Annotated in this window: 52 protein-coding genes (1 of these 52 only partly in view); 31 read left to right on the top strand and 21 right to left on the bottom strand. The window is 56.4% G+C overall.

Annotated features, from left to right (window positions below):
* Positions 1–30 precede the first annotated feature (30 nt).
* The 6 genes from alaS to ACDI13_RS01580 all read left to right on the top strand — a co-directional run bounded on the left by alaS (position 31) and on the right by ACDI13_RS01580 (position 5714).
* Positions 31–2658 (top strand): alanine--tRNA ligase, encoded by a 2628-nt coding sequence (alaS, locus tag ACDI13_RS01605; protein ID WP_316990285.1) that lies wholly within the window; start codon positions 31–33, stop codon positions 2656–2658.
* Positions 2658–2912, top strand: a complete 255-nt coding sequence (locus tag ACDI13_RS01600; protein ID WP_316990284.1) for a sulfurtransferase TusA family protein — start codon at positions 2658–2660, stop codon at positions 2910–2912. The genes alaS and ACDI13_RS01600 overlap by 1 nt, the downstream gene beginning before the upstream one ends.
* Before the next feature lie 136 nt (positions 2913–3048).
* Entirely contained in the window at positions 3049–3309 is a 261-nt protein-coding gene (rpsP, locus tag ACDI13_RS01595) for a 30S ribosomal protein S16 (RefSeq protein WP_009455906.1), read from the top strand.
* A gap of 33 nt (positions 3310–3342) precedes the next feature.
* Entirely contained in the window at positions 3343–3942 is a 600-nt protein-coding gene (gene rimM / locus ACDI13_RS01590) for a ribosome maturation factor RimM (protein WP_316990283.1), read from the top strand.
* An 88-nt stretch (positions 3943–4030) separates the two neighbouring features.
* Positions 4031–4792: a tRNA (guanosine(37)-N1)-methyltransferase TrmD gene (gene trmD / locus ACDI13_RS01585; protein ID WP_316990282.1), complete on the top strand. Its 762-nt coding sequence runs from the start codon at positions 4031–4033 to the stop codon at positions 4790–4792.
* A 73-nt stretch (positions 4793–4865) separates the two neighbouring features.
* Positions 4866–5714, top strand: coding sequence for a class I SAM-dependent methyltransferase (locus tag ACDI13_RS01580; RefSeq protein WP_316990281.1), 849 nt, complete (start codon positions 4866–4868; stop codon positions 5712–5714).
* A 148-nt stretch (positions 5715–5862) separates the two neighbouring features.
* Here the strand turns inward: ACDI13_RS01580 and ACDI13_RS01575 are convergent, their stop codons facing one another.
* The gene (locus ACDI13_RS01575; protein WP_372372634.1) at positions 5863–8715 is read right to left on the bottom strand and encodes a valine--tRNA ligase; all 2853 of its coding nucleotides are present in this window, start codon (positions 8713–8715) and stop codon (positions 5863–5865) included.
* Positions 8716–8968: 253 nt separating this feature from the next.
* On the opposite strand from ACDI13_RS01575, the gene ndk reads away from it, so the two are divergent.
* The 19 genes from ndk (at position 8969) to rpoD (ending at position 29989) form a co-directional block, all read left to right on the top strand.
* On the top strand, positions 8969–9394 hold the full coding sequence (gene ndk, locus ACDI13_RS01570; protein ID WP_009455885.1) for a nucleoside-diphosphate kinase: 426 nt from the start codon (positions 8969–8971) through the stop codon (positions 9392–9394).
* Positions 9395–9545: 151 nt separating this feature from the next.
* Positions 9546–10694: a 23S rRNA (adenine(2503)-C(2))-methyltransferase RlmN gene (rlmN, locus tag ACDI13_RS01565; RefSeq protein ID WP_316988227.1), complete on the top strand. Its 1149-nt coding sequence runs from the start codon at positions 9546–9548 to the stop codon at positions 10692–10694.
* Positions 10691–11185: a helix-turn-helix transcriptional regulator gene (locus ACDI13_RS01560; protein WP_316988228.1), complete on the top strand. Its 495-nt coding sequence runs from the start codon at positions 10691–10693 to the stop codon at positions 11183–11185. The genes rlmN and ACDI13_RS01560 overlap by 4 nt, the downstream gene beginning before the upstream one ends.
* Positions 11182–12468: a flavodoxin-dependent (E)-4-hydroxy-3-methylbut-2-enyl-diphosphate synthase gene (gene ispG, locus ACDI13_RS01555; RefSeq protein WP_316988229.1), complete on the top strand. Its 1287-nt coding sequence runs from the start codon at positions 11182–11184 to the stop codon at positions 12466–12468. Before ACDI13_RS01560 ends, ispG begins: the two co-directional genes overlap by 4 nt.
* A gap of 42 nt (positions 12469–12510) precedes the next feature.
* Complete coding sequence (gene hisS, locus ACDI13_RS01550) at positions 12511–13794, top strand: histidine--tRNA ligase (RefSeq protein WP_316988230.1); 1284 nt, start codon at positions 12511–12513, stop codon at positions 13792–13794.
* A 2-nt stretch (positions 13795–13796) separates the two neighbouring features.
* A complete protein-coding gene (locus ACDI13_RS01545) occupies positions 13797–14432 on the top strand; it encodes a tetratricopeptide repeat protein (protein WP_316988231.1) in 636 nt (211 codons plus the stop codon).
* Between the two features lie 3 nt (positions 14433–14435).
* A complete protein-coding gene (gene bamB / locus ACDI13_RS01540) occupies positions 14436–15614 on the top strand; it encodes an outer membrane protein assembly factor BamB (protein ID WP_372372632.1) in 1179 nt (392 codons plus the stop codon).
* Positions 15611–16969 (top strand): ribosome biogenesis GTPase Der, encoded by a 1359-nt coding sequence (gene der / locus ACDI13_RS01535; protein ID WP_316988232.1) that lies wholly within the window; start codon positions 15611–15613, stop codon positions 16967–16969. The genes bamB and der overlap by 4 nt, the downstream gene beginning before the upstream one ends.
* Complete coding sequence (gene hisC / locus ACDI13_RS01530) at positions 16969–18051, top strand: histidinol-phosphate transaminase (protein WP_316988233.1); 1083 nt, start codon at positions 16969–16971, stop codon at positions 18049–18051. The genes der and hisC overlap by 1 nt, the downstream gene beginning before the upstream one ends.
* A gap of 116 nt (positions 18052–18167) precedes the next feature.
* The gene (gene hfq, locus ACDI13_RS01525; RefSeq protein WP_003799329.1) at positions 18168–18404 is read left to right on the top strand and encodes an RNA chaperone Hfq; all 237 of its coding nucleotides are present in this window, start codon (positions 18168–18170) and stop codon (positions 18402–18404) included.
* A gap of 78 nt (positions 18405–18482) precedes the next feature.
* Positions 18483–19571 (top strand): GTPase HflX, encoded by a 1089-nt coding sequence (gene hflX / locus ACDI13_RS01520; protein ID WP_316988240.1) that lies wholly within the window; start codon positions 18483–18485, stop codon positions 19569–19571.
* The gene (hflK, locus tag ACDI13_RS01515; RefSeq protein ID WP_316988234.1) at positions 19555–20874 is read left to right on the top strand and encodes an FtsH protease activity modulator HflK; all 1320 of its coding nucleotides are present in this window, start codon (positions 19555–19557) and stop codon (positions 20872–20874) included. The genes hflX and hflK overlap by 17 nt, the downstream gene beginning before the upstream one ends.
* Before the next feature lie 9 nt (positions 20875–20883).
* Complete coding sequence (gene hflC, locus ACDI13_RS01510; RefSeq protein ID WP_316988235.1) at positions 20884–21771, top strand: protease modulator HflC; 888 nt, start codon at positions 20884–20886, stop codon at positions 21769–21771.
* Positions 21772–21941: 170 nt separating this feature from the next.
* A complete protein-coding gene (locus ACDI13_RS01505; RefSeq protein ID WP_316988236.1) occupies positions 21942–23099 on the top strand; it encodes an ATP phosphoribosyltransferase regulatory subunit in 1158 nt (385 codons plus the stop codon).
* Positions 23100–23173: 74 nt separating this feature from the next.
* Positions 23174–24469: an adenylosuccinate synthase gene (locus tag ACDI13_RS01500; protein WP_316988237.1), complete on the top strand. Its 1296-nt coding sequence runs from the start codon at positions 23174–23176 to the stop codon at positions 24467–24469.
* A 154-nt stretch (positions 24470–24623) separates the two neighbouring features.
* On the top strand, positions 24624–25169 hold the full coding sequence (locus ACDI13_RS01495) for a phosphoribosyltransferase (protein ID WP_021446480.1): 546 nt from the start codon (positions 24624–24626) through the stop codon (positions 25167–25169).
* Between the two features lie 122 nt (positions 25170–25291).
* Entirely contained in the window at positions 25292–25504 is a 213-nt protein-coding gene (rpsU, locus tag ACDI13_RS01490; RefSeq protein ID WP_003799344.1) for a 30S ribosomal protein S21, read from the top strand.
* The gene (gene dnaG / locus ACDI13_RS01485) at positions 25501–27507 is read left to right on the top strand and encodes a DNA primase (RefSeq protein ID WP_316988238.1); all 2007 of its coding nucleotides are present in this window, start codon (positions 25501–25503) and stop codon (positions 27505–27507) included. Before rpsU ends, dnaG begins: the two co-directional genes overlap by 4 nt.
* 259 nt (positions 27508–27766) lie before the next feature.
* Entirely contained in the window at positions 27767–29989 is a 2223-nt protein-coding gene (rpoD, locus tag ACDI13_RS01480) for an RNA polymerase sigma factor RpoD (protein WP_316989390.1), read from the top strand.
* 210 nt (positions 29990–30199) lie between these two features.
* On the opposite strand, the gene ACDI13_RS01475 is transcribed toward rpoD, so the two are convergent.
* From ACDI13_RS01475 to xdhA, 7 genes are all read right to left on the bottom strand, one after another.
* Positions 30200–31504 (bottom strand): HAMP domain-containing sensor histidine kinase, encoded by a 1305-nt coding sequence (locus ACDI13_RS01475; protein ID WP_316989391.1) that lies wholly within the window; start codon positions 31502–31504, stop codon positions 30200–30202.
* Between the two features lie 3 nt (positions 31505–31507).
* The gene (locus ACDI13_RS01470) at positions 31508–32182 is read right to left on the bottom strand and encodes a response regulator transcription factor (RefSeq protein WP_316989392.1); all 675 of its coding nucleotides are present in this window, start codon (positions 32180–32182) and stop codon (positions 31508–31510) included.
* 59 nt (positions 32183–32241) lie between these two features.
* Positions 32242–33540, bottom strand: a complete 1299-nt coding sequence (locus ACDI13_RS01465; protein WP_316989393.1) for an isoprenylcysteine carboxylmethyltransferase family protein — start codon at positions 33538–33540, stop codon at positions 32242–32244.
* 192 nt (positions 33541–33732) lie between these two features.
* A complete protein-coding gene (gene guaD, locus ACDI13_RS01460) occupies positions 33733–35058 on the bottom strand; it encodes a guanine deaminase (protein WP_316989394.1) in 1326 nt (441 codons plus the stop codon).
* 24 nt (positions 35059–35082) lie between these two features.
* Entirely contained in the window at positions 35083–36051 is a 969-nt protein-coding gene (gene xdhC, locus ACDI13_RS01455; RefSeq protein WP_316989395.1) for a xanthine dehydrogenase accessory protein XdhC, read from the bottom strand.
* Positions 36048–38375: a xanthine dehydrogenase molybdopterin binding subunit gene (gene xdhB, locus ACDI13_RS01450; protein WP_316989396.1), complete on the bottom strand. Its 2328-nt coding sequence runs from the start codon at positions 38373–38375 to the stop codon at positions 36048–36050. The genes xdhC and xdhB overlap by 4 nt, the downstream gene beginning before the upstream one ends.
* Positions 38375–39868, bottom strand: a complete 1494-nt coding sequence (xdhA, locus tag ACDI13_RS01445; RefSeq protein ID WP_316989397.1) for a xanthine dehydrogenase small subunit — start codon at positions 39866–39868, stop codon at positions 38375–38377. Before xdhA ends, xdhB begins: the two co-directional genes overlap by 1 nt.
* Positions 39869–40012: 144 nt before the next feature.
* On the opposite strand from xdhA, the gene ACDI13_RS01440 reads away from it, so the two are divergent.
* Together ACDI13_RS01440 and ACDI13_RS01435 are read left to right on the top strand one after the other, a co-directional pair.
* On the top strand, positions 40013–40954 hold the full coding sequence (locus ACDI13_RS01440; RefSeq protein ID WP_316989398.1) for a LysR family transcriptional regulator: 942 nt from the start codon (positions 40013–40015) through the stop codon (positions 40952–40954).
* Positions 40951–41709 carry a 5-oxoprolinase subunit PxpA gene (locus tag ACDI13_RS01435; protein ID WP_316989399.1) on the top strand — a complete coding sequence of 253 codons (759 nt, stop codon included), beginning with the start codon at positions 40951–40953 and terminating at the stop codon, positions 41707–41709. Before ACDI13_RS01440 ends, ACDI13_RS01435 begins: the two co-directional genes overlap by 4 nt.
* Here ACDI13_RS01435 and ACDI13_RS01430 read toward each other — a convergent pair whose 3' ends face one another.
* From ACDI13_RS01430 to ACDI13_RS01420, 3 genes are all read right to left on the bottom strand, one after another.
* On the bottom strand, positions 41710–41898 hold the full coding sequence (locus ACDI13_RS01430; RefSeq protein ID WP_316989400.1) for a DUF3008 family protein: 189 nt from the start codon (positions 41896–41898) through the stop codon (positions 41710–41712).
* Between the two features lie 121 nt (positions 41899–42019).
* On the bottom strand, positions 42020–43222 hold the full coding sequence (locus tag ACDI13_RS01425) for a benzoate/H(+) symporter BenE family transporter (protein ID WP_372372624.1): 1203 nt from the start codon (positions 43220–43222) through the stop codon (positions 42020–42022).
* Positions 43223–43253: 31 nt separating this feature from the next.
* Complete coding sequence (locus ACDI13_RS01420) at positions 43254–44018, bottom strand: helix-turn-helix domain-containing protein (RefSeq protein WP_316989402.1); 765 nt, start codon at positions 44016–44018, stop codon at positions 43254–43256.
* A gap of 96 nt (positions 44019–44114) precedes the next feature.
* Here ACDI13_RS01420 and ACDI13_RS01415 point away from each other — a divergent pair, with 96 nt between their 5' ends.
* Positions 44115–45311, top strand: coding sequence for an MFS transporter (locus tag ACDI13_RS01415; RefSeq protein ID WP_316989403.1), 1197 nt, complete (start codon positions 44115–44117; stop codon positions 45309–45311).
* A gap of 225 nt (positions 45312–45536) precedes the next feature.
* Here ACDI13_RS01415 and ACDI13_RS01410 read toward each other — a convergent pair whose 3' ends face one another.
* A complete protein-coding gene (locus ACDI13_RS01410; protein WP_316989404.1) occupies positions 45537–46709 on the bottom strand; it encodes an MFS transporter in 1173 nt (390 codons plus the stop codon).
* A gap of 1179 nt (positions 46710–47888) precedes the next feature.
* Between ACDI13_RS01410 and ACDI13_RS01405 the strand changes: the two genes are divergently transcribed.
* Positions 47889–48677 carry a deaminated glutathione amidase gene (locus ACDI13_RS01405; protein ID WP_316989405.1) on the top strand — a complete coding sequence of 263 codons (789 nt, stop codon included), beginning with the start codon at positions 47889–47891 and terminating at the stop codon, positions 48675–48677.
* Positions 48678–48688: 11 nt separating this feature from the next.
* Here the strand turns inward: ACDI13_RS01405 and alkB are convergent, their stop codons facing one another.
* Positions 48689–49336 carry a DNA oxidative demethylase AlkB gene (gene alkB / locus ACDI13_RS01400; protein ID WP_316989406.1) on the bottom strand — a complete coding sequence of 216 codons (648 nt, stop codon included), beginning with the start codon at positions 49334–49336 and terminating at the stop codon, positions 48689–48691.
* A 79-nt stretch (positions 49337–49415) separates the two neighbouring features.
* Here alkB and ACDI13_RS01395 point away from each other — a divergent pair, with 79 nt between their 5' ends.
* Positions 49416–50282 (top strand): pirin family protein, encoded by an 867-nt coding sequence (locus ACDI13_RS01395; protein WP_316989407.1) that lies wholly within the window; start codon positions 49416–49418, stop codon positions 50280–50282.
* Positions 50283–50288: 6 nt separating this feature from the next.
* On the opposite strand, the gene ACDI13_RS01390 is transcribed toward ACDI13_RS01395, so the two are convergent.
* From ACDI13_RS01390 to ACDI13_RS01375, 4 genes are all read right to left on the bottom strand, one after another.
* Complete coding sequence (locus ACDI13_RS01390; RefSeq protein WP_316989408.1) at positions 50289–50780, bottom strand: OsmC family protein; 492 nt, start codon at positions 50778–50780, stop codon at positions 50289–50291.
* 317 nt (positions 50781–51097) lie between these two features.
* Positions 51098–51805 carry a glutathione binding-like protein gene (locus ACDI13_RS01385; protein ID WP_316989409.1) on the bottom strand — a complete coding sequence of 236 codons (708 nt, stop codon included), beginning with the start codon at positions 51803–51805 and terminating at the stop codon, positions 51098–51100.
* A gap of 99 nt (positions 51806–51904) precedes the next feature.
* Complete coding sequence (locus ACDI13_RS01380) at positions 51905–52129, bottom strand: DUF3820 family protein (protein WP_003799391.1); 225 nt, start codon at positions 52127–52129, stop codon at positions 51905–51907.
* A gap of 6 nt (positions 52130–52135) precedes the next feature.
* Positions 52136–52798: a dienelactone hydrolase family protein gene (locus ACDI13_RS01375; RefSeq protein WP_316989410.1), complete on the bottom strand. Its 663-nt coding sequence runs from the start codon at positions 52796–52798 to the stop codon at positions 52136–52138.
* A gap of 145 nt (positions 52799–52943) precedes the next feature.
* Between ACDI13_RS01375 and ACDI13_RS01370 the strand changes: the two genes are divergently transcribed.
* Positions 52944–53186, top strand: a complete 243-nt coding sequence (locus ACDI13_RS01370; RefSeq protein ID WP_316989411.1) for a hypothetical protein — start codon at positions 52944–52946, stop codon at positions 53184–53186.
* Positions 53187–53423: 237 nt separating this feature from the next.
* On the opposite strand, the gene ACDI13_RS01365 is transcribed toward ACDI13_RS01370, so the two are convergent.
* The 4 genes from ACDI13_RS01365 to phnX all read right to left on the bottom strand — a co-directional run.
* Positions 53424–53966 carry an N-acetyltransferase family protein gene (locus ACDI13_RS01365; protein ID WP_316989412.1) on the bottom strand — a complete coding sequence of 181 codons (543 nt, stop codon included), beginning with the start codon at positions 53964–53966 and terminating at the stop codon, positions 53424–53426.
* 329 nt (positions 53967–54295) lie between these two features.
* Positions 54296–55426 (bottom strand): TIGR03364 family FAD-dependent oxidoreductase, encoded by a 1131-nt coding sequence (locus tag ACDI13_RS01360; RefSeq protein WP_316989413.1) that lies wholly within the window; start codon positions 55424–55426, stop codon positions 54296–54298.
* Positions 55426–56445, bottom strand: coding sequence for a putative 2-aminoethylphosphonate ABC transporter substrate-binding protein (locus ACDI13_RS01355; protein WP_316989414.1), 1020 nt, complete (start codon positions 56443–56445; stop codon positions 55426–55428). Before ACDI13_RS01355 ends, ACDI13_RS01360 begins: the two co-directional genes overlap by 1 nt.
* Before the next feature lie 39 nt (positions 56446–56484).
* On the bottom strand, positions 56485–57103 hold the 3' portion of the coding sequence (phnX, locus tag ACDI13_RS01350; RefSeq protein ID WP_316989415.1) for a phosphonoacetaldehyde hydrolase. It continues 248 nt past the right edge of the window; only the last 619 of its 867 coding nucleotides appear in the window; the start codon falls outside the window, past its right edge; it ends in the stop codon at positions 56485–56487.

Below are 57103 nucleotides of genomic sequence, written 5' to 3'. Positions count from 1 at the left end.
GCAGTTAAATTTTCCATCGCGTTGCATGTAATGAAAACCTCAGAAATTCGTCAGAAGTTTCTTTCTTTTTTTGAATCCAAGGGACACCACATCGTTTCCTCGGCTTCGCTGGTGCCAGGCAATGACCCTACCTTGCTGTTTACCAACGCAGGGATGGTGCAGTTCAAAGATGTGTTCACGGGCAAGGAAACCCGCCCTTACAAGCGGGCCACCAGCTCTCAGCGTTGTGTTCGTGCCGGTGGCAAGCACAATGACCTGGAAAACGTAGGCTACACCGCCCGCCACCACACCTTTTTTGAAATGCTGGGCAACTTCAGCTTTGGTGACTACTTCAAGCAAGACGCCATTCGCTATGCCTGGGAACTGCTGACGACGGTTTACAAGCTGCCTGCCGAAAAACTCTGGGTTACCGTCTACCAAGAGGATGATGAAGCCTACGATATCTGGGCCTCGGAAATTGGTGTACCCAAAGAACGCATTATCCGCATCGGTGACAAGGGCGGCGTACGCTACAACTCGGACAACTTCTGGCAGATGGCCGATACCGGCCCCTGTGGCCCTTGCTCGGAAATTTTCTACGATCACGGCGCCGACGTCTGGGGTGGCCCTCCCGGATCGCCTGAGGAAGACGGCGACCGCTACATTGAAGTCTGGAACCTGGTGTTCATGCAGTTCGAGCGTTCCGCCGACGGTACCATGACACCACTGCCCAAGCCTTGTGTGGACACCGGCATGGGCCTGGAGCGTATTTCGGCTGTGCTGCAGCACGTGCACTCCAACTACGAAATCGACCTGTTCCAATCCCTGATTCAGGCCGCCGCACGCGAAACCAAGACCAGCGACCTGAGCAACAACTCGCTCAAGGTGATTGCGGATCATATTCGTGCTTGCAGCTTCTTGATCATTGACGGGGTCATCCCCAGCAATGAAGGCCGTGGCTATGTGCTGCGCCGTATTATTCGCCGTGCCTTGCGTCACGGTCACAAGCTGGGTCAGAAGGGCTTGTTCTTCTACCGTTTGGTGCAGGACCTGGGCTTGACCATGGGCGAAGCCTACCCCGAGCTGCTTAGCCAGCGCGAGCGTATCGAGCAAGTGTTGCGTCAGGAAGAAGAGCGTTTCAGCGAAACGCTGGAAAACGGCATGCGTATTCTGGAAGGCGCTTTGGCCAACCTGCCAGAGAATGCCAAGCTGGACGGCCAGACGCTGTTCACCTTGTACGACACCTATGGCTTCCCGGTGGACTTGACCGCCGACATCTGCCGCGAGCGTGGCATAGAGGTCGATCTGGACGGTTTTGACGTCGCCATGGAAAACCAGCGTCAGATGGCCCGTGCTTCGGGCAAGTTCAAAACAGCCGAAGGCCTGAGCTATTCCGGCGTGCAAACCCGCTTTGATGGTTACACCACCCTGGAAGGCAGCGGCACGGTTACCGCCTTGTATGTGGACGGCACCTCGGTGCCGTCCGTGGCCCAGGGCCAGCAAGCAGTCGTGGTTCTGGACGCCACCCCTTTCTACGCCGAATCCGGCGGTCAGGTGGGTGATGCCGGTGTCTTGAGCGACGCCACAGGGCTGTCCTTTGACGTTCAAGATACCCAAAAGATTTCCAATCAGGTTTTCGGTCACCAAGGTGTACTGAACGCTGGCACGTTGACCGTGGGCCAGACTGTTCAAGCCCAGGTGGATACCGAGCGTCGTGAGCGTGTGATCCGTAACCACTCGGCCACGCACTTGATGCACAAGGCCTTGCGTCAGGTGCTGGGCGGTCACGTTCAACAGCGCGGCTCCTTGGTGGACGCCGAAAAGACTCGTTTTGACTTTGCGCACGATGCCGCCATGACAGCCGAGCAAATCGCTCAGGTCGAAGCCATCGTGAACGAGCAGGTTCTGGCTAACCAGGCCGTGCAAGCTCAACTAATGTCGTTTGACGACGCTGTCAGCGGCGGTGCCATGGCTTTGTTTGGTGAAAAGTACGGTGATGAAGTGCGTGTGCTGGACATCGGTTTCTCGCGCGAGCTGTGCGGTGGGACGCACGTTCAGCGCACGGGTGATATTGGCTTGTTCAAGATTGTCTCGGAAGGCGGTGTTGCCGCTGGCGTGCGCCGTGTCGAAGCCATTACCGGCACCAACAGCCTGCATTGGGTACAAGCCCAGGAACGCTTGTTGAACGACGCTTCTGCCAGTCTGCGTACGCAGCCAGAAGGTCTGGTTGCCCGTATCAGCGCCTTGCAAGGTCAGATCAAGGATCTGGAGCGCGAGCGCGAACAAATGCAATCCAAGCTGGCGGCTTCAGCAGGCCAGGATCTGCTGGCTCAGGCTGTTCCGTTGAATGAAAGCAGCCGCCTGCTGGTGGCCACGTTGCAAGGTGTGGAAGCCAAAGCCCTGCGCGAAATGGCCGATCAGTTGAAGAACAAGCTGCAGTCTGCCGTGATTTTGCTGTCTATCGTGGCGGACGGCAAAGTCAGCCTGGTGGCAGGCGTGACGCCTGACCTGACCTCCAAGGTCAAGGCGGGTGATCTGGTGGGCTTTGTGGCCTCGCAAATGGGCGGGAAGGGCGGTGGCCGTCCTGAGATGGCCATGGGTGGTGGTACCGATGCCAGCGTCTTGCCACAGGCCAATGCCTCCGTGCAGGCCTGGGTACAAAGCAAGTTGGGTGCGTAATGACGATGCCCGAGACCGGCGCTTTGCCCAGCAGCGACCTGCAGGTAGATGCAAGCGGGCTGAAATGCCCCTTGCCCATCTTGCGTGCCAAGAAAGCCTTGGCGCAGTTGGAGTCCGGGCAAGTGTTGAAGGTCATCACGACCGATCAGCACGCCATTCAAGATTTTCAGGCTTTTTGTCGCCAAACTGGCAACGAACTGTTGGCTCAACACCAGCAAGCCGAAAAAACTCTGCATTTTTTACGCCGTCGTTAAGCCGACGGCGGTAGAATACTGCTTTGTCTGTTGCGTATCTAGCACTGAATCTGCTATCTTAGCGTGTTACTTTTGGCATGCTTGCCGGAATAGTGCTAGAATTTTTTGTTTACCTTACACAATAAAGGGATTATCAATGGTGGTAATTCGCTTGGCCCGTGGTGGCTCCAAAAAGCGTCCTTTTTACAACGTAGTAGCCGCCGAGGCGAGCCAACGCCGTGATGGTCGCTTCATCGAACGTCTGGGTTTTTACAACCCCGTCGCTGGCGAAGGTCATGAAAACCTGCGTCTGCAAATGGATCGCGTTAAGCACTTCACCGACAACGGTGCACAGGTTTCGCCTGCTGTGGCTCGCCTGTTGAAAGAATACTCGGCTAAGGTTGCTTCGGCTGCCTAAGTTGATTCGCCTGTTTTTTTAGTAGCGTCTAGTGTGAAGCAACCCGCGATTCCTGCTGACCTTGTTGAGCTCGGTCGTATTGTTTCCGCTTATGGTGTGCGTGGTTGGGTCAAAATCCAGCCGCACTCCATGCAGACCAAGGCGCTGCTGAATGCAAAAACGTGGTGGTTAAAAACGCCCCGGCCTGAATCTCAGGCGGGCGTTTTTGCGTCTACGTCACCCAGACAAATACAAGCCGCAAAGCAGCATGGTGCAACCATCGTGGCGCAGTTTGAAGGTCTGGATAATCGAGAGCTGGCTCAAGCTCTCAAGGGGCATACCGTTTGGGTATCCCGTGCCGCTTTTCCTAAAGCGGACGAAGATGAATTTTATTGGGTCGATCTGATCGGTTGTCGCTTCTTTGGCGAGCAAGACGGCCAGCCTGAAAGCTTGGGCAAAGTGGTGGAAGTACTGGATAACGGTGCCCATTCCATTTTGGTCGTGCATCGTGGTTCCTGGGATGTCGAAGGTGTCTTTACGCCTGTAAAAGACGAGCAGGGCAGGCCGCTGGAAGAGCTGGTTCCCTTTGTGCAAGCCATTGTGCATACGGTGGATATGTCCGCCCGCGAACTGCACAGCCACTGGGCGATTTGATCGTTTCAATCCTGCGTACGCGCATTGTTCTGGCCCGACCGGTCGGAGTTTGTAACGCGTATCTGCTTTTTTCTCTTGCCGAGTCCTCATGCGATTTGATGCCCTGACCCTGTTTCCGGACATGTTTGATGTGGTCAGCGAGGCTGGTGTTACTGGCCGTGCGCACAAACAGGGCATCTGGCAGATGCGGACCTGGAATCCGCGCGACTACACCACCGATGTACACCGTACCGTAGACGATCGTCCTTATGGCGGCGGCCCTGGCATGGTAATGCTGGCTGAGCCCTTGAATGATGCCCTGGATCAGGCTTTGGCTGATCGTAGCGATAGTCCGGAAGTGATTTTGCTGAGTCCTACAGGGCGACGTTTTGATCAGACGGTGGCTCAAGAACTGGCTCAAGGCCCTGGTGCGGTTCTGGTTTGCGGTCGCTATGAGGGTATCGATCAACGCTTTATTGATGCGCGTATCACTCAGGAACTGTCTTTGGGTGACTTTGTGCTGTCTGGCGGTGAAATAGCATCACTGGCGATTATTGATAGCGTGATTCGGCTCTTGCCCGGCGTGCTGAATGATGCTGATTCAGCTCGTCAGGACTCTTTTCATGCTGACAATAGCGGCTTGCTGGATAGTCCTCATTACACCCGTCCCGAGATATACCGTGATCAGGCGGTGCCTGAGGTTTTGATGTCCGGTCATCATGGCCGCATTCAGGCATGGCGGCGTGAGCAGTCTTTGCGTTTGACCGCTTTGCGGCGCCCGGAGTTGATCGAACAGGCCCGTCATCGGGGTGAGCTGAGCAAGGCAGATGAGCGTTTCCTGGCCTCGCTGGATGACGGGGGCGTGCCATAAGTGGCTTGGGATGGGTGCCGCATTGGGCAAGTAATCTGACGGTGTGCAGCTTAGGGTGGCCCATGAGGGGGATATGAGTAAAGTTGAGCAACAAAATCGCCAGTCCTGGAATGCGGCAACACTGGCTCACAATAGCCATAAAGGGGATCAGGCTCAGTTTTTTCGCCGTGGTGGTTCTACCTTGTTTCCAGAGGAGCTGGAGCTGCTCGGTGAGCTCAAGGGGCACTCCCTGCTGCATTTGCAGTGCAATTGCGGGCAGGATAGCTTGAGTTTGGCCATGCGTGGGGCACTTGTGACTGGGGTTGATATCGCGGATGAGGCGATTTCCTTTGCGACGGCTCTGTCTCGGGATACGGGTATTCCGGCCGCGTTTCATCGGGAAGAGGTGGTGCAGTGGTTGAGGCAGGCTGCCAGTCAGGGCCTGCAATACGATATTGTATTCAGTAGCTATGGTGTCTTGTGTTGGTTGCCGGATTTAAAAGCGTGGGCGCAGGGCGTCGCGTCTGTTTTGAAACCTGGGGGGCGTTTGGTGCTGGTGGAGTTCCACCCCTTTGCGCTTTGTTTTGATGAGCACTGGGCGTTGAAATACGATTATTTCAATAACCAGCCTATGGTGTTCCCGGAAGGGGTGGGTGATTACGTGGCGGAATCAGGCGAAGGGTTGCTGCTTTCAGGCAAAACTGAAGGTGTGCAGGAGTTTGAGAACCCGCACCCCAGTGTGGAGTTTGGTTGGGGCCTGGCTAAACTTGTTGGTGTCTTGCTGGAGGCCGGTTTGCGTTTGCGAAAATTGGAAGAATATCCTTATTCCAATGGCTGGAAGGGTTTTAAGCAGATGCATGAGGGCCCGGGGCGGCGAATGTATGCGCCCGACGGCCAGGCTTGCATCCCTTTGATGTACGGTCTTGAGGCCAGTCGGGACTGAGCATGTTCTTGTCGGGCACGGCTGTGCCATGATGCAGCCAGTTTGAGCTATCTATCCTGCTTCGTTATAAAAACACCCCAAAGCTTGGATGGGCCTCCAATCTTTGGGGTGTAGTTCGTTAGAGCCAGTTTTTTGTGTTGGGCGGCCCTTAGTTCAAGCGAGCAAATTGCTGCTGGACTTTAGCCAGGGTTTCGCCAAACTGAATGACGCGCTGTCGTTCCTGTTCCACTACGGCGGCTGGGGCACGTTCCACAAAACTGGCGTTGCCCAGTTTGGTTTCGGCCTTGCTGATTTCGCCTTGCAGGCGTTCAATTTCCTTGGACAGGCGGATACGCTCCGCTTCCACGTCAATCTCTACGTGCAGCATCAGTTGCGTGGTGCCGATCACTTGTACCGGTGCGCCTGCATCGGTAGGCAACTGATCGACAATTTCCACGCTTTCCAGCTTGCCCAACGCAGCCAGATACGGGCTGTTGGCTTTTAGGGTTTCGGCATTGCCTTGGGCAACCAGCGGTACGCGCTGAGCGGGGGAAATGTTCATTTCGCCGCGCAGGGCACGGATGGCGTCCACTTGGGCTTTCAGTTCTGTAGCCTGGGCCTGGGCTTGTTCGTCAATGGCAGCCGGGTTGGCGATAGGGTAGGGCTGGACCGAAATGCTGGCAGTTTCATTGGCGGCACGTTTGCCGGCTACCACCGAAACTTTCTGCCACAGCTCTTCCGTAATGAACGGGATGATGGGGTGCGCAACGCGCAGCACTACTTCCAGCACACGGATCAGGGTGCGACGGGTGCCCAGTTGCTGCTCGGGCGTGCCGTTCTGGATCTGGGTCTTGGCCAGTTCCAGGTACCAGTCGCAGTACTCGTCCCACACAAAATGGTAGATGGCATTGGCAACGTTGTCGAAACGGTAGTCGGCAAAACCGCGCTCGGCATCCTGTTCGAGGCCTTGCAACAGGCTGATGATCCAGCGATCCGCAAAGCTCAGTTCGGCGGGCGCGTCGGTGTGCAGTTCATGACCTTCGGTGTTCATCAGCACAAAGCGGGTGGCGTTCCACAGCTTGTTGCAGAAGTTGCGGTAGCCTTCGCAACGCTTCATGTCGAAGTTGATGTTGCGGCCCAGTGTGGCGTAGGCGGCCATGGTAAAGCGCAGTGCGTCCGTACCGAAGGCGGGGATGCCGTCGGGATAATCTTTCTTGGTGCGTTTGGTGATGCCTTGCGCCTGCTTGGGGTTCATCAGGCCAAAGGTGCGCTTGTGTACCAGACTTTCCAGATCGATGCCGTCGATCAAATCCACCGGGTCAATGGTATTGCCCTTGGATTTGCTCATTTTCTTGCCTTCCATATCGCACACCAGCCCGTGAACATAGACGGTGTTGAACGGAACGCGGCCGGTCAGGTGCATGCTCATCATGACCATGCGGGCCACCCAGAAGAAAATAATGTCGAAACCTGTGACCAGCACGCTGGAGGGCAGGTAACGGGCCAGATCCGGGGTTTCTTCAGGCCAGCCCAGATCGGTGAAGGGCACCAGGGCGGAGGAGAACCAGGTGTCCAGCACGTCCTCGTCACGGCGCAGTGGGCCGGTCACGCCAGCGGCGCGGGCTTGTTCCAGGGCGTCCTCTTCGGAGTGGGCGACAAACAGGCTGCCGTCTTCGGCGTACCAGGCGGGAATCTGGTGACCCCACCACAGTTGACGGGAAATACACCAATCCTGAATATTGTTCAGCCACTGGTTGTAGGTATTGGACCAGTTGTCAGGGTAGAAGCGCACACGGCCATCGGCCACCACGTCCAGGGCAACCTGGGTGATGCTTTTGCCAGGGTGCAGAGAATCTTCCGGAGCAGGCTTGCTCATGGCCACAAACCACTGGTCGGTCAGCATGGGTTCGATGACCGTATTGGTACGGTCGCCGCGTGGCACCATCAGCTTGTGGGGTTTGACCGCTTTAAGCAGGCCCTGGGCTTCCAGGTCGGCCACGATTTGCTTGCGCGCAGCAAAGCGCTCCAGGCCTTGGTAGGCTTCGGGAGCGGTGTCGGCAATATGGGCATCCAGCGTCAGGATGCTGATCATTTCCAGGCCGTGGCGTTGGCCAACGGCGTAGTCATTGAAGTCGTGGGCCGGAGTTACCTTCACTACGCCGGTACCAAAGGCCGGGTCTACGTAGTCGTCTGCAATGATCGGGATGGAGCGGCCTACCAGGGGCAGGGTCACGGTTTGACCGATCAAGCCGATATAGCGTTCGTCTTCGGGATGTACCATCAGGGCAACGTCGCCCAGCATGGTTTCCGGACGGGTGGTGGCCACCGTCAGGTGGGTCAGACCGCCTTGAGGTGTGGTCAGCGGGTAACGGATTTCCCACAGATGGCCGTCTTCTTCCTCGCTGACCACTTCCAGATCGGATACGGCGGTGCCCAGCACGGGGTCCCAGTTCACCAGGCGCTTGCCGCGGTAAATCAGGCCTTGCTCGTACAGGCGGACAAAAGTTTCCAGCACACCACGAGACAGATTGTCGTCCATGGTGAAATATTCGCGGCTCCAGTCACAGGATGCGCCCAGGCGACGGAACTGGCCGGTAATGGTATTGCCCGACTTCTCTTTCCACTCCCAGACTTTTTCCAGGAATTTCTCGCGGCCCAGGTCGTGGCGGCTGATGTTCTGGGCATCAAGCTGGCGTTCCACAATGATCTGGGTGGCAATCCCGGCGTGGTCGGTGCCGGGAATGTAGACCGTATCGTCGCCTTTCATGCGGTGGTAGCGCGTCAGGCCATCCATGATGGTCTGATTAAAGGCGTGGCCCATGTGCAAAGTCCCGGTGACGTTTGGCGGTGGGGACTGGATCACAAAGGGTTCGGACTGGTGATCACCCAAGGGCTGGACGTGTTGGCCCCCCTTGAAAAGGTCGGCTTGCTCCCAGCGCGCGTACCAGCGCGTTTCGATTTCCTGGGGTTCAAAGCTCTTGGATAATTGCTCGTCGGAGGTCGTTGCGGATGAGTTGGTCATGGTGATGCGGTCTGCCTGCCCCTTATTGCACGGTTGGTGTCAGAGAGGGCGGGACTAATCCTGGGTAAAAAACGAATGTAAGATGCACTATTTTAAGATGTGGCCGTGCGTCTTTGGCGTGGTAAAATGCCGGGTTGCCGTAAATCTGATGAAAGTGCTTGTTTTCATTAAAAAATTTAGCGCGAACCGTCGGATCTGCATTTTGCTTTACGCAGCAAAGACTACACTATATTGTTCTTATTTGGATTTTCACATGGCTATTGAACGCACTCTGTCCATTATCAAGCCCGACGCTGTTGCTAAAAACGTGATCGGTCAGATTATTTCCCGCTTTGAAGGCGCTGGCCTGAAAGTGATCGCTGGTCGCCTGGTTCACCTGTCTCGTGGTGAAGCCGAGCGTTTCTACGGCGTACACGCCGAGCGTCCTTTCTTCAAGGATCTGGTTGATTTCATGGTTTCCGGTCCTGTGTTCGTTCAAGTTCTGGAAGGCGAAGGCGCCATTGCCAAGAACCGCGAACTGATGGGCGCTACCGACCCCAAGAAAGCTGACGCCGGCACCATCCGTGCTGACTTCGCTGAAAGCATCGATGCTAACGCTGTTCACGGTTCCGACGCTCCTGAAACCGCTGCTGTCGAAATCGCTTTCTTCTTCCCAGAGTGCAACGTTTACAGCCGCTAATGGGCTAAACCGCGCAGTACTGGCGGCACTCTGATCAAGACTTGCCCGGCCCACTGGAACTCTGGTGTGCCGGGTAAATCCTACAAGAGGGGGCTTTTTTGCATCATCGCAAGAAAGTAATGGCCAGACCGCGTGAAGGTATTATTTTTTTATGTCATCGCTCGAACCTACCAATCTTCTGGGCCTGGGCCCGGAGCAACTCGTTGAACTGGTCGCCCAATGGGGTGGCAAGCCTTTCCGCGCGCGTCAACTGCAGCGTTGGATACACCAGCGTCAACAGGACGATTTTGGGCAGATGACGGATCTGGCGCGCGAGTTCCGCGAGCAACTGACGGCCAATTGTGTCGTTACCGCGCCCAGCATGTCGCACGAACATATATCTACCGACGGCACCCGCAAATGGCTGTTTGATGTAGGCAGCAATAACGCCGTCGAAGCGGTTTTCATTCCCGAGGACGATCGGGGCACGCTGTGCATATCCAGTCAGGCTGGTTGTACCGTGGCCTGTCCATTCTGTTCCACGGGTTACCAGGGTTTCAACCGCAACCTGACGACTTCTGAAATCATTGGCCAGCTTTGGTTTGCCCGCCGTGCTTTGCTGGGTGCGCCGGAAACGGCCCGTATTGGCGATGCCGAGCAAACCAGCACGCGTGTCATCAGCAATGTGGTCATGATGGGCATGGGCGAACCCTTGCTCAATTATGATCAGGTGCTCGGTGCCTTGCGCCTGATGCTGGACGATAATGCCTACGGTCTGTCGCGCCGTCGCGTGACGGTATCCACCTCCGGGGTGGTGCCCATGATGGATCGTCTGGCCAAAGATTGTCCGGTGGCTCTGGCTGTGTCGCTGCATGCGCCCAATGATGCGCTGCGTGACCGCCTGGTCCCGCTGAACAAGAAGTATCCGCTGGCTGAGCTTCTGGATGCCTGTAATCGCTATCTGGAGCATGCCCCGCGTGACTTCATTACCTTTGAATACATCATGCTGGACGGCATCAACGATACCGACCAGCATGCGCAGGAACTGTTGGACATCGCACGCATTGTGCGCTGCAAATTTAATTTGATCCCTTTCAATCCTTTTCCGCAGTCCGGTCTGAAACGCTCATCAACAGCCCGGGTCAAGCAGTTTGCCCAACGGCTGATGGATGGCGGGGTAGTCACCACAGTACGCAAGACGCGCGGCGATGACATTGCTGCCGCTTGTGGACAGTTGGCGGGTGATATTCGTGATCGCACCCGCATCGAACAGCGTTTGCCTGATCGGGCCGTCATTCAAATCAAACAGGAACGTGCATGAGTGAGACTCTGGACCCCACCAAGCAATCGGCGCCGGAAGCGGGCTCAGGTGTGGGTCCCACACTACGTGAGTTGCGTCTGGCGCAGTCGTGTACGCTGAACGAGGTCTCTACTCGTCTGAAGTTTTCAGTTCGGCAACTGGAGGCTCTGGAGGCTCAGGAGTGGGACCAGTTGCCCGGTGGGCAGCCTTTGCGTGGCATGGTGCGTAATTACGCGCGCTTTCTGGAGACCGATGTCTCGGCCGTGCTCGTCATGCTGGAAGCCCAGGTCAGTGATACCGCAGCCCCCAAGCCCGTGCCACGCGATCATGCCGGTTCGGGGCTGGCCGGTGCGGACTTGGGTCTATATGCGGAGTCGCGTGGCGGTTCCGGCTGGATCTGGATTCTAATCATTGTTGTTTTGTTGTTGGTCGCTGGTTTTTACGCTATTGATCGAGGTTGGGTTCCTGATCAGTGGCTGGTGTTTGATTGGCTCAAGGATTTGAAGAAATGACGCAGGGTCCCGGAACTTCCTCTGCTTGCCAGCCCTTGCCGGTTGGTGCTCAACCCAAACGGGTGACGCGCACGGTGGATGTGCGCTGGGGCAACCATGTCGTGAAACTGGGGGGCTCGGCGCCAGTCGTGGTGCAGTCCATGACCAATACGGATACGGTCGATGCCATTGCAACGGCTATCCAGGTCAAGGAATTGGCGCGAGCCGGCTCCGAACTGGTGCGTATTACCGTCAACACCCCGGAAGCCGCGCGTGAAGTGCCGGCTATTCGTGAACAACTGGACCGCATGGGGGTGAATGTTCCCTTGGTGGGGGACTTTCATTACAACGGCCACAAGCTGCTGGCAGATTTCCCGGAATGTGCGCAAGCCTTGTCCAAGTACCGGATCAATCCGGGCAATATGGGCGGGGGCAAGCGTCGGGACGACAACTTTGCCAAGATGATTGAAATTGCTTGCCGTTACGACAAGGCCGTGCGTATCGGTGTGAACTGGGGTAGCCTGGATCACGAGCTGATGGCCCGCATGATGGACGAGAATAATCAACGGGTACACCCCTGGACAGCTCAGGCTGTCATGCGTGATGCCCTGGTGTTTTCGGCCATCAGCAATGCCCAGCGTGCCGAAGAACTGGGCCTGGATGGCACACGTATTGTGCTGTCCTGCAAGGTCAGCCATGTGCAGGATTTGATTACGGTGTATCAGGATTTGTCGTCGCGCTGCGATTACGCCCTGCATCTGGGTTTGACCGAAGCGGGGATGGGCAGCAAGGGGATTGTGGCATCTACGGCCGCCTTGTCCGTCTTGCTGCAGCAAGGCATTGGTGACACCATTCGTATTTCCCTGACGCCCGAACCCGGTGGCGATCGCGCCCGTGAAGTGGTGGTGGCTCAGGAAATTTTGCAGACTATGGGTTTGCGTGCCTTCACTCCGATGGTGGTGGCGTGTCCGGGTTGTGGTCGCACCAGCAGTACGGTGTTCCAGGAGCTGGCCAACGATATTCAAGGCTATTTGCGTGACCAGATGCCCGTTTGGAAAGATCTGTATCCTGGTGTGGAAACCATGAACGTCGCGGTGATGGGCTGTGTGGTCAATGGTCCGGGGGAAAGCCGCCACGCCGATATCGGCATCAGCTTGCCAGGAACCGGGGAAGTGCCTTCGGCACCCGTCTATGTGGATGGCGAGCGGGTGGTGACCCTGAAGGGTGATACTATCGCTCAGGAATTTCAGACCATTGTCCAGAATTACGTTGAGCGCCGCTACGGCAAAACATCAACGGTTTGATCAACACGCTTGTCAGTCTATGGCGAGCAAACCATTAGAATTATGACGCAGCAGTTTCAAAAGCTCCGCGCCCTGACGGGCATGAAAGACACCTTACCGGGTGAAAGCGCACAGTGGGAAGCCCTGGAGGCTCTGGTGCGGGACTGGTTGGCCAGCTATGGCTATCGCAATATGCGTACCCCGGTGCTGGAACATACCCAGTTGTTTGCCCGTGGTATTGGCGAGGTCACCGACATTGTCGAGAAGGAAATGTATTCCTTTACCGACTCGCTTAACGGCGACAAGCTCACCATGCGCCCCGAGTTTACGGCGGGCATGGTGCGCGCCACTATCGAACATAACCTCTTGTACGATCGCCCTCATCGTGTGTATGCGATGGGGCCGGTATTCCGTCACGAGCGCCCGCAGCGTGGCCGCTACCGTCAGTTCCACCAGATCGACGTGGAGGCCCTGGGTCTGCCCGGGCCGGACGTGGATGCCGAGCTGATCGTCATGCTGGCCCGTTTGTGGAAGAAGCTGGGTCTGACGGACATCCGTCTGGAGCTGAACTCCCTGGGCCAGGCAGAGGAGCGTGCAGCCCACCGTGCGGCTTTGATCGAGCACCTGGAGGCTCACAAGGACGTGCTGGACGAAGAAGCCCAGCGCCGTATGTATACCAACCCCTTGCGCGTGCTGGATACCAAAAATCCGGCCATGCAGGAAATGGCCAATGCGGCTCCACGCCTGTTCGACTTTCTGGGCGAAGCGTCTCGTGCTCACTTCCAGGGCGTGTGTGATCGTCTGGATGATGCCGGTATTGCCTACACGCTGAACCCGCGTCTGGTGCGTGGTCTGGACTACTACAACTTGACCGTGTTCGAGTGGGTAACCGATCGACTGGGCGCACAAGGCACCGTGTGCGGCGGTGGCCGTTACGATGGTCTGATTGAGTTGATGGGTGGCAAACCTTCGCCTGCCGTGGGGTTTGCCATTGGCATGGAGCGATTGCTGGACCTGTGCTCGCAAGATGGCGAGCAGCCAGCCATTCCTGAATGTCAGGTATATATGGTTCACCAAGGCGAGGCTGCCCAGCGCAAAGCCTCGTTGTTGGCCGAGCAATTACGTGATGCCGGTTTGCAGGTGATTGTCCACGCAGGCTCCAGTGGCTTCAAGTCCCAGTTCAAGCGGGCTGATGCCAGTGGCGCGCAGGTCGCCGTTATTTTGGGTGATGACGAACTCCAAAAAGAACAGGCCAGTGTGAAATGGTTGCGTGCTGCGGATGGCGCCGAGCAGCAACAGTCTGTTGATTTTTCTGAACTCGCCAGTGTTTTGTCAGCAAGGATTTGAGCATGGCCTACGATCTTGAAGAACAGGAAAAACTAGATGCCATGCGAGCATGGTGGGACCGCTGGGGCACCTTGTGCATCGTGCTGGCTTTTGCCGCTTTGGCAGCGGTAGCGGGCTGGCGTGGTTGGCAGTGGTATCAGGGTCATCAGGCAGGTCAGGCCATGGGCTACTTTGAGGCGCTGGAAAGTGCGGCGGCCCAGACTGGCGAAGAGGCCGATGCTCGTATTCTGGCTGCCAGCACGACATTGCGTAACGATTTTCCCAAGTCTGGCTACACCTCTCGTGGTGTCTTGCTGGCTGCCCAGGCTTTGCAGCAACGCGGCAATTTGACGCCAGCTCGTGAGCAACTGGAGTGGATGGTCAAAACCAACCATGACCCCGCGCTGACTCCGTTGGCAAATCTGCGTCTGGCTGGCATCTTGTTGGAACAAAAGAACTACGACCAAGCTCTGGCTCAGTTGACGAATCCTCCTGCCAGCTTTGCCGGTCTGTTTGCGGACCGTAAAGGCGATATTCTGGCCGCTCAAGGACAGAACGATGCCGCGCGTGACGCCTGGAAACAGGCCGTGGAGTTGCTCAAGCAAGACCCTATTTCGCAGTTGGTTCAGATCAAACTTGATGCCCTGGCAGGAGCTTAACGCATGTCTCTTTCTACTACTCGCCCATCCTCATCCTCTGCCATGCGTGTCTTGCGCCTGAGTGCTCTGGCCCTGAGTCTGACCGCTTTGGCTGGTTGCTCCATGTTCTCCAGCAAGGATCCACGTTTTGAGCCGGCTCCCTTGACCGAATACACCCCTGGTGTGGCCGCCAAGATCAGTTGGAGTACTTCTATTGGCAGCGGTGCAGATTCAGGCTTCGCGCCGCAAGTGGCCGGCTCGTCGGTCTACGCCGCGACGGTATCGGGTCAGGTCAACAAGGTGGACCTGGACACGGGCCGTGTGCAGTGGTCGACCAATGCCGGTAAGAAGTTGACGGCCGGTGCGGGCTCCGATGGCGTGGTGACAGCCGTGGCTTCGGTGGACGGCAATGTCATTGCATTTGACGACTCGGGCAAGGAGTTGTGGCGTAGCCGTAGCAGCAGCGCCGTGAATGTGCCTCCAGTTGTGGGTGCCGGTGTGGTTGTGGTGCGCACCAGCGACTACCGTCTGCAGGCTTTTGATGCCAGTACGGGGGATTTGCGTTGGAGCATCCAGCGTCCTGGTCCGGCGTTGTCCTTGAAAACCAGCATGCAAATGCGCATTATCGACGGCTTGTTGCTGGCAGGCATGCCCAATGGGCGCCTGATGGCGCTTGATGCGGCCCAGGGTAATCTGGTGTGGGAAGGCAGTATTTCTGTTTCTCGTGGTGCGACGGACCTGGAGCGCATTAATGACGTCGTGGGGGCTCCCCAGGTCGTCGATCCCCTGCTGTGCGGTGCAACCTACCAAGGTCGCGTTGCCTGCTTTGACGTCTCCCAAGGCGGGCGTCTGGTGTGGGATAGGGAATTTTCGGCCGGTACCGGTATCGCAGCGGACAACCATATGTTGTATGCCGCCAATAGCCGCAGTCAGATTGAGGCGTTTGCCATGACAGACGGGCAAACCATCTGGACGCAGAAGGCGTTGCGTAACCGTGCTCTGGCTCCTTTGGCCGTCCTGCCCCAGGCGCTTGCCGCCGGTGATATGGAAGGCTATGTTCACTTTCTATCGCGATTGGACGGCACCTTGTTGGGCCGGGTCAGTGTCGGCGGTGGTGCCATTGTGTCGCCCTTGATTGGAACCCCACGTGGGGTTCTGGTCCAGACCGGCAATGGTAATTTGGTCTTGGTTGGAATCAATTGAAAAGCGTTTCTTTTAAGCCCGTAGTGGCTTTGGTCGGTCGGGCCAACGTCGGCAAGTCTACTTTGTTCAACCGCCTGACGCGCTCACGCGCGGCTCTGGTGGCGAACTTTCCAGGTTTGACCCGCGACCGCCATTACGGCGAAGGCCGGGTTGGCAGCCGCCCCTATATCGTGGTTGATACGGGCGGTTTCGAGCCCGTGGCCAAAACCGGCATGTTGCTGGAGATGGCTCGCCAGACTCAGCAAGCGATTGCCGAAGCCGACGTGGTCGTCTTTCTGGTCGATGCCCGTGAAGGCGTCAATGCACTGGATCTGGAAATTGCGCAGTTGCTGCGCAAGCTGGGTCAGAAAGTGCTGCTGGCCGTCAACAAGGCCGAAGGCATGCGTTACGAGGCCGGTGGCGTGGAATTCCACGAACTGGGTCTGGGCCAGCCTTACCTGATCTCCGCCTCTCATGGTGACGGCGTAGAAGAGCTGATTAACTTGGCTTTGGAGCAGGTGCCGAACCCTGAGTCTGTCGATGATGGCCAGGACGACGAGGAATTTCAGCATCGTATCAAGCTGGCGATTGTGGGGCGTCCCAATGTGGGCAAGTCTACCCTGATCAATACCTTGGTAGGTGAGGATCGCGTGATTGCGTTTGACCAGCCCGGTACGACGCGTGATGCCATTGAAATCGAGTTCGAGCGCAACGGGGTGGAGTACACCCTGATCGACACGGCTGGTTTGCGCAAGCGCGGCAAGGTGTTTGAAGCGGTTGAGAAGTTCTCTGTTATCAAGACTTTGCAGGCAATCGAGGCTTGTAACGTAGTCTTGCTGATGATCGATGCTCACACGGAAATTTCCGACCAGGACGCCAGTATTGCTGGCTTCGTGGTGGAAACTGGTCGTGCCCTGGTTGTTGGCATCAACAAGTGGGATGGACTGGACGAGTACCAGCGAGAGTGGATCAAGCGTGAGTTCGATCGCAAATTGCGTTTCCTGAACTTTGCCAAGATGCACACCTTGTCGGCTCTGAAAGGGCAGGGGATCAATCCCTTGCTCAAGTCGATCAATGCGGCGCATGCCGCCGCCTTCTCCAAACTGTCGACTCCCAAACTCACCCGTGTCATGCAAGAAGCGGTGGAACAGCAACAACCGCCACGCAAGGGTATTTTCCGTCCCAAGTTGCGGTATGCTCACCAAGGTGGCATGAACCCACCGATTGTGGTCATTCACGGCAACGCCCTGGATGCCATTTCGGACAGCTACCGCCGTTATCTGGAGACGCGTTTTCGCGAGGCCTTCAAGCTGGAAGGCACGCCTTTGCGCATCGAGTTCAAGTCATCTAAAAACCCTTATCTGAAGGACGCGTAATGAGCCGTTTGTGGAGCGATCATGTAGCAGGGCTTTCTCCCTATGTGCCAGGTGAGCAGGTCAAGCTGGATAACCTCTTGAAGTTGAACACAAACGAACATCCTTTCGGTCCGTCGCCTAAGGCATTGGAAGCGATCCGTCAGGCGGCGACCGACGATTTGCGTCTTTACCCTTCCTATAGCGCGCAGGAGCTGCGTGATGCTGTGGCGCACAACCATGGCGTCAAAGCCAATAATGTCTTTTTGGGCAATGGCTCGGACGAAGTGCTGGCCCATGTGTTCAGTGCCTTGTTTTTGCGCGGCGTGCGTCCAGTTCTATTGCCCGATATTACTTATAGCTTCTACACCACTTACTGCTCGTATTTCGGTGTGCCTGCTGATATCGTGCCGCTGCGCGAGGACTTCACGCTGAATGTGCAGGACTACGTGCGCAAGCGCAGCCTGCCTCCGGCCGGTATTATTTTTGCCAACCCGAATGCGCCGACTGGCATTCCTTTGTCCTTGGTAGATATTGAAGCTATCTTGGCTGCTAATCCTGACACGACCGTGGTAGTGGACGAGGCTTACGTGGATTTTGGTGGCACGTCCTCGGTCAGCCTGCTGGATAAGTATGACAATCTGGTGGTCATCCAGACCATGTCCAAGTCGCGTGCCTTGGCCGGCTTGCGGGTGGGATACGCCTTGGCCAGTGCTGATATCATCCAGGCTCTGGAGCGTGTGAAAGACAGTTTCAACTCCTACCCCATGGATACGATCGCCCAGGTGGGTGCCGTCGCATCCCTGAAGGATACGGCGTATTTTGACCGTCAGTGTCAGGCAGTGATTGATGCACGTGAACAATTGCGTGCTGATCTGGAGACGTTGGGTTTCGAGATTTTGCCCTCGAAAGCGAACTTTTTGATGGCAACCCACCCTAAGCATTCGGCAGCGGGTATTCAGCAAGCCTTGCGTGAACAGGGGATTTTGGTTCGCCACTTCCGCCAGCCACGCATTGAGCAGTATTTACGTATTACGGTAGGATCGCCCGAGCAATGTGCCCGACTGTGCAACAGTTTGCGGCAGATTTTAGGGCAAGGCGCCTGATATACACTTATTAGATAAAAATCTCCAGTTTGGAACGTGCGAATTCAGGGAAAACCCGGTAAAGTAATGGGATTCGCTTCCATTTCTGGAAAAACAACATAACCGGAGCCTCACCAATGAGCAATAAAGGGCAAATTCTACAAGACCCGTTTTTGAACGCGCTGCGCAAGGAGCATATTCCTGTGTCGATCTACCTGGTCAACGGCATCAAGCTGCAAGGTCAGATCGAGTCCTTCGACCAGTATGTCGTACTGCTGCGCAATACCGTCACTCAAATGGTGTATAAGCACGCGATCTCTACCGTCGTTCCTGCACGCCCTGTTACTTTGGCTGCGGATGAGCAGGCTGAGTAAATCTTCACCCAGTTCTTTGTACTCTGAAAGACCCGTCTCGCGGTGCCCGCGGGCGGGTCTTTGTTTCTGGAGCAAGTGTTGAAGGCACTGGTCATTAGTGTGGACATGGGCGAGCTGGACTACAAGGCCCATGCCGAAGAGTTTGTCATGCTGGCTGAAGGCGCTGGCGCCCAGATTATGGAACTGATGGTCGTGCGTCGTTCCCGTCCAGACTCTGCCTACTATATCGGTACGGGCAAGCTGGAAGAGGCTGTCGCCCTGGTCAAAGCTACCGGCGCTGAAGTGGTGCTGTTTGACCATGCTTTGAGTCCGGCCCAGCAGCGTAACCTGGAGCGCAAGCTGGAGTTGCGAGTGGTAGACCGGGTCGCTCTGATTCTGGATATTTTTGCCCTGCGCGCTCAAAGCCATGAGGGTAAGTTGCAGGTCGAGCTGGCTCAATTGCAACACCTGACGTCTAGATTGACCCGGATGTGGACGCACTTGGAGCGTCAGAAGGGTGGTATCGGGATGCGGGGTCCGGGCGAGTCGCAGTTGGAAATGGACCGTCGGATGATTGGTGACAAAGTCCGTACCTTGCGCGAACGTCTGGCCAAGGTACAGCGCCAACGCAGCACCCAGCGTCGTGCCCGTTCTCGCAGCGGCACCTTGTCAGTGTCGCTGGTGGGCTATACCAACACGGGCAAATCCACCTTGTTCAATGCCTTGACCCGTGCGGAGGCCTACGCTGCCGATCAGTTGTTTGCGACCTTGGATACCACCACGCGTCGTATCTGGATCGAAGGGGCAGGGCAGGTCGTGATTTCGGATACGGTGGGTTTCATTCGTGAATTGCCACCGACCCTGATTGCCGCTTTCCGGGCCACGCTGGAAGAGACGGTCCATGCGGATTTATTGCTGCATGTGGTCGATGCGGCCAACCCTCAACGCGATGAGCAGATCGCTGAAGTTCATAAGGTTCTGGAGGACATCGGGGCCCATGAAATACCTCGCATTTTGGTTTACAACAAAATTGACCAAGCCGGCTATGAGCCAAGGGTAGAGCGGGATGAACATGGTACTATTGCCCGAGTCTTTGTTAGCGCTTTAGAGCGCATCGGATTGGATGGTTTGCGTACAGCAATCGTCGAATCAGGTCATTTCGCGGAAAACAATGCGTCTGAACAATAAAATATTCAATCTCAATGATCCCGGTTGGGGACGAGACAGTGGCAAAAACGGTTCCGAGCCACCTCGCCGCCCCGAGAAACAAGATGGCCCGCCTGACCTCGACGAGGTGTGGCGTGACTTCAATAGTCGCTTGGGATCTTTATTCGGTAAAAAGGGGCGTCGTTCCCCTCCTGGTGGCATGCCTCCGGGTAGTGGCAATGGCCCAACCATGCCTAAAGGCTCACCCAAGCTGCTGATTATCGGCGGTGTGGTGGCAGTAGGCTTGTGGATGGCCAGTGGCTTTACCATTGTGCAAGAAGGTCAGGTTGCTGTGGTGACGCGTTTTGGCGAGTACACCAAGACCTTGAATCCTGGTCTGCAATGGCGTTGGCCAGCCCCGATCGAGGATTATCAAACCGTCAATATTTCGCAGTTGCGTACTTTCGAGGTGGGCTACCGCGGAAGTGCGCGCAACAAGGTCTTGCCTGAGTCCCTGATGCTGACGACCGACGAGAATATCGTTGATATGCAGTACGTGGTTCAGTATCGCCTGTTGCCTACCGGTGCACCGGACTACTTGTTCAACACCAATAATCCGGACGAGTCGGTACGTCAGGCGGCAGAGACCGCCATGCGTGAGGTCGTGGGCAAACAGCCTATGGACACTGTTCTGTATTCTGGCCGTACACAGATTGCGTCGGATGTGCAGCAATTGGCTCAGTCCATTCTGGACCGTTACCGCACAGGTATTCAGATCAGCACGGTGGCGATCCAGAACGTGCAACCGCCCGAGCAGGTTCAGGCAGCCTTTGATGATGCCGTCAAGGCCGGTCAGGACCGCGAGCGTCAGATCAATGAAGGTCAGGCCTACGCCAACAAGGTATTGCCCGAAGCGGCAGGTCAAGTGGCTCGCATGATGCAGGAGTCCGAAGGTTATAAGGCTCGCGTCATTGGTGATGCCAAGGGTGATACCGCACGTTTTGGCAGCGTCGAGGCCGAGTATGTGAAGGCTCCTGGTGTCACGCGAGACCGTTTGTACCTGTCCACGATTCAGGAAATCCTGGAAAGCACCAGCAAGGTACTGGTTGATACCCGTAGCGATAACAACATGCTTTATCTGCCTTTGGACAAGATCGTGCGTCAGGTGGGTAGCCGTACCGATATGGAGCCGTCTGCCCCAGTCGTTTCTGCGTCGGTGCAAGGGCAGGTAAGCCGTTCACCCGCACCGGCTTCGGTACCCAAAGCGCCGGCACCTGCTAACTCAGCCGGCCTGGATACCTCGCTGGGCTCCCTGGTCAGCCCTTATTCCCCATACGCACGCTAGGAGAGCTTGATGCAACGTTTATTTCCTGCTCTGGTGGCCCTGGCGGTAATTGTCGGTCTGCTGCTGTCTTCCGTATTTATCGTGCGTGAGCGCGATGCGGCGCTGGTTTTCGCCCTGGGTGAAGTGCGCGATACCATCACGACGCCCGGTTTGCACTTCAAATTGCCGCCGCCATTTGAAAATGTGGTGTTTCTTGACAAGCGTCTGCAGACGATTGAAACCAAAGATCCCGAGCGTATTCAGACCGCTGAAAAGAAGAACCTGCTGATTGACTCTTACGTCAAATGGCGTATTTCCGATCCACGCCTGTTTTACGTGACCTTCGGCGCAACGGATCGGGGTGCGGTGGAGCGTTTGCAGGCTCAGATTCGTGACGCTTTGAATGCATCGGTGAACGTCCGTACCGTTAAAGAAGTGGTGTCTACCGAGCGTGATGCCATTATGCGCGAGGTGCTCACCGCGGTTGAAGCCCGTGCCCGTCCTTTGGGCGTAGAGGTGGTTGATGTGCGTTTGCGCCGCATTGACTTCGCCCCTGAGATTTCGGAGTCGGTGTACCGCCGTATGGAAGCCGAGCGTACGCAAGAAGCAAATCGTCTGCGTGCCACCGGTGCCGCTGAAAGCGAGCGTATCCGTGCCGAGGCCGAACGTCAGCGTGAAGAGTTGCTGGCAGATGCTTACGCTCAAGCCCAGGCCATCCGTGGTCAGGGTGATGGGGAAGCCGCGGCTATTTACTCTGATAGTTATGGCAAGAACCCTGAGTTCTACCGTTTCTACCGCAGCCTGGAAGCTTATCGCAGTGCTTTCAGCAAACAGACCGATACGCTGGTCATCAGTCCTGACTCTGATTTCTTCAAGTATTGGGGCGAGCAAGGGTCATCTGCAGCACCTGCGAACTGATCCCCGCTAGAGAACTTAGGGCCGTTGGGTGTTCCACCCACGGCCCTGATCGTTTATACTAGCGTGTAAGTTACTCACACCACTTCGCATGCGACTTAGGCGGCTTACAGGCCCCAAGTCGCTTTTTGTTTGGCTGGAACTTTCGTTTATAAGTAGTCCGAGGCACGAGTATGTCCAATTGGTTGTTGCCAGAGAGCCTGGCTGATATCTTGCCTGCAGAGGCGCGCCGCATCGAAGAACTGCGCCGCGATTTGCTAGACTTGTATCGTACTTACGGGTTTGAACTGGTCGCTCCACCCTTGGTGGAGTATCTGGAATCCTTGCAGGCGGTGTCTGGTACAGACCTGAATCTGCGGACCAGCAAAGTCGTCGATCAAATCTCGGGTCGTACCATGGGCGTACGCGCCGACATGACCCCCCAGGTAGCACGTATTGACGCTCACTTGCTTAACCGCGAAGGCGTGACTCGGCTTTGCTACTGTGGTTCGGTCTTGCATGCTCGTCCGGCAGGTTTGCTGTCGGATCGTGAGCTGCTGCAGATCGGCGCGGAAATCTTCGGTCATGCCGGTATTGAGTCCGATCTGGAAGTGGTGCAGTTGGCGCTGGAGAGCGTGGGTCGGGCAGGGGTGCGTCACCCTCGTTTGGACTTGAACTACCCTGATCTGGGGCGTTTCCTGATCGAGCGCGATCCTGTTTTGAAAACCCGTGTGGCAGAAGTGTGTGAACTTCTGAACGCCAAAGATGTGTCGGGCCTGCGCGCCTTGGGTCGTGAATCGGGCTGTTTGCCTGAAACCACCCGTTATCTGCTGGCTTTGACGTCGCTATATGGCGATGGCAGCGTGTTGGAACGCGCCCGTAATGTTCTGCCCGACGAGCCCGAAGTACGTGAGGCTTTGGGCAGTCTGCGCAGCTTTATTGATGCCTTGCCCGGCCATGAGATTACGGTAGACCTGGCCGATATCGGCAGTGGTTATGCCTACCATTCGGGACTGATCTTTTCGGTTTATGCGGAGGGTTGGCACGATGCCTTGGTCAAGGGTGGACGCTTTGATGGTATTGGCCGCATGTATGGCCGTGCTCGCCCTGCAACCGGCTTCAGCCTGGATTTACGCAAGCTGTCAGCGGGCTTGGCGCCTGCTCGGGCTGCCCGTGCGGTACGCGCTCCCTGGGGCAATGAGGTTGCTCTGATTGCTGCGGTCAAGCAGTTGCGTCAAAACGGTGAAATTGTGATTCAGATGCTGCCCGGTCAGGAGCTGAATCTGGATGAATTCGTGATCGACCGCGAGCTGGTCTCGTCGGACGGTCAGTGGCAAGTTAGGGCGCTATAAGCCAGACGGTTTGTGGCGTTGGTGATTGTTATCGGTCCGGCACCGTGCCGGCCTCCTTTATTCTGATACTAGACATGAGCAAAAACCTTGTGGTGATTGGCACCCAGTGGGGTGACGAAGGCAAAGGCAAGATCGTCGACTGGCTGGCCGAGTCCGCGCATGGCGTGGTTCGTTTCCAGGGTGGGCATAACGCTGGCCATACATTATGGATTAATGGCAAAAAGACCATTTTGCGCCTGATTCCTTCGGGCATCATGCACGAGCACGTCACTTGCTATATTGGCAATGGCGTGGTGCTCTCGCCTGAGGCCCTGTTGACCGAAATTGCCGAACTGGAGGCTGCTGGTCTGGACGTGCGTTCGCGCCTGCAGATCTCGCCTGCCTGCCCGCTGATTTTGCCCTACCACATTGCTGTGGATCAGGCTCGTGAAAAACGTAAAGGCGACGGCAAGATCGGTACGACTGGTCGCGGTATTGGCCCAGCCTACGAAGATAAGGTGGCACGCCGTGCCCTGCGCGTTCAGGACTTGTACGACCCCGCAATCTTCGACGAAAAATTGTCTGAGGCGTTGGATTACCACAACTTCGTGCTGACCCAGTATTTGGGCGCCGAAGCCGTCTCCGCCGAGCAGGTTCGTGATCTGGCCATGAAGCACGCAGAACAGCTTGCACCTATGGTGGCCGATGTGTCCAACAATCTGTATCAAGCCAAGAAAGCAGGGCAGAAGCTCTTGTTTGAAGGTGCACAAGGCGCACTGTTGGATATTGATCACGGCACATACCCTTTTGTTACCAGCAGCAACTGCTTGTCCGGTGCGGCTTCTGCGGGTTCCGGTGTCGGCCCTCAGGAACTGAGCTACGTGCTGGGTATTGCCAAGTCCTACACCACACGTGTGGGTTCGGGTCCATTCCCAACCGAATTGCTGGATGACACCGGCATGCGTCTGGCGACCGTGGGCAAGGAGTTCGGTTCCGTAACGGGCCGTCCACGTCGTTGTGGCTGGTTTGATGCTGCCGCCATGAAGCGTTCGGTCATGATCAACGGTATTTCCGGTTTGTGCATTACCAAGCTGGACGTGCTGGACGGCGTTGAGCAGATCAAGATTGGTGTCGGTTATCGCTACAAAGGCGAGTTTCTGGACGTCTTGCCCTACGGCGCGCACGCGGTTGCCGAAGCTGAGCCTGTCCTGGAAGAAATGCCCGGCTGGACCGAGTCCACTGTGGGCGTGACCGACTACGATAAGTTGCCCATCAACGCTCGTCGTTATCTGGAGCGCATTGCTGAGTTGTGCGATGTGCCTATCGACATGGTTTCCACCGGGCCAGATCGCAACGAAACCATCGTATTGCGTGATCCGTTTACCAAATAAGCAATTTCTCGCGGTATAATGCCTTGCACCGTTGTACGGTGCGTACAGAGCGGCCTGAAGGGCCGCTTTGTCGTTCTGGACGCTGCGTTGGCCTACCAGACTCTTGTTTTGCAGGTACCCAAGCGCAGCTAGTGCATTTATATCTGGAATACATATGAGTCTGCCCCCAAATAGCGATACTGATGAATGGGTTTCCTGGGAACAATACAATCGCCTGATTGAACAATTGGCCCTGAGCATTCACGAATCAGGCTGGAAATTCGACAAAATTGTTTGCCTGGCCCGAGGCGGCATGAGAGTGGGGGACGTTATTTCGCGTATCTATGATGTACCCTTGGGTATTTTGGCCACCAGCAGCTATCGCGAAGCCGCCGGTACCGAACAGGGTGATCTGGATATTGCGCAATACATCACCATTACCCGTGGCACCTTGGATGGCAATGTGCTGCTGGTCGATGATATGGTCGATACCGGCAAGACTTTTATGCGTGTACGTGATCACTTGCGTGCTCAGTTTCCCGCGATTACCGAGCTGAAAACCGCTGTTTTGTGGTGGAAAGGCCACGCCCAGGTCGACCCAGACTACTACGTGTCCAAGTTGCCCACAAATCCCTGGATTCATCAGCCTTTTGAGGACTACGATAGCATTCGCCCTCATCAGCTGGACGCTTGGATCCGCAAGGGTACTGGCCAGGCTTGATCGCTGGCATTCAGATACTTGGTGGATAGCCTAATGGCACCTTGCTTGGTGTATGCCTGCAATCGTGCTACCATATTGGGCTATCTGTTACGCTAACTCTTTTTACAAAGGTCAGGGATTACATGTCCATTGTTCGCCTGAAAGAAAACGAACCTTTTGAAGTTGCTCTGCGCCGCTTCAAACGCACTATTGAAAAAACCGGTCTGTTGACCGAGCTGCGTTCGCGCGAATTCTACGAAAAGCCAACGGCTGAGCGCAAGCGCAAACACGCTGCCGCCGTGAAGCGTCACTACAAACGTATTCGCAGCCAACAACTGCCTCCACGCTTGTATTGATCCCTGAATCTTTTGTTCAGGAACTGCTCGCCCGTGTCGACGTCGTCGATGTCGTCGGGCGATATGTGCAGTTGCGTAAAGGCGGGGCCAACTTGCTTGGCCTGTGCCCTTTTCACAACGAAAAATCCCCTTCATTCACAGTCAGTCCGACCAAGCAGTTTTACCATTGCTTCGGTTGTGGCGCTCACGGATCGGCTATCTCGTTCCTGATGGAACATACCGGGGCTTCATTCCCCGAGGCGGTACGCAGCTTGGCTGGGTCCGTCGGAATGACTGTACCCGAAGCAGATCGCACCCCACGCCAACGTGCTGCCGATGCGCGTCGTAAAGACGAACTATCGCGCCAGCATCATATTCTTGAGACGGCACAGGGGCATTACCTACGTCAGCTAAAACAATCTCCCATTGCTATCGACTACCTGAAACGTCGTGGCCTGGATGGGGAGACTGCTGCCCGTTTCGGCCTGGGCTGGACAGGCACGGAGCGACGTGGGCTATCGGCTGTATTTCCACAATACGAAGACAAGCAACTGGTTGAGTCCGGCCTGGTGATCGAGTCCGAGGATGGTCGTCGCTACGACCGTTTTCGTTCGCGCGTCATGTTTCCGATCCGCAGTACCAAGGGCCATATCATTGGCTTTGGTGGCCGTCTGATCGAAAAAGGCGAGCCCAAGTACCTGAACTCGCCAGAAACGACGCTGTTTTCCAAGGGCCACGAGCTGTACGGCTTGTGGGAAGGGCGTCAGGGCATACGCAAAGAAGGTTTTGTCCTGATTGTTGAAGGCTATATGGACGTGGTGGCGCTGTCGCAACATGGCTTGCACAATGCCGTAGCGACTCTGGGCACTGCGACGACTGAACACCACATCACCAAATTGATGCGTGCCAGCGACAGGCTGGTGTTTTGCTTTGATGGTGACAGGGCTGGGCGCAAAGCCGCCTGGCGTGCCTTGAACACCTGCTTGCCCCTGGTTCGTGACGACGTATCCATCCGTTTCATGTTCCTGGCGGATAACCACGACCCGGATTCGTTTGTTCGTGAGTACGGCGCGGAAGCGTTTCGCGAGCAAGCCCAGGCAGCCGCCGCTTTATCGCGCTTTTTCCTGGATGAGCTGGCGGCTCGCCATCGCATGGACGAGGCCGAAGGCCGTGCGGCCTGCGTACATGAAGCGTTGCCTTTGCTGCTGGAGCTGGCCGACAGTACCTTGAAAGTGCAGATTCAGCACGAATTTGCCCGCATGGTGCTGTTGACGCCGGACGAGCTGGCGCAGCGCCTGAGCACAGTAGAGCCGGTGCGTCGACCGGTTGTCGACACGCCACCGGCGCAAGATGGCCTGGTTGCCAGGCCTGCCGTACCGGTGCAGCCTGCGCCCGCAGCGGATGAGATGGCCCCGTTTGAGGATGGTTTTGACGGCTCTTTTGCCGACAGCCTGCCTATGGATGGCTGGCAGGACGAGCCCGATTGGCAGCCTCAGGAGCAATATCAGGAGCGGCCAGCATCAGGTCGCAGCAAGGGTGGCAAGAATAATCGTCAGCGGCAAGAGCGCGCTGTCCTGGGTGGCAGCCGTGCCGTGACTCCGATGGCCAAGCGATTGCTGCGCTTGCTCATTGGGCATCCCACCTTGGTGGGCGAGCTGGGCGATCAACAACTTGAAATTTTGGCGCAAAGTCCCCACTTACGTTTAGTGCAAGAGCTGATTGCCTTAAGCAATATCAGCTCGGCGCGTCATGCAGGCGCTTTGCTGGAGGCCGTGGACCCCGAGTCCGATCTGGCCCCTGTGCTGGAGGCGCTGGCCACGGAGCTTTTGGGCGAGGAAGAATTGCCTGATCCCCAAGGCGAATGGCGTGATGCGTTGCATCGCATCGAACTGGATGCGATCAAGGCAGAACAGTCGGCATTGGTCGCTACGGGCTTGCAAGAGCCCGAACAGCGTCAGCGTTATCAAGAATTGACACGCCGTATTGCTTTGTTGAATGCTGCTTATACTCGGCAAGTGAAGTAAAATATTGGGTTATGTGTTGTGTTTGTGGCCGGCCAGGGGGTTAAAACTGGTACGCAAGCAAATGCGGCGGGTTAGCGGATTGTGAACCATCTTATGCCTTGAGCCCATGAGCCAGGGATTAAATGACTTAGGGTTCGCTCGTGCAACACGCCCAGGCGCAAGCCGGTTGTGGACACGCGCATCATCAGGCTCTTGCCTGTACGACTCGGTGGCTACCTATTTCGTGCCACAGGGGTAAATGGCGTCTATGGAAGAAAATATGACTCAAACGACTGGTAAAACCTCGACGACGGTCTCTCGGTCTGCTAAGAAAACCTTGGCCGCGACAGCAAAATCAGGGGCATCAAGCTCGGTAGAGCTCGATGAGCTTCACGAAAGTGGAGAGCCAGGCGCAGCGCCTGCCAAAAAGGCAGTAAAAAAGGCGGCTGCTAAAAAAACGGTAGCCAAAAAAGCGGCTGCCAAGAAAACGGCGGTTAAAGCCGCCACTGGCGGTCGCCGTGGACGTCCTGCAAAAAATGCCAATAACGACGGTATCGACTTTGTCGATGACGACGAGATGGGCGAAGAAGAGGTCATTCCTGATCTCAAGCCGGTGGCCAAGCGTGGTGCCAAGCGTGCCAAAGCCGAAAAAGATGTGTTCGGTGTCCGTGGTCAGCTGAGCCCTGAAGAGCAGGAAGCTCGCCGCAACCGCCTCAAGGCCCTGATCAAGCTGGGCAAGGACCGCGGTTACCTGACCTACAGTGAAATCAACGATCACCTGCCCGATGATCTGGTGGATGTCGAAGCCATTGATGGCATTATCGGCACCTTCAGTGACATGGGTATTTCGGTGTACGACCAGGCTCCCGACGCTGACACCTTGCTCATGAGCGATAACGCGCCCATGGCATCCAGCGACGACGATGTCGAGGACGAGGCTGAGGCTGCTCTGACCACGGTAGATTCGGACTTTGGTCGCACGACTGACCCTGTGCGTATGTACATGCGCGAAATGGGCTCGGTGGAATTGCTGACCCGCGAAGGCGAAATTGAAATCGCCAAGCGTATCGAAGATGGCTTGAAGCACATGGTGATGGCGATTGCCGCTTGTCCTACCACGGTCAACGAGATCCTGGCCTACGTTCAGCGTGTACGCGAAGGCGTCATGCAGATCGATGAAGTGGTCGATGGTCTGGTGGATGACGATGGCGAAGAATACGCCGGTTCCGGTGTGAGCGCCGACGACGAGGACGAAGGTCCAGCCGGCGGCATGAGCAGTAAGCAGATTGAATACCTGCGTAACAAGTCGCTCAAGAAATTCGACATCATTGGCGAGTGGTTTGACAAGATGCGTGTGTCCTTCGAATCCGAAGGCTACAAGAGCGCAGGCTATGTACAAGCTCAGGAAACCATTCTGAACGAATTCATGGGCATTCGCTTTACTGCCAAGATGGTGGAAAAGTTGGCCGACACCATGCGTGAGCAGGTTGCCATCGTGCGTCAGCACGAGCGCGAAATCCTGACCATCTGTGTGGATCGTGCTGATATGCCACGCGCGCACTTCATCAAGGCTTTCCCTGGCAACGAAACCAATCTGGATTGGGTGGTGCAGGAAGTGGCGGCTGGCCACGCCTACAGCGCCATTTTGGAGCGTCACATCCCTGCGATTCAGGAAGTTCAGCAAAAGCTGATCGATCTGCAAACCAGCGTTGTGCTGCCCTTGAAGGACCTGAAAGAAGTCAACAAACGCATGACCACGGGCGAAGCCAAGGCACGTAAAGCCAAGCGCGAAATGACCGAGGCCAACTTGCGTCTGGTGATCTCCATTGCCAAGAAGTACACCAACCGTGGCTTGCAGTTCCTCGATCTGATTCAGGAAGGCAATATCGGCTTGATGAAGGCAGTGGACAAGTTCGAATACCGTCGCGGCTACAAATTCTCCACGTATGCCACGTGGTGGATTCGTCAGGCCATTACGCGTTCGATCGCTGACCAGGCCCGCACGATTCGTATTCCGGTTCACATGATCGAGACGATCAACAAGATGAACCGTATCAATCGTCAGATTTTGCAGGAAACCGGCGTCGAGCCTGATCCCGCAACCTTGGCCCAGAAGATGGACATGCCCGAGGACAAGGTTCGCAAGATCCTGAAGATCGCCAAAGAGCCTATCTCCATGGAAACGCCGATCGGTGACGATGACGATTCCCACCTGGGCGATTTCATCGAGGACAACAACACCGTTTCGCCATCGGACTCTGCTTTGCACGGTTCCATGCGCGATGTGGTGAAAGATGTCCTGGACTCCCTGACGCCACGCGAAGCCAAAGTGCTGCGCATGCGTTTCGGTATCGAGATGAGCACCGACCAGACTCTGGAAGAGGTGGGCAAGCAGTTTGACGTCACGCGTGAGCGTATTCGTCAAATAGAAGCCAAGGCATTGCGCAAGCTGCGTCATCCTAGCCGTGCTGACAAACTGAAGAGCTTCCTGGAAAGCCAGTAAGTCTTTAGCCAGTCTGCTTGGGCAAGATAAAAAACCCGGTCTTTCAGGCCGGGTTTTTTTGTGCTCATTGCCCAGCCTTTTGAACTGTCTTTTCAAGGGTTGGGCGCCGCGATCGACAGCAACTGACTTAGTGTTGGACTAGTTTGTTGCATGAGTTTTTATTGTTCTGGGTGACGTCCTTGGCACAGATAACGTTGCTGCTTCAGGATATCAGGCTGGGTCCAAATCCAGCTTGAACATACAGCCTTTGCCATTCGCCTCACTTTGTACGCTTAGACTCCAGCCTTGGGCCAGTGCCAATTGGCGTGCCAGTGCCAGGCCTATACCTTTGTGGCCTTTTTCGCGCAGCCCGTTCACCAGTTGCTTGCCTTGGCTGAAATGGCGCTCAAAAATCAGGATCTGATCCTGCTTGGCGATGCCGGGGCCGTCATCCTGCAAGGTCAGGACCGAGGGCGAAATCCAGCTTAGCTGCAGCTTGCACGGGGCGGCATGGTCGATGGCATTGCGCATCAGGATGCGCAGCAACATGGACAGGGCATAGGGGTCCAGCGTGTAGAGCAAGTTGTTGGGTACCAAGTTGCTCCAACGTACTTTGTGGCTATCGGTATCCAGCAAAGCGACAGCCTGCCAAGTCTGCTGTGCCAGTTCGTGGATGTCCACCTCGTGCATATGGCGTTCTGCGGTATAGGCCAGACTTTCTGCGGCATCCAGGCTGGCAGTGACCGCATCGGCGTGGACCATCATGCGTTGCAGACGTTGTTGTTGCGGGCCTTCGGGCCGTTGTAGCAGTAAAAGCTCGCAATCGCTGCGTATGGCGGTCAGCCCTGTACGTAACTCGTGACCCAGGTTGGCGGCGAACTCGCGTTCATGGGTCAGCAGTTCTTCAACTTGCTCCTGCATGCGATTAAAGGCCCGGATCAGACGTCCGGCTTCATCGTCCTGATGCTCGGGCAGGCCAGAGCGGCCTGGTGCCCAGTTTTCCAGGTGGCGGGACAGGGTCAGCATGGGAGCGATGGTATGACGGGCGACGCGGCGACTTAGTAGAAAGACCAGTAGTATGGTGGCAGAGCCAATCAGAATCAGGATAAGGCCAAACTCGCGTACCCGGTCTTCGTGAGGAGGGGTACGGTACAGCAGATAGAGTTGGCCTTGCTCTGTATCCTGGCGTAGCACGTGCCAGTTGTCACTGCGTAGATTGAACTCGTAGATACCTGGTTTGGGGACGCGGGCAATCTCGGGCAGACTGTCTAAAGTTTGGCCTGGCAGGAACCAATAGATGTCCAGCTCAGCCCCCAAGGCTTTGCTGCGATCAGGGGTGTTATCGGGCAAGAGGGTGGGGCTGCGGGCGTAGGAGATCAGCATGGCATTGACCATCTCGTCTTCCATATAGGCAAAGGCGACATAGGCCAGTCCGCCCATAATGACGACTAGTAAGGTGGCAATCAGGGTCAGCGTCCAGGACACCCGTTGGGTGAGGGTGTTCAGGAAGCGATGTTGGCGTGGGACTTTGTTCATCGCTTAATTTGCTGGTTGCAAACGCCACCCCATGCCAGGCAGGGTTTCGATGGTACCTGCACCTGCTTCAGACAAGGCGCGGCGCAAGATGTGGATTTGACTGCGTAGGGCCTCTTGTGAAGGTGTTCCTTGGGGCCACAGGGTTTTCTCCAGAGTGCGGCGCGTCAGTATGGATTGTGGGTCGCGTAGCAGGGCTACCAGTAACTGACGGGTTTTGAAACTGAGATGCAGTTCTTGTCCGTTTACCCTAACTAGTGTCGTATCCAGGTTGTATTCTAATGTGCCCCAATATAGCGAGCCGTGTTGCACTTGTGGCGGACCACGGCGCATCAAGGCACGTAGCCGGGCCTCAACTTCGGTCAGGGCAAAGGGCTTGATCAGATAGTCGTCGGCTCCAAGATCAAAAGCGGTGAGCTTGCTTTCCAGCTGGCTGCGCGCTGTCAATACCAAGGTGGGGATGGGAGTTTGATGGGATTGACGTAGCGCCTGCAGAACCCCAAAGCCATCCAGACTGGGTAGACCCAGATCCAGCACCAGAGCATCAAAATCCTGTTCTTGTAGCCGTGTCAGCGCACCATTGCCATCGTAGGCAGCATCCACAACAAAGCCTTTCAGCTCCAGATAGGTATAAAGATTTTCGGCAATGGTCGTATCGTTTTCAACAATCAGGACACGCATGACAGCTTGTTCCGCTGGGTTGGGACAGTTCTTGTGCAGCTTACTTTACTGCAGGGCAATCAGGGTAGGCGTAGTAGTACGGGGACCCAGCCATTCATCTGCAGCCACTGCGCCAGGGCAAAGACGGGCCAGATCAGGAAGTAAGGCAAGGCATCGCGCAAGGTGCGGGCCAGTCCTGTCAGGGACACTTGCAGCTCGCTCGGGCTGTTCCACAGGCTCAGGCGTGGCGCCAGACGGGGGACGCGCTGGCAGTAGGCCTGATAATCCTGGCCAAAAACTTTGTGTAGCAGAACCTGTTCTTCATCGATCACATTATTGAAGACGGCATAGACAATCAGGGCCAGTATGGGGCCAAGCAGCAGGCTGCCGGACAGCGCGCCCATCCCTGTGACGGCACAGAGTGAAAACAGATACAGCGGGTTGCGGCTGACGGAATAGGGGCCTTGGCTGATCAGGCTGGAGCCTTTGTGGCCGCCTAAATAAAGCATGCACCAACAGCGACCCAGGACGGCAAGCAGAGTCAGGCCCAAACCGGTCATGCGGGTCAATTGAAAGACCAGGGAGTCGGCTGTCCAGGTGGGAGCGAAGAAAGGCAGAATGATGACCATCAGGCCACCAAACACCCCCAGGGTACGACGACGTTGTACCTGAATGCTGGCCAAATGTTCCCAGGCCTGGGCTACCGTGGCGCGTGCGCTATGGGAGGCCGACCAGCGTTTGGGGTTCACGATCAAGGGGTAGAAGGCGATGCTGCCTAGCAGCCAGACAAGCGCCAGCGAGGCAAATATTTGAGTCAGGTTGATACGCTCTTGATCCGCTTCCAGCAGACCCAGTAAAAAGGCACAGAGCAAACCGGCCAGCAAGCCACCCCAGCGCAGGCGGGCCTGGTTCAAGGCCCAGCCGGCAAAGTACAGGTGCAGCAAGCCAGCGCCCACGACGACGGCACCCACTTCCAGCAAAGGCTTGACCTCGGGCAGTTGGCGATACAGTAATTCCAGGCTTGGAGAGGCAATGGAGTGTTGCAGAAGCAGCATCAGCAAAGGCACGGCCAGGAACAGGCTGGTGCCGAGCAACAGGATACGTTTGCTTGGCAAAGCCTCCTGTCCGTGCAGTTGGCGCAGCTTCCAGGCAGCCAGGGACAAGCTGGCAACAGCAATCAGGCCAGTTAGCAGACCTTGTGCCTCTTTCATTTCATGGGCCATATGGCCAGGCTGCTGGCTGGAGGCCAATAAGGGATTGGGCGGGGACCAGTCTTGAGCCAGGCTGGCCAGCCAGAGGAACAAAAAGGTCACTCCCACAACCTGCGTCAACAGATAGAACAGGGAGTTTCGTTGCACCAGGGTTGATGTGCCGGACATAATCAAATCTCGTCAAGATGAGAGGGGAGCCGGGGCTGGCTCCCTACTGACGGGATCAATGTATCGCTGGCACCGTAAAATCCGCGTGAAATCGAAAAACGCGTGTAGATGCTTTCTTAGGTAGGCAGAACCGAGTCCCTGGCGGCGGGTTGAATGATTGAACTTGCCTGCCAGGAACCGGCTGCCGTTGTTTTAGTGATCGCGCTGATGCACTGGTCGACCGGCGCTGTAGCTGGCCTGAATGCAGCGATCGTCGCCCAGCAGAGCCAGCACGAATAGTTGTTCTTCCAGCGAGTTCAGCATGGTGCTGCGGCGGGCCATCAAAGGGGTGGCCTTGGGGTCCATCACGATAAAGTCGGCCTCGGCACCGGGGGCCAGCGTGCCGATTTGACCTTGCATGTCCAAGGCACGGGCGGCGCCTTCGGTCGCCATGTAGAACATGGATGCAGCGGTCAGATGGTAGTTGTTCAGACGGGCCACTTTGTGCGCCTCGTTCATGGTACGCAGCATGGAGAAGGAGGTACCACCGCCCACGTCAGTTGCCAGGGTGTGCAGCACCTTGCTTTGGCGAATGGACTGGAAATCGAACAGGCCGCTGGCCAGGAACAGGTTGGAGGTCGGGCAGTGGGCGGCAATGCTGCCAGTATCGTGCATGCGGGCGCGATCCTGCTCATCCAGCCAGATACTATGGCCGTAGATGGCACGGGGGCGTAGCAGGCCAACGCTGTCGTACACGTCCAGATAGCTGCGATTCTTGGGGAACAGCTCGCTTACCCATTTGATCTCGTCCTTGTTTTCTGCCACATGGGTTTGTACAAACACATCGGGGTAGGCGCGGGCCAGTTCACCACAGGCGGCCAATTGCTCCGGGGTGGAGGTGGGCGCAAAACGGGGTGTCAGGGCGTACAGTTGGCGACCCTTGCCGTGCCAACGCTGAATCAGGTCTTCCGAATCGCGTGCGCCCGACTCGGCGGTATCTTGCAGATAGTCCGGGCAGTTGCGGTCCATCATCACCTTGCCCGCAATCATGCGTAGATTGCGCTCGTCGCTTTCTTCAAAGAAGGCATCCACGGATTGGCGGTGCACACTGCCATAGACCAGGGCGGTAGTGGTGCCATTGCGCAGTAGCTCGTCCAGAAACACACCCGCCACTTCGCGGGCATGTTCGCTATCGCCAAAACGGCCCTCAGTCGGGAAGGTATAGGTTTCCAGCCAGGGCAGCAGGCCGCTGGCAGGGGAGGCGATGATATCGGTTTGCGGAAAGTGCAGGTGGGTGTCGATCATGCCCGGCATGATGATTTTCCCGCTCAGATCCACGGTCTTTGCGCCGGTTGGCAGGCTGCGTGACAGTTCGGACCAGTCACCACAGGCTTGGATCTGGCCTTGTTCGTTGACCAGCAACAGGCCGTCACTGTGGTAGCGCACCGCTTCGGAAGGATCTTCCAGCGTGGTGGGGTCCGCTACAAAGTACAACAGTTGGGCACGGTAGGCGCAGGCGGAGTGTAAAGAGGTCGTCATAATATCCTTGAAGTCGAGGTCGCATCAGCGACTGAGCTGGCCCATTTCATAGGCGTGGGCCAGCAATTCGGCGGCGACAGCCACGGCAATAATTGATGGGGCTTTGCCCTTGATACCTGGCACGCCAATGGGGCAGACCAATTCCTGAATACGGGATTCGGGCATGCCGCGTTGCTGCAGGCGGCGCTCGAATTGCCGGCGTTTGGTCATGGAACCGATCAGGCCGACATAGGCCGTATCGGGGCGGCGCAAGATCGTTTGGCACAGCGCCAGATCAAGGCCGTGATTATGCGTCATTATCAGAAAATAGCTATTGCTTGGAGCTTGTTCGATCAGGGCATCGGGGATATCGGTTACTTCCAGGCTGACATTGCTGGGAACCTGAGCGGGAAACAGCTCGGGGCGCTCGTCAATCCACAGAACCCGGCATGGCAGGGTGCCCAGAATCTGCACCAGTGCTTCGCCTACGTGACCGGCTCCAAACAGCAAAATGGTCAGTGGCGGGGGCGGCAGGTCTTCCATCCAGACGCCTTGCGAGCCGTCGTAGTCCAGTCGGGACTCGTCCACAATCGAAGGGCTTTGGATATCAACCTGCTTGTTGCCGTCCGAGAGCAATTGCGAACGGCGGCTGGTCGCCTGACCGGCCCGCACGGTGTTGTTCAGTTCTTCCAGCCAGCCCAAGTCTGACGCATCCAGAGTTTCGTACAGCAAGGTAACCACCCCGCCGCAACATTGGCCCAGGCTGGGGCCCAGCGGCAGGCGACTCATGCTCCAGCCGGAGCTGCAGGGCTGGCTGAGCATGACACGAGCCTGTTCTGCCGCTACCCATTCCAGGTGCCCGCCACCAATGGTCAGCCACTGCTCAGTTTGGCTGAACAGCATGGCCGTGCCTGCGGTGCGCGGAGTGGAGCCTTTGGCCAGCGCCACCGAGCACAAAACCAGCCGCTCGCCCGCTTTTATGCGGGCGAGGGCAAGAGAAGGCCAGTTACTCATTTCGCTTTGCGAATAGCCGCAACCGCCCGCATGACGGCTTCGGCAGTGGCGGGAGCGTTCAGCTCGGGCTCGATCTGGTAGTTTCCTACGCTGGTGACCGCGTCGCGGATTGCGTTGAACACGCAGAAGGGCAGCAGCAAGGGCGGCTCGCCCACGGCTTTGGAGCGGTGAATCGAATCCATGGCGTTGCGGCCATCGAACAGATTGACGCGAAAGTCTATGGGGCAGTCGCTGATAGCCGGGATCTTGTAAGTCGACGGCGCATGCGTGGTGAGCTTGCCTTGGGCATTCCACACCAGCTCTTCTGTTGTCAGCCAGCCCATGCCTTGAATAAAGGCGCCTTCAACCTGGCCAATATCCAGGGCCGGGTTGATGGACTTGCCCACATCGTGCAGCACGTCCGCACGCAGCAGGCGCGATTCACCTGTCAGCGTATCGATCAGTACTTCAGCCACGGCGGCTCCGTAGGAGAAGTAGTAGAAGGGGTTGCCCTTCATGACTTTGGAGTCCCAGTGCAGGCCAGGGGTGGCGTAAAAACCATCGGACCATAACTGGACGCGGGCCTGGTAGGCGTGTTCCACCAGTTGGAAGAAGGGCATGGTCTGGTCACCGATCTGGACCTGACCGCGCTCGAACTTCACGCTGGATTCTTCAACCGAGAACAACTGGGCCGCCACCGTCGTCAGGCGCTGGCGAATTTGGCAGGCCGCATCCTGGGCGGCTTTACCGTTCAAATCTGTCCCCGTGGACGCGGCGGTGGCCGAGGTGTTGGCTACTTTGGTGGTATCGGTTGCCGTGACCCGGATGTGCTCCAGATTCAGGCCCAGTTCATGGGCGACCACCTGGGCCACCTTGGTGTTCAGGCCCTGGCCCATTTCCGTACCACCGTGGTTTACCAGGACGGTGCCATCACGATAGACGTGAACCAGAGCACCAGCCTGGTTGAAAGCGGGGACGTTAAAGGAAATACCGAATTTCACCGGAGTCAGCGCCAGACCCTTTTTCAGAACCGGGCTGCTGGCATTGAATTCACGGATTTGTTCACGACGTTGACGGTATTCGCTGGTTTCCTCCAGCTCGGCCACCAGTTCGTGAATGACGTTATCGACCACGGTTTGGTCGTAAGGCGTCACATTGCGGTCTTCTTTACCGTAGAAGTTGATGCGGCGTACGTCCAGCGGATCTTTGCCCAGACGGCGGGCAATGGTGTCCAGGGCCACTTCCATCACCAAGGCCCCTTGCGGGCCACCAAAGCCTCGGAAGGCGGTGTTGGATTGGGTATTGGTGCGACCGCACAGCGCGCTCATGTCTACATCAGACAGGTAGTAGGCATTGTCAAAGTGACAGATGGCGCGGGTTGCCACGGGGCCGGACAAGTCGGCGGAAAAGCCCGAGTTGGCGGTCATGTCCAGACGAGCACCCAGCAGGCGACCTTCGTCGTCGTAGCCAATATCGTATTCGTAGTAGAAACCGTGACGCTTGCCGGTAATCATGAAGTCATCGTCGCGGTCCAGGCGCAGCTTGATCGGGCGTTGCAGCTTGACGGCAGCCACACTGGCCACGCAGGCGTACAGGGCCGACTGGGACTCCTTGCCACCGAAACCACCGCCCATGCGACGGCATTCCACGTGTACCTTGTGCGCGCCAACGCCCAGACAGTGGGCAACCAGCTGCTGCATTTCCGACGGGTGCTGCGTAGAGCACCAGATATGCACGGCACCGTATTCTTTGGGCACGGCGTAGGAAATCTGGCCTTCCAGATAAAACTGTTCCTGACCGTTGCATTGGAAAGTGCCTTGCAGACGGTGCGGAGCCAATTCCAGTGCTTTTTGGGCGTCGCCTTGTTTCAGGCTCATCAAGGGCAGAACACCGGCGTTTGCCGCCTTGGCCTCTTGCGGAGTCAGGATGGCAGGCAGCTCTTCATAGGTGATTTTGCCCAGACGCGCGGCACGGCGTGCCTGGTCGTGGGATTTGGCGATCACCGCAAAAATCGGTTGGCCAACGTAATGCACCACGCCATCGGCCAGAATCGGGTCGTCATGCAGAATCGGGCCGCAATTATTGGCGGCGGGAATGTCGGCAACGGTCAGGACCGCAATGACGCCGGGGGCCTGACGGACGGCGTCCAGATCCACGTCCAGCAAACGGGCATGGGCTTTTTCCGACATGCCCAGCGCAATATGGGCCGTGCCCTGCAATTCGGGCAAGTCATCGGTATACGTGGCGGTGCCGCTCACGTGCAGGTCTGCCGACTCGTGCAAAAAGGACACGCCGACTCGTTGCGCCGTGGCGGTGTTCAGGTGGTCGATATGGTCAATTTTCATCACAAAGTCTCCAGGCTGGCTTGAGCTCGGTGAAAGACATTCAACTGGGCGGGACTCAAAGCGTGTTCAGGGTGGGTCTCCAGGAAGAAGCGGTACAGCAAATTGGCCGCACTTTGATTGCGGTATTCGCTGCTGGCACGCATGTCGCTTAGAGCCTGGTAGTCCTGTTGCAGCGCCTGCATGGCTGCTTGTACATTTTCCTCGTTCCATTCCTGGCCTTGCAACACTTGTTCAGCGTGGCTGGCTCGTTTTGGCGTGGCCGCCATACCGCCAAAAGCAATGCGGGCCTGTTTGACGATTTTGTTATCCAGCTCCACGGCAAAGGCGGCACACACGGCAGAAATGTCCTGGTCGAAACGCTTGGACAGCTTGTAGGTGCGGAATTGCCATTGGCCCTTGCTGCGTGGGACCAGCAGGCCTTGCACGAACTCGCCCGGTTCCATGGCGGTTTTCTGGTAGGCCAGATACAGGTCTTCCAAAGGCAGGACGCGTTCGATCGCGCCTTTGCGCAGTACCACACGAGTACGCATGGCAATCAGGGCCGGCATGGAGTCGCCAATAGGCGAGCCGTTGGCCACGTTGCCGCCCAAGGTACCGGCATTGCGGATAGGGAAGGAGGCAAAACGCTGGCGCAGTTCCGTCAATTCGGGGTGGTCTTTGATCAGGGCATCGAAAGCATCGTTCAGCAGCACGCCTGCACCAATGTAAAGATCGTCCCCGGTGGTTTTCAGTTCGCGCAGCTCGGCCACCTGACCGATATAGATCAGATGTGGCAAATCGCGGAATTGCTTGGTCACCCACAGGCCAATATCGGTGCTGCCCGCCAGAATGCGGGCTTGCGGATATTGCTCACGCAGTTGGGCCAACTGGTCCAGCGTACGGGGGGCGTGGAAGGTTTGGTCCTGGTATTCATAGGCCAGCATGCCGTCCTGACGAATGGCGCGCAGCTTGTTCTCAATGGATTGGCGATCCATGCTGACAGCCGGATAGCTGTGCATGGCCTTGGCCGCATCAATAATGGGGCGGTAGCCGGTACAGCGGCACAGATTGCCCGAGAGCACATCGTCGATCTGTTCGCGGGAAACCGGGCCGTCTTTGGGCGAATGCGTCATGTACAGGCCCCACAGCGACATGATGAAGCCGGGCGTACAAAAGCCGCACTGGGCGCCGTGCCAGTCCACCATGGCTTGCTGCACCGGGTGCAAGGTGCCATCGTCCTGGCGCAGATCCTCAATGGTGTAGAGCACCTTGCCGTCCAGCGTAGGCAGCAATTGGATACAGGCATTGACGGCACGCAATTGCAGTTGATTGTTCTGGTCCAGTTCGCCAATCATGACCGTGCAGGCGCCGCAGTCACCCTCGGCACAGCCTTCTTTGGTGCCGGTGCAATGCAGATCCTCACGAATATGCTGTAAAACGGTTCGCGTGGTGGGGGTGTGAGCCACCTCCTGTACTTCGCCGCGATAAATAAAACGAATTGCTCTTGTCTCCATGATCTCACTCGACTGGTTTTTTTACGGATCGAAGATAGCATTTGCTTAGGATGCGAACATTTGCTTGGAATGATGTTCACTATATAGGCGTATGAGTGTCTATACCGATCAACGACGTGGGCCGGCGCTTGTATTATTGAGACCATGCCAAAATTACGAGAACAACTAGATCTGCATCTGTTGCGGGTATTGCAGTCGCTGCTCAAAGAGCACAGCGTCTCGCGTACGGCTATTCGCTTGGGCATGTCTCAGCCGGCCGTTAGCAATGCCTTGCGGCGCTTGCGCGAAATTACGGGCGATCCAATTTTGTTACGCGGCAAAAAGGGAATGGTGCCTACCGAACGCGGTCCCTTTTTGCTGGCACATGCCACTGAAGCCCTGCAAGCGATCGAGCGACTTTCTGCTAGCGCCGAGCCTATGGATCCCAGTCAGTCTACTCGGGTTTTCAACCTGGGGGCACCCGACTATCTGGATGGTGCCTTTATCCCGGATATTGCGGAACGGGTGCGTCGTCAGGCGCCCCAGGCCAGGCTGGTGGTCCATACCATCAATCCGGATCTGGACTATGTGCAGGCCCTGGAGGAGGGCGAACTGGACGTGGTGATTGGCAATTGGTTGGAGCCCCCGGAAAAGCTGCATCTGGCGCGCCTGTTTGATGACGAGGTGGTCTGTATGCTGGGCCGCCATCATCCGCTGGCGCAGCGTGGTCTGTCCTTGCAACACTATCTGGACATGCCCCATCTGGCTCCGTCCGCCCACGTTACCGATAAGCGCGGCTTTATTGACGGCTGTCTGGCCGAGCAGGGCATCAGTCGTCAGGTACAGATGGTGGTGCCGTATTTCGGCCTGGTACCCGGCATTTTGAGTCGCACGGACATGGTGTTCACCACTAACCGGCAGTTTGCCGAGTACTATGCTCGTATTTTGCCGATTACCGTGTTGCCTTGCCCGGTTCACTTTCCGCTCATGCGGTTTTATCAATTGTGGCACCCGCGCACGCATAATGCGGCAGAGCTGCTGTGGTTCAGGCGTTGCATTGCCCAGGCTGCAGGCCGCTTGGACGGATTATCAGAGGGAACTCCATGAGCTTGAGTATTGATTTGAACTGCGACATGGGTGAGAGCTTTGGCCCCTGGGTCATGGGCCATGATGAGCAGGTGATTCCGTGGGTGACGTCGGTGAATATCGCCTGTGGCTTCCATGCTGGGGACCCCGGCACCATGCGCCAGACCGTGGCCCTGGCGCTACAACATGGCGTGAAGCTAGGCGCCCACCCTGGTCTGCCGGATCTGGCCGGTTTTGGCCGGCGGGTGATGGCGCTTACCCCCGAGCAGGTGTATGACATGGTAGTGGTGCAGGTGGGGGCCTTGGCTGCGGTTGCCCGCACACAGGGTGCTGCCTTGCATCACGTCAAGGCACATGGTGCTCTCTACAATATGGCCGCCCGTGATGGGGCACTGGCAAAAGCCATTGCCCAGGCAGTAGCCGATATTGATCGCAGCCTGATTCTGTATGCGCTGGCAGGCAGTGTGCAGGTGCAGGCCGGGCGTGATGCGGGCCTGACGGTAGCACAAGAGGTGTTTGCTGACCGCAGCTATCAGGACGATGGCAGTTTGACACCCCGTCAGCAAGCCGGCGCCATGATTGTCGACGCCGATCAGTCCGTACAGCAAGTCATGCAGATGATAGAGCAAGGCACCGTTACCAGTCTGTCAGGTAAAACGGTGCCCTTGTCGGCCGATACCTTGTGTCTGCATGGGGATCAGGCTGGTGCTGCCGAATTCGCGCAGCGTTTGCATCAAGCTTTCAAGCAAAGTGGCGTGCGCGTTCAGGCGGTCTGATCAGGATTTGCGTTCAGGCAGGTTACGGCGCGCGGTATCGGTGCTGGCCAGTTCTTCCAACTCACCTTCACTGAGCGTTTTATACATTTCTATTGATGCTCCTTTCAGGCTGGATACGGGCGTCTCTCCCCGTTTTGCAGACAAGGCAGCGCCGGCGGCTTTTTGTTGAGCTTGAGATAAAGCGGGCATGAAGCACCTCCGATTAAAGAAAAGTGGTCACGCCTGTAGTGTGCCAAATGATGAAGACGGCCAGGCAAGCAAATGTGAAGCTTGTTTGCCGTCTTGAACAAAGATCGGGGGAAGAGCCGTTTCAGGACACCTTTCGTTTCTGAATCAAATACATAGCCATGCCGAAAACCAAACCCCAAAAGGCGCTGCCGATATTGAGCAGGCTCATGCCTGAGGCGGTAGTCAAAAAGGTGACGAGCGCCGCGTCGCGAGTATCTGGAGCCTCCAGTGCCATGTGAATGCTGTTGCCTATCGTGCCCAGCAAGGCAAGACCAGCGATAGCGGCGATCAATTCTGTGGGGAAGGCTGCAAACAGGCTGACGACAGTAGCACCAAAAATACCGGCCGCAAAATAGAAAAGACCGGCCCAGACACTGGCGCGATAACGTTGGCGCGGGTCTGCATCGACTTCCGGAGTCATGCACAGGGCGGCACTGATCGCAGCCAGATTGTAGGCATAGCCACCGAAGGGGCCAAAGATCAGGCCGACAATCCCGGTCCAACTGATAACGGTGGAGTTGGGGGCATCGTAGTTATGGGCTTTCAGCACGGCCACGCCCGGGATGTTCTGTGAGCTCATGGTCACGATGAAAAAGGGAATGCCCACACCGATCAGGGCCGTCCAGGAAAACTCGGGCCAGACCAATACCGGTGTTGCAGGCGTCCAGCTCAAAATGTCCATGTTCAGCAAACCTTGCAGGGCGGCAATCGTGACACCGGCCACCAGTGCCAGAGGCACGGCATAGCGGGGCGACCATTGGCGTATCACCAGGAACACGATGAACATGCTCAGGCATAGCAGCCACTGGGTTTGCATGGCACCAAACAGGTCCAGGCCAAAACGCAGCAAGATCCCGCCCAGCATGGCACCGGCAATGCTGCGAGGCATGTATTGCATCAACTTTTGAAAGCTGCCGCTAAGACCGCAAAGGGTGGTCAACAAGGAGGAAAACAGGAAAATCCCTACAGCCTGGGACATGGGCAGACCGACCAGACCGGTGGCCAGCAGAGCGGCGCCGGGTGTGGACCAGGCGGTGAGAATCGGAATTTTGTAGCGTAGTGACAGACCTGCCGACAGCAGGCCCAGACCAATACCCAAAGACCACATCCAGGAACCCAGCTCGGCAGTGCTGGCTCCGGCTGCTTGCGCTGCCTGAAAAACAATGGCGGCAGAACTGGTGTAGCCGACCAGTACGGCAATGAGCCCCGCTGATATATGAGAGATCTGAAACCAACTCAATAGGCGCTGCAGATACCCGAGGCGGGACAGGTGTGTGAAAGACATGGATGTGTGTGGTGAGGGCCGTAGAAGAGACTCAAGAGGAGTGGGGCTGGTTTACGTAACGGCTGGGGGTATCGCCCAAAATAGATTTGAAAACGGTAATAAAGGCACTGATAGAGGTGTAACCCAATTCCCTGGCCGTGCTCTTTACGGACATTCCCGAACCCAGTTTTTGCAGGGCCAGCATAATCATGAATTGTTGACGCCAGCGGCCAAAGCTCATCCCTGTGTGTTTTAGCATATGTCGGGCCAGGGTGCGCTCACTCATGGCCAGTTCCTTGGCCCAGGCGGCCATCGTGGGACGTGCGTCAGGTTGTTGCTGCATGTGCTGTGCAATTGTTTGCAAGACCTTGTCCTCGGGGACAGGCACGTGCAGTTGACGGGTAGGCATCTGGTTCAGGGTTTCCAAAAGGACCAAGGCCAGTCTGTGCGTTTGGCTACCCGGTTCGTAATCGGCCTTCAGGTCGCTTAAATGAATAATCATTTCGCGCACCATGGGACTCAAATCCAAGGTGCAGCAATGATCCGGCAATTGATCCAGACCGGGTTGTATGTACAGGAAATGGATCAGTGCCTGATCGTCCGCACGGGCGCGGTGACGGATGCCGACAGGCACCCAGACGGCACACAGCGGCGGCACCATCCAGTAGCCTTGGTCGGTTTGCAGGGTGACGGAGCCATATTGCGTCATGATCAACTGCCCATTGGGGTGGGTGTGCAGTGGATTCTCCGTGGTGCTGCCCATCTCCATTTTGATGCTGAAAATAGGCCCGCCTTGTGGGTCGGCACTGAAACTCATGATTTGTCTGATTTGAGGTATAAGTTGTCATAATATCCTGTTTGCGTCGAGGTTGAAACCGGATAGACTAGGGTTTTCACCTAATGGCTACTTGTCATGTCCCTTGCTCGACTCCCCTGGCTCTCTCACCCCTTGCTGGTGCTGATCGGTGTTTTGCTGATCGCAGGCAGTCTGCGGGCCCCGATTACGGGGATAGCTCCCTTGCTGGAGCTGATCCAGGCCGACCTGTCCTTGTCCTCGACACAGGCCGGATTGTTGACCGCCATGCCCTTGTTCATCTTTGCGGTGGTCTCGTTATTGGCTGCCTCCCTGGCTCGTAGGGTCGGGCTGTCCCGGTCCTTGTTTATGGCTTCCGTGTTGATCGCCATTGGCGTGGTGGTGCGCGTTCTGGGAGGCACGACGGAGCTATTCGCGGGTATTGGTTTACTGGCTATCGGGATTGCACTGGGTAATGTGCTCTTGCCATCCTTGGTCAAACGCCATTTTCCCCTGCGTATTGGCTTCATGACTTCCTTGTACGTTCTGTTCATGGGTCTGGTTGCGGCGTTCAACTCTGCGATGGCCGTGCCGATGGCAGAGTGGACAGGCCAGAGCTGGCGCTGGTCGTCTCTGATCGTGGTCGGTGTGATGGCCCTGGCCAGTGTCGCGGTGTGGGCCACTCAACTGGATGCGGATCGACGTGCGGCGCAACGTACACCCGCCGCTGTTGCCAGTAGCGCGTCAGTGTGGCGTTTGCCCCTGGCCTGGCACATCACCCTATATATGGGTTTGAACTCGGTGGCCTACTACATGATTGCCAGTTGGTTGCCTGTGATGTTGGTCAATTATGGCTTTGAAGCGGATCATGCCGGCCAGATTCACGGTTTGATGCAGTTGGCCACGGCTGTTCCTGCCTTGTTGCTCATGCCTGTGCTCAGCCGTCTGCATGATCAGCGCGCCGTCGCCTTGGCAGGTGCCTTGTTGCAGACCCTGACCTTTGTGGGCTTTCTGGTCTTGCCGTCCTGGTCCCTATTGTGGGCAGTCTTGTTTGGCATCGGGAGCGGTAGCGTTTTCTTGATTGCCCTGGCTCTGATTGGGGTACGGTCGACCTCCACGTCGCAGGCGGCATCCTTGTCGGGTATGGCGCAGTGCATGGGCTATTTGCTGGCCGCCTTTGGTCCGCCGGCCATGGGTGGCTTGCATGATTTGTTCGATAGCTGGGGCTGGGCCCTGGGTTTGTGTATTTTGGTCAGTTTTGCAATGAGCTATGCCGGTTGGTTGGCCGCCCGTCCTGCACCGGCTGAAAAGGCGTGAAGCTGACGTGTAAACAGTCAATGGCAGAATTGTCGAGACAGGATCCGAAAAGCGGCCTGTGATTGCAACCTCTTTCAAGGGGCGTTCAATCACAGGTCGCTTTTTTGACGGACGACGGGCAGGCGTTCAGTTCGGCCAAAAGGCTATCTGATAGCGGCAGGCTTGCCTGCTCTGAATCGGCTAGGGCCGTCTAGCTACCTACGCTGGCTGGGAGGATATCTGTTTTTACTCTTTGATGCGCAGCGAAATGGTGTGCAGGCCCAGGCCACCCAATGCGAGCAGGGCACCGACCCAGGCGGTCGAGGTCCAGCCCCAACCCGCCGCAATCGTCAGGCCACCCAGCCATGCTCCCAAGGCATTGGCCATATTAAAGGCCGAGTGATTCAAGGCAGCGGCCAGCGTTTGAGCATCACCGGCTACGTCCATCAAACGAATTTGCAAGGCTGGCCCCAAAGCGACCAAGGTGCCGATCAGCATGATATTCAAGGGGCCAAGAATAGGGTGATGGGCCGTAATCATGAACAAGAGCAGCACCCCGGTTGCCCAGATGAGTACCAGACGGATACTGCGATCCAGATAGCGGTCAGCATAGCGTGCGCCCAGCAGATTACCCAGAATCATACCGACCCCAAACAGGGCCAGGACAACGGGGATGGTGCTTGCTGACAGTCCGGCCAGTGCCATCAGGGTGGACTTCACGTAACTGAACACCGAGAACATACCGCCGAAACCAATTGCCCCTATACCCAGCGTCAACCAGACTTGCTTGCGTTTCAAGGCACTTAGCTCGCGCAAGGGGCTGGCCAAGGTATTGGGAGGGACAAACGGCACGAAACGCAGTACCAGTGCCATGGTGATCAGGGCTATGATGCCGACAAACGTAAAGGCCGCCTGCCAGCTCAGCCATTGACCCAAGGCGGTCGCAATCGGTACACCTAGTAAAGTGGCGACTGTCAAACCCAGCATGACGTAGGCTACGGCCTGTGCGCGGCGATGGGGCGGCACCAGACGAGCGGCCACCAGAGCCGCAACACCAAAGTAGGTGCCATGCGGAAAGCCGGCCAAAAAGCGGGTGACTAATACCGTTTCATAGCTGGGAGCGATGACGGTCAGAAAATTGCCAATGGCATAGGCGCCCATCAAGGCAATCAAGAGGCGTCGCCAAGGCCAGCGGGCCCCGAGCACCGCCAGAACCGGCGCGCCGATCACAACGCCCAGGGCATAGGCGCTAATTAAATGGCCGGCGGTAGGAATGTCGATACCGAGATCCTGGGCAACATCGGGTAGCAAACCCATGATGACAAATTCGCCTGTGCCGATGGAGAAACCACCTACCGCCAAGGCCAGAATTGCCAGAAGGATCTGGCGGGCGGACAAAGAATCGTGTGATGAGGACAAGATAAAAGCCTGAAAAACAAAGGGGTGGCACGTCCAACCCGTAAGAGGCCTTATTGTCGCGCAGTCCGGGTGATCGACTCAAGATTGCTAGGGGCAGAATAAGGTCATGTAACCGTAGGGAATTGAGGGGTTTTTAAAATTTTTGGTTTTCATGATGTCCTAGCACAAATTAATTTATTGATCTACAGCGTCAGTCCTAAGCAACGTATAGAGATTTTTTTATATTTTTTATATAGAATCACAGTGTTGGGTTTTTTGTATCCAATCATTTTCCTGTGGTAGCTTTCCCCTGATTTTGCAAGAAATCGGGGGTTTTTTTGTGCCTATTGTTTTGAATTTAAATCATTTGGACATTGACGATTCAATACTGAAACGGCTTTCAGCCACCATCTGCAAGCTGGTTTCAGTTGTTTGGCTTGCGATGTGAATTAAAGAAGGGGCCTGTGCATGGTGGCATCAGGCCTATTTTTTTGGGTTTGTTTTTCTCTTTTTTTGATTCTGGTTTATGTGATCAGTGTTGGTTTTTTTAGTTATGTCCGGCCATATTTTAAATTGACATACTCTATCTATGATTGATGAAAAGCTGTATTCAGCGATATCTGAAGAAAAGCCCTAGATATTTTCTTGTTTTGTCCGGATAAATTAAAAGGCAGTTTTATCTTGGTGTATATATTATGTGATATCTCAAATATAAATATTTTTTATATCTCATTGCTATATGTTTTTTGCTTTTCTGTAATTCAAGTATTGAAAATCATGGTGCTCTACGCGTTTTAGGCAAGCTCAATTGAAGATGATGTTGAGCAAATAGAACCTCATTCGCTGCCTTCCAAGAGCATTGCTAGCGGGTCGGCAAACTTTCGTATTGTTTTCCGGTTCAACCGCTTAATTAACAATATCGTTTTGCAGAAATATCCCTGAATTTATATAAATTGTTCAGTGCGATTAAACGGCTTCTGAGTGCTAAGAAAAGTGAGGGTTGGTTTGAAAAGACGATCCATGTCTGGTTCTTTACATGATGGGAAGCTGGATACCGACAAACGTATCAGCGATGTAGGCACATAGTGTGTTGTTTTGCGTTTGACTACCTGGTGAACCCTGAAGGTCTCGGGGCTGCGGGCTGGTCAAGCTGGGGCGCTGCGTTAGAATCATTGAGGCAGCATACCCAAGGAGGTGGTCATGAAAGTTGCATTGGGCCAGATGGCCGTATCCAAAGATTCGCAGGAAAATCTGAGCACATGCTTGGGGCTGATCGAGCAAGCCCGACGATCTGATGCGCAGTTATTGGTGTTGCCTGAAGGTGTGCTGGCCAGAAATGTGGCCGATCCTGAAGTGGTGCTGAAATCCGCGCAAGCCTTGGACGGGGAGTTTGTCAGCCGCCTACGCGCCGCGACCCGCGATACCGATTTGACGGTGGTGTTCTGCATTCATACCCCAGCAGGGGAAGGCAAGGTCTGGAATACCTTGGTGGTGCTTCGCGATGGTCAGGTGCTGGCGCATTACAACAAACTCCATTTGTACGATGCTTTCTCGGTACAAGAATCGCGCTATGTACAGCCAGGTACCGAAATCCCCGCCTTGATTGATGTGGCCGGTTTCAAAGTCGGTTTGATGACTTGCTACGATCTGCGCTTTCCCGAACTTGCTCGACGCTTGTGCGTGGAAGGGGCTCAAGTCCTGTTGGCACCGTCGGCCTGGCTGAAAGGGCCCTTGAAGGAACATCATTGGCGTGTGTTGACGACGGCTCGTGCGTTGGAGAACACGGCCTATATGGTGGCTGTGGGGGAATGCGGCGAACGCAATATCGGCCAAAGTCTGGTGGTGGACCCCCTGGGGGTCATTGTGGCCCAGGCGGCAGAGACACCTACTTTGCTCTTGGTCGATCTGGATCGGGAGCGTCTGGCCTATGCCCGCCGTATTTTGCCTGTACTGGAAAACCGCCGTTTTGCCCCGCCAGAACTGGGTTGATCATACCGGCCTTAGCCTGCTTTTCTGAATGTCAGATTGACCCGGCCCGAGCCCCAGAGTGGATGGGCCGGGCCTTCCAGTCTGCGTACCCCGTGAAAATTCATTCTGGATGGTCCCCACCAGACCAGCACATCACCATCGCGTAGCCGCAGGGTACGCACCGGGTCGCTGCGTTTTGCGCCACCCCATAAAAACAAGGCCTCACGCCCCAAGGACACCGAGACGATCGGGTGCTGCAGGTCGCGCTCGTTTCTGTCCTGGTGCAAGGACATATGCGCCTGCTCGTCGTAGTAATTGATCAGGCAGGTATCGGGCTGAAAAGGACCTTGGCCCGATTCTTGGGCAATGCGCGCCAGCAAGTCCTTGAATACAACAGGCATGGCGGGCCAGGCCAAACCGCTTTGCGGGTCTGTGGGACTGTAGCGATAGCCGTGCTCGTCCGATATCCATCCCAAATCTCCACAACTGCTTTGTGCGGCCGACATGCGATGTCCTGATGGAACCTGCATATGTCGCCAGGGGGCGCTGTGCACCAGCTCCTGAACCGCTTGGGCCAAGTCAGCGGCGTAGGGCAGGGCCAGACCCGGCAGGGCAATCAGGCCGGTATCCAGCGTCAGCACATGGCCGGGAACAGGATCGAAGAGTGAGAGCGTGGACATGCGGGAGTAAACGAAGCAATCAGGGACCAGAGTATAGTAATCGGGATTGTATTTTTGCGACTTCCCAGTAGAGGTGTCTATGGTCGAGCTGCTTATTCCACAACGTCAGCACAGCATTGGTGCATTTGAAGTGGGGCGCGTTTTGCCCTTTCGCCAACGGCGTATGGTGGGGCCTTTTATCTTTTTTGATCGCATGGGGCCGCAAGAGCTGACGGCACCCGTAGGGACGGAGAACGATGTGCTGCCACACCCGCATATCGGCCTGTCTACCGTGACGTATTTGTTTGAAGGCGCCATGACGCACCGCGACAGTCTGGGCGTGGTGCAGGACATTACACCTGGTGCGCTCAATTGGATGACCGCGGGTTCAGGCATCAGCCATTCCGAGCGTTTTGAGCCCATGCGCGCACAAGGCGGTCGCATGGATGGGATCCAGGCCTGGGTGGCCTTGCCGGAACACAAGGAAGAACAAAACCCGGACTTTGTGCATTACGAGGCCGAGCAGCTACCTTTGATTAAGGATACGGGCCTGGAAGGTCGCCTGATTGCTGGCTCGGCGCTGGGTTTGTGCAGTCCCGCCAATGTGGCCTCGCCTTTGTTCTATATGGAGTTGCGCGTGCAAGCGGGCCAGTCAGTGCCTTTGCCAACCGGCCACGAAGAGCGCGCCATTTATATCTGTGCGGGCGGGCTGGAGGTGGGGGGTCAACGCTATCCAGCCGGCCAGATGCTGGTCTTTGCCAAAGGCGACAGCCCCCGTATCCTTGCCGAGCAGAGCAGCCACTTGATGCTGCTGGGTGGCGAGCCTTTGGGACCACGCCATATCTGGTGGAACTTCGTGTCCTCCCGCAAAGATCGCATCGAGCAGGCCAAGGATGACTGGCTCAATGGCCGCATCAACTTGCCACCGCTGGACGATGAGCAGTTCATCCCTTTGCCTGGGGTGTAATGCTTATTACGTTGACTGTGGGGGAGTTTGGCCTTGCACGTGGACCGTGACCTCATGGTGAATCGGAGTTTTGATGGAACGGGCAATAAAGCAGTATTCGCCGACGCGATCATGAAGTGATTTCGCCAAGGTAGCGTCACAGTCCGATGTGATCGTGACAAGGGGGCGCAAGGTAACACTCTCGAATTGCCCAGCTCCGTTGGCCTCTTCGTTCATGATTCCGGCTGGCCGGTCTTCATAGGCCGTGACAACAACGCCCGCTTCTGCCGCCATTCCCAAGTACCACAGCATATGACACTGAGCGATCGATGCCAGAAAAAGCTGCTCGGGGTTCCAACGGTCGGGGTCACCTCGAAAGGCAGGGTCTGCAGAGGCGGCAATGACTTTCAGGCCAGCCGCTGTTACTTCATGGTTGCGTGAATAGGAGCGCAGTGTGTGGGTGCCGCTTCCGGTGTTGCCGATCCAGTTGATCAACAATTCATAGTGGTGTGTTTTCATGGTTGTGCTCTGGCAAGGTCGCAAGGAGCCAAAAACGTAGCAGCGGGGGCGTCAAACCGTACACAAAAAAAAGCCCTGGAAGGAATCCAGGGCTTTGAAGGCTTGTTCATCAGGCTGGTGGATTTGCCTGTATCCGCTCTATGAGCAGACTGGTTTTTTGATTGATGAGCAAGCCAGGCAAACGGAATAGTACCGCTTGCACAGAATGTTTAGGAGGCCAATTGTACGGATTGCCGCCAAGCGAAACAAAAAAGACCATTTTAATAGCAGGGCTATTGTAAGTTGGCTTATAAGCATTGATTGGCGCTGCTTATCCATCAATCTCGGGCGGGAATGTTCAGGCCGCGTTGTACTGCTGGACGGGCCTGGAATTGCTGCAGCACACGGGCTACGTTCTTGAATTGCACGTATTCCACCAGCTCGCCTGCGTCGTAAAAACCAATCAGGTTGGCAATCCAGGGGAACAGGGCAATATCAGCGATGGAGTAGCTGTTGCCCACCATCCAGTCCTTGCCGTCCAGATGCTTGTCGATCACACCCAGCAGACGTTTGGATTCGTTGACATAGCGGTCACGGGGGCGCTTGTCTTCAAAGTCTTTACCGGCAAATTTGTGGAAGAAGCCCAACTGACCGAACATGGGGCCGACGCCACCCATCTGGAACATGAGCCATTGCAGGGTTTCATAGCGTTGAGCCGGGTCTGCGGAGAGTAGCTGGCCGGATTTTTCTGCCAGATAGATCAGGATGGCACCGGACTCGAACAGGGCCAACGGCTGATTGCCAGGGCCATTGGGGTCCAGAATCGCCGGGATTTTGTTGTTGCTGCTGAGCGAAATAAATTCTGGGCTGAGCTGGTCGTTGCGCTCAAAGCTGACCAGGTGCGGCTCGTAAGGCAGGCCAATTTCTTCCAGCATGATGGACACCTTGACGCCGTTGGGGGTGGGCAAGGAATACAGTTGCAGGCGCTCGGGGTGTTGAGCTGGCCATTTGCGGGTGATGGGGAATGCGGAGAGATCGATTGTCATGACGTCCTTCACTGTGGGGCGTAGAGGAAGTGTTGATAGTAGCAAGCTGTACGGGGACATACTGTCTCAGCCCGCTGCCCAGTATGGTATTTGTTGCGCTTAGCGACTGCGCGGGCGCAAGGGGTCCAGCAGGGATTTGAGCCCGTTATGATCCAGCTCGTGCATCAGGGCCAGCAACTGGCCCAGTCGCCCGGAAGGAAAGCCTTCGCGGGCAAACCAGTTCAGATAATGTCCTGGCAGGTCGGCCAGCAAGCGACCTTTGTATTTTCCGTAAGGCATGGTGGTGTTCAACAGGGCAAGCAGATCGTCGCTGGATTCAAGCATGGGCGCTTAACGTAGATGGTCGGCAAAGAAAGCGAGTGTATGCTCCTGAGCCAGTTTGTAGGATGCTTCGTGAAAGTCGGGGCGATGATCGCAGCCAAAACCATGACCGGCAGGCTCATACACATAAAGGGCCACCTCCTTTTGCGCGTCTTTAATCGTTTGAATGGCGCTGGTGGGAATGGAGTGATCCTGGGCACCAAAGTGCATCTGCACCGGAGTCTTGGGCTGTTCCTGGGCGTTCTGGGCAATCTGCGAACCATACCAGCAACTGGCCGCTTTCAGACCCTGCAAGCGGCAGGCGGCCAACCAGCTCAAGGAGCCACCCCAGCAATATCCTACAATGCCAATCTTGCGCGAACCCAAGGCGTCCACGCAGGCCTGGATATCCAGCAGGGTTTTATCCTGGGCAATGCTGTTGCGCAAGGCCAGGCCTGCTTGCACGTCCTGGGCGGTATAGCCCAGTTCTACATTCTTTTCCTGCCGATCGAACAGGGCGGGGGACAAGACTCGGTAGCCCTGCTCGGCAAAACGCTCGCAGGTGTTGCGTATGTGTTGATTCACACCAAAGATTTCCTGCAACACGATCAAGCCGCGTTCGGCCTTTTCGTCGCCGGCGACATAGGCCTGGAAATGGTGCTGGTCTGCGCTGGTCAAGCTAAGCGTGCTCATGGCGTGTCCTTTAGCTGTAAAACAATAATTGTCTCTTATAACAGTCGCTCGTACTGGGAGGCCAGCCTCAGGACGTTTACAATCCACCCAGAACGGCGGGGGTGTCTAGCTCTCGCCCAACCCCTCCTACCTCAATGGAATAATGATGCGTGACGTGCTAATGGACAGTCTGTTCTGGACGATTGTGATGCCCTGGTTCTTGTTTTTAGGGCTATTTCTTGTTCCCAAAAACCCTTCCTGGTTGCGAAACTACGCCTTTCCCGGCGTATTTATTGCAATAGGTCTGGGTTTGGTGGCGGCCGTGGCAGTGGGTGTGGGTATTTTCAGTCTTGTGCTGGGCTTGATTGCCTTTGCTGTATGTTATGAAAAGCCTAAAGTCAGCGCCTGAGTCAGAAACCAAGGCGTGATCAAAAAACCATCGCAGGCCGCAAGCCGCGATGGTTTTTTTTGCCGCCGGGCCGCCCCAAGGCTCGGCGCCCCCGGCAAAACGCACCCCCTCGGGGATGAGCCCGGACACACAGCAGTCCATTGCGGACTGCTGTGTGCCTGGCGAATCCGAGCGGCATACAAGCCGCAAGGTGGAGCGCAAGCCGATGGCGCAGCGTGGGGGCTTTTTTGATACTCTTCAGCCGTCTACCGGCCTGGCGGGCGTATCCAGTGTCAACAGGTAGAACGCCACATCCAGCCAGCGACCAAACTTGAAGCCGATTTCCTTGAATGTACCGGCATGTGCAAAGCCCAGGCTTTGGTGCAGGTGGATACTGCCCGCATTGCTGGCATCAATACAAGCGACCAGCGTATGGACATTGGCCAGGCGCGCACGACGTATCAACTCTTGCATCAGGATTCTGCCCAAACCTTTGCCGCGGTGTTCCGGGTGCACATATACGCTGTGCTCCATGGTGTACTTGTAGGCGGGAAAGGTGCGAAAGTGGCCCCAACTGGCAAAGCCCATCAGTGTGCCGGTTTCATCGATCACTCCGACCACCGGAAAACCGTTGGCGCGTTTGGTGGCAAACCAGCTCACCATGGCTTCGGGCGGGCGCGGCACATAGTCGTAGAGTGCGGTGGAGTTGACGATGGCATCGTTCAGAATTGCCAAAATGGCGGCGGCATGCTGTTCTTCCTGGCAGTCTATAAAACGTATCTTGCTGTCAGTGTTGTTCATGGATCCTGTCATCGATGCTCAATTAGCTGTCGTGTTTGTCTATGATGGCCGCTATTTTATGCCACTCCAGTGGTTTTTTTGACAAAAACATCCGATGGGGCGGGCGCGGGGAGCGGGCCTTTGAATGGCGATGTTCAGTGCTCGGCGGCCGTGAAAAAAGACTCCCACGCTGCGCCTTCGGCTTGCTGCCCTCCAAGAGGGCGCTTTTCATCTTGGGGCGGCCCGGCGATGAAAAAAAACGCGCAGCATGGGCTGCGCGTTTTCTGGCCGGGGGACCGTTCCGTCACCCTGGGTACTTGTCCTTGCCGGAGCGGCAGGACGGGGGCTTATCAGTCGTAGCGAGCGGCAATATTGCGTTCGCCAATGGCCAAACCGGTTGTCATTCCCAAGCCCGTGTGCATGACTGTCACTTGTGTGCTGCCATCGGCTTGCAGGACTGAAAACGGTCCGGGTCCTTTGGCGCCATACACGCCTTGCCAGCGTTGCAGAACTTGTACTGGGCAACCGAGCACGGTTTCTGCCAGAGCCAGCAAGTACTGATCTGTGTCTTCCAGGTTGAAGGGGCTGGCTTGCAGGCCGTAGTCGTGCGAGTCGCCAATAATCAGGTCCCCCTCCGGTGTGGGGCTGATCAGCAAATGAATGCCTTGATCCAGCAGTACACCGTGACGTTTCTGTACCTGCTCGCGCAGCGTGTCTGCCAGGGGCAAGTCGCTGAATGCGCCGTAGTGCAGGCAGGACAAGCCTGTCAGCAATGGTCGGTCCAAGGCCCAGCCCGTGTCTTGTGCACGCACTTTCAGCATTTGCAGACGTGTCACCGATGGGTTGACCGTATCCAGCAGTTCGCGATGCAGGCTGCTGTAGTCGTGACCAGGGCACACAAAAATGCTGTTGGCTGTGAAGTTGCCCGCGCTGCTGTGTACCTGGCCTTCTTGCGCATAATGCACATGCGCCTGGGTGTAAACATCCACGCCCATGGCTTGCAAGCTGCTGGTGATGGCGGGCAGGGCGTCGCGCGAGTAGATCTGCAAATCGTCAAAACCTTGCAGTGCCCCGTGGTGATGCCCCAAGCGGCCATCAAACAAGGCGGCCAGCTCCTTGCCGTTCAGCATTTCGCAGGCAACGTTTTCATCCTTGGCACGGCCCTGGGCAAAGTCTTCCAGCAGCTCCAGTTCCAGATGGTTGCGTGCCAGCACCAGCGAGCCATTGCTGCGTACATGAAAACCGGCTTGCTCAGCCAGCTCCAGCCACAGGCCGCGACTCTGACGGGCCAGATCCATCATGATGCCCGGTGCCTGGCCGGTGACCAGAACCTGACCAAAATTACGTATGGTGGCGCCTTGGGCCTGGTGACTGCGCTCGAGCACAGCGACGCTTAGCTTGCGGCGGGCAGCCGCCCAGGCATGTGCCATGCCCAGGATGCCGCCCCCCACCACGATCACATCGTAGTGTTGTGTGCTCATTACTTCTTGGCTTCCGATTTACCGTCGTAACGTTTGGTCCATTCTTCGATGATGCGCTCGCGGTTTTCAGCGGCCCAGACGAAGTTGTTGTCGATCAGACGCTGGTTCAGGTCGGCTGGCAGGTGCGGGTTGGCCGTGGCGATGGACGGAATGGCCAAAACCGCAAAGTTGGTTTTGTACAGGTGGTTGGCTGCTTCGCTGGCCGAGAAGTCAGCCAGTTTCTGGGCGGCTTCCAGGTTCTTGGTGCCTTTCATGATGCCAGTGGCTTCAATTTCCCAACCCAGGCCTTCTTTAGGGAACACCAGTTCCAGGGGAGCGCCTTCTTCTTTCAGGCGAGCGCCACGGTAGTCAAAGGACACGCCAATGGTGTACTCGCCAGCAGCGGCCATATTGCAAGGCTTGGAGCCGGAGTGGGTGTAGGCACCGATATTCTTGTGCAGACCGTCCATGAAGGCCCAGCCCTTGTCTTCACCAAACAGTTGCAGCCAGGCGCTCACGTCCAGAAAGCCGGTACCCGAAGAAGCGGGGTTAGGCATGACGATCTTGCCGGCGTATTCGGGCTTGGTCAGATCTTCCCAGGAGGTGGGCATAGGGAGCTTGTTTTTTTCCAGCTCAATGGTGTTGACACACAGGGCAGCGGCGTAGCCGTTCATGCCAACCCAACTGGGCGGGTTGTTCTGGTCGCGCATTTTGGCGTCGATTTTTTCCAGACCCTTGGGGGCGTAGGGCTGCAGCATGTCTTGGCTGGCCATCAAGCCCAGTGAGGAACCGGCCAGACCCCAGATCGCGTCCGCTTTCGGGTTGTTCTTTTCAGCCAGCAGTTTGGCGGTAATGATGCCAGTGGAGTCGCGTACCCATTGAATCTTGATATCGGGATTCTCTTTTTCAAAAGCAGCCTGGTAGGCCTTGAGCTGATCGGCTTCCAGCGCGGTATAAACCGTCAGGGTGGTGGCCGCTTGGGCCAAAGAGGCGGCGCCCATCAAAGCGGCAGCCAAGGAGCTCAGAACAATGGTTTTCATGGAGAAGTATCCTTGTGACAGCAAAAGGGGGGGGGGGGGTTAGAGGGAATCGGCAGGGCATTCGCCCTGGGCCATGCGTTCGGTGATTTGTTCAATCACAGTGGGCAGTTGGGCAACGGTATCAATCAGGTAGTGGGGCTGGGCATGGGCAAAGGTGGCTGCTGCGCGGTCGCGCAGGGCCTGGCGGCTTTCCTCGTCCAGAGCCAGAAACTCCTGCTCGGTCAGACCAGCGGCATTGCCCGACAGCAGCAGGCCCACGGTCCACATGCCGGCATTGCGACCTTCTTCAATGCCAACTGGGGTGTCATCAATCTTTACGCAGGCGCCGACACTCGTGATTTCCAGACGAATGACGTTTTCCAGTGCCATGGCAGGCCAGGGGCGTGCTTGCGGGACTTCGTCAAAAGCAACGTGGTAGTCCACCAGCACTTGCTGGCGGTGCGCGTGTTGCAGTAGGTTATCCAGCACCAGGCGCGGGTAGCCCGAGCAGGAACCGATTTTCAGACCCTGACGGCGTGCCCAGGACAAGGTTTCGCGCGCACCGGGAATGGCTGCGGAGAACTCGCCCACGCGCTCGTTTTGCATGGGCAAGAAGGTGTTGTAGATACGATCTACATCGCTGTCATCGGGCTCACGCTCGTGCAGGGCCATGAACTGG

It is taken from the genome of Alcaligenes faecalis, from assembly GCF_041521385.1.
GTDB classification, from domain to species: Bacteria; Pseudomonadota; Gammaproteobacteria; order Burkholderiales; family Burkholderiaceae_B; genus Alcaligenes; species Alcaligenes faecalis_E.
This window is presented reverse-complemented; position numbering and strand designations above follow the sequence as displayed.

Bases quoted from the DNA above. Each gene is read 5' to 3' on its own strand.
- ACDI13_RS01470 (WP_316989392.1), bottom strand. From the start codon at position 32,182: ATGCGTGTCCTGATTGTTGAAAACGATACGACCATTGCCGAAAATCTT.
- ACDI13_RS01560 (WP_316988228.1), top strand. From the start codon at position 10,691: ATGAGTGAGACTCTGGACCCCACCAAGCAATCGGCGCCGGAAGCGGGC.
- hfq (WP_003799329.1), top strand. From the start codon at position 18,168: ATGAGCAATAAAGGGCAAATTCTACAAGACCCGTTTTTGAACGCGCTG.
- ACDI13_RS01600 (WP_316990284.1), top strand. From the start codon at position 2,658: ATGACGATGCCCGAGACCGGCGCTTTGCCCAGCAGCGACCTGCAGGTA.
- ACDI13_RS01395 (WP_316989407.1), top strand. From the start codon at position 49,416: ATGGTCGAGCTGCTTATTCCACAACGTCAGCACAGCATTGGTGCATTT.
- hflC (WP_316988235.1), top strand. From the start codon at position 20,884: ATGCAACGTTTATTTCCTGCTCTGGTGGCCCTGGCGGTAATTGTCGGT.
- ACDI13_RS01505 (WP_316988236.1), top strand. From the start codon at position 21,942: ATGTCCAATTGGTTGTTGCCAGAGAGCCTGGCTGATATCTTGCCTGCA.
- ACDI13_RS01495 (WP_021446480.1), top strand. From the start codon at position 24,624: ATGAGTCTGCCCCCAAATAGCGATACTGATGAATGGGTTTCCTGGGAA.
- ACDI13_RS01465 (WP_316989393.1), bottom strand. From the start codon at position 33,540: ATGTCCGGCACATCAACCCTGGTGCAACGAAACTCCCTGTTCTATCTG.
- ACDI13_RS01425 (WP_372372624.1), bottom strand. From the start codon at position 43,222: ATGTCTTTCACACACCTGTCCCGCCTCGGGTATCTGCAGCGCCTATTG.
- hisS (WP_316988230.1), top strand. From the start codon at position 12,511: ATGACGCAGCAGTTTCAAAAGCTCCGCGCCCTGACGGGCATGAAAGAC.
- ACDI13_RS01580 (WP_316990281.1), top strand. From the start codon at position 4,866: ATGAGTAAAGTTGAGCAACAAAATCGCCAGTCCTGGAATGCGGCAACA.
- ACDI13_RS01420 (WP_316989402.1), bottom strand. From the start codon at position 44,018: ATGAGTTTCAGTGCCGACCCACAAGGCGGGCCTATTTTCAGCATCAAA.
- hisC (WP_316988233.1), top strand. From the start codon at position 16,969: ATGAGCCGTTTGTGGAGCGATCATGTAGCAGGGCTTTCTCCCTATGTG.
- trmD (WP_316990282.1), top strand. From the start codon at position 4,031: ATGCGATTTGATGCCCTGACCCTGTTTCCGGACATGTTTGATGTGGTC.
- ACDI13_RS01380 (WP_003799391.1), bottom strand. From the start codon at position 52,129: ATGCTTGAATCCAGCGACGATCTGCTTGCCCTGTTGAACACCACCATG.
- ACDI13_RS01365 (WP_316989412.1), bottom strand. From the start codon at position 53,966: ATGAACAACACTGACAGCAAGATACGTTTTATAGACTGCCAGGAAGAA.
- ACDI13_RS01360 (WP_316989413.1), bottom strand. From the start codon at position 55,426: ATGAGCACACAACACTACGATGTGATCGTGGTGGGGGGCGGCATCCTG.
- rlmN (WP_316988227.1), top strand. From the start codon at position 9,546: ATGTCATCGCTCGAACCTACCAATCTTCTGGGCCTGGGCCCGGAGCAA.
- hflK (WP_316988234.1), top strand. From the start codon at position 19,555: ATGCGTCTGAACAATAAAATATTCAATCTCAATGATCCCGGTTGGGGA.
- ACDI13_RS01435 (WP_316989399.1), top strand. From the start codon at position 40,951: ATGAGCTTGAGTATTGATTTGAACTGCGACATGGGTGAGAGCTTTGGC.
- ACDI13_RS01475 (WP_316989391.1), bottom strand. From the start codon at position 31,504: ATGAACAAAGTCCCACGCCAACATCGCTTCCTGAACACCCTCACCCAA.
- ACDI13_RS01415 (WP_316989403.1), top strand. From the start codon at position 44,115: ATGTCCCTTGCTCGACTCCCCTGGCTCTCTCACCCCTTGCTGGTGCTG.
- ACDI13_RS01355 (WP_316989414.1), bottom strand. From the start codon at position 56,445: ATGAAAACCATTGTTCTGAGCTCCTTGGCTGCCGCTTTGATGGGCGCC.
- ACDI13_RS01390 (WP_316989408.1), bottom strand. From the start codon at position 50,780: ATGAAAACACACCACTATGAATTGTTGATCAACTGGATCGGCAACACC.
- ACDI13_RS01430 (WP_316989400.1), bottom strand. From the start codon at position 41,898: ATGCCCGCTTTATCTCAAGCTCAACAAAAAGCCGCCGGCGCTGCCTTG.
- xdhC (WP_316989395.1), bottom strand. From the start codon at position 36,051: ATGAGTAACTGGCCTTCTCTTGCCCTCGCCCGCATAAAAGCGGGCGAG.
- ACDI13_RS01405 (WP_316989405.1), top strand. From the start codon at position 47,889: ATGAAAGTTGCATTGGGCCAGATGGCCGTATCCAAAGATTCGCAGGAA.
- ACDI13_RS01575 (WP_372372634.1), bottom strand. From the start codon at position 8,715: ATGACCAACTCATCCGCAACGACCTCCGACGAGCAATTATCCAAGAGC.
- ACDI13_RS01370 (WP_316989411.1), top strand. From the start codon at position 52,944: ATGCGTGACGTGCTAATGGACAGTCTGTTCTGGACGATTGTGATGCCC.
- alaS (WP_316990285.1), top strand. From the start codon at position 31: ATGAAAACCTCAGAAATTCGTCAGAAGTTTCTTTCTTTTTTTGAATCC.
- ACDI13_RS01440 (WP_316989398.1), top strand. From the start codon at position 40,013: ATGCCAAAATTACGAGAACAACTAGATCTGCATCTGTTGCGGGTATTG.
- ACDI13_RS01385 (WP_316989409.1), bottom strand. From the start codon at position 51,805: ATGACAATCGATCTCTCCGCATTCCCCATCACCCGCAAATGGCCAGCT.
- xdhB (WP_316989396.1), bottom strand. From the start codon at position 38,375: ATGAAAATTGACCATATCGACCACCTGAACACCGCCACGGCGCAACGA.
- rpsP (WP_009455906.1), top strand. From the start codon at position 3,049: ATGGTGGTAATTCGCTTGGCCCGTGGTGGCTCCAAAAAGCGTCCTTTT.
- rpsU (WP_003799344.1), top strand. From the start codon at position 25,292: ATGTCCATTGTTCGCCTGAAAGAAAACGAACCTTTTGAAGTTGCTCTG.
- bamB (WP_372372632.1), top strand. From the start codon at position 14,436: ATGTCTCTTTCTACTACTCGCCCATCCTCATCCTCTGCCATGCGTGTC.
- ispG (WP_316988229.1), top strand. From the start codon at position 11,182: ATGACGCAGGGTCCCGGAACTTCCTCTGCTTGCCAGCCCTTGCCGGTT.
- xdhA (WP_316989397.1), bottom strand. From the start codon at position 39,868: ATGGAGACAAGAGCAATTCGTTTTATTTATCGCGGCGAAGTACAGGAG.
- ACDI13_RS01545 (WP_316988231.1), top strand. From the start codon at position 13,797: ATGGCCTACGATCTTGAAGAACAGGAAAAACTAGATGCCATGCGAGCA.
- guaD (WP_316989394.1), bottom strand. From the start codon at position 35,058: ATGACGACCTCTTTACACTCCGCCTGCGCCTACCGTGCCCAACTGTTG.
- ACDI13_RS01375 (WP_316989410.1), bottom strand. From the start codon at position 52,798: ATGAGCACGCTTAGCTTGACCAGCGCAGACCAGCACCATTTCCAGGCC.
- rpoD (WP_316989390.1), top strand. From the start codon at position 27,767: ATGACTCAAACGACTGGTAAAACCTCGACGACGGTCTCTCGGTCTGCT.
- ndk (WP_009455885.1), top strand. From the start codon at position 8,969: ATGGCTATTGAACGCACTCTGTCCATTATCAAGCCCGACGCTGTTGCT.
- ACDI13_RS01500 (WP_316988237.1), top strand. From the start codon at position 23,174: ATGAGCAAAAACCTTGTGGTGATTGGCACCCAGTGGGGTGACGAAGGC.
- alkB (WP_316989406.1), bottom strand. From the start codon at position 49,336: ATGTCCACGCTCTCACTCTTCGATCCTGTTCCCGGCCATGTGCTGACG.